This is a genomic window from Leptospira kirschneri serovar Cynopteri str. 3522 CT, from assembly GCF_000243695.2.
Lineage (GTDB): Bacteria > Spirochaetota > Leptospiria > Leptospirales > Leptospiraceae > Leptospira > Leptospira kirschneri.
Map to the genome: position 1 here is coordinate 692,058 of NZ_AHMN02000004.1, position 57,671 is coordinate 749,728.

The 57,671-nt window shown below is 35.8% G+C and carries 57 protein-coding genes (2 of these 57 cut by a window edge); 26 read left to right on the forward strand and 31 right to left on the reverse strand.

Translation table 11 applies throughout. The features are described from left to right. The 6 genes from LEP1GSC049_RS221205 to rpmB all read right to left on the reverse strand — a co-directional run. Positions 1–2,121, reverse strand: the 5' portion of a protein-coding gene (locus LEP1GSC049_RS221205) for an LIC11755 family lipoprotein (protein ID WP_025186025.1). Its footprint begins 894 nt before the window's first position; the window shows 2,121 of its 3,015 coding nt (coding positions 1–2,121); its start codon is at positions 2,119–2,121; its stop codon lies beyond the left edge, outside the window. Positions 2,122–2,182: 61 nt separating this feature from the next. Continuing rightward, the gene (gene uvrC / locus LEP1GSC049_RS221200; RefSeq protein WP_004762046.1) at positions 2,183–4,012 is read right to left on the reverse strand and encodes an excinuclease ABC subunit UvrC; all 1,830 of its coding nucleotides are present in this window, start codon (positions 4,010–4,012) and stop codon (positions 2,183–2,185) included. Positions 4,013–4,350: 338 nt separating this feature from the next. Then, entirely contained in the window at positions 4,351–4,791 is a 441-nt protein-coding gene (locus LEP1GSC049_RS221195) for a peptide chain release factor family protein (RefSeq protein ID WP_004770697.1), read from the reverse strand. A 6-nt stretch (positions 4,792–4,797) separates the two neighbouring features. Continuing rightward, entirely contained in the window at positions 4,798–5,220 is a 423-nt protein-coding gene (locus LEP1GSC049_RS221190) for an acyl-CoA thioesterase (protein ID WP_004752756.1), read from the reverse strand. Positions 5,221–5,226: 6 nt separating this feature from the next. Next, positions 5,227–5,925 (reverse strand): endonuclease III, encoded by a 699-nt coding sequence (gene nth, locus LEP1GSC049_RS0204960; protein ID WP_016748735.1) that lies wholly within the window; start codon positions 5,923–5,925, stop codon positions 5,227–5,229. Beyond that, the gene (gene rpmB / locus LEP1GSC049_RS221185) at positions 5,873–6,157 is read right to left on the reverse strand and encodes a 50S ribosomal protein L28 (protein ID WP_004758804.1); all 285 of its coding nucleotides are present in this window, start codon (positions 6,155–6,157) and stop codon (positions 5,873–5,875) included. Before rpmB ends, nth begins: the two co-directional genes overlap by 53 nt. 144 nt (positions 6,158–6,301) lie before the next feature. Here rpmB and LEP1GSC049_RS221180 point away from each other — a divergent pair, with 144 nt between their 5' ends. Further along, positions 6,302–7,345, forward strand: coding sequence for a hypothetical protein (locus LEP1GSC049_RS221180; RefSeq protein ID WP_016560451.1), 1,044 nt, complete (start codon positions 6,302–6,304; stop codon positions 7,343–7,345). Positions 7,346–7,763: 418 nt separating this feature from the next. Here the strand turns inward: LEP1GSC049_RS221180 and LEP1GSC049_RS2000000228650 are convergent, their stop codons facing one another. Further along, positions 7,764–8,012 (reverse strand): hypothetical protein, encoded by a 249-nt coding sequence (locus LEP1GSC049_RS2000000228650; RefSeq protein ID WP_004431550.1) that lies wholly within the window; start codon positions 8,010–8,012, stop codon positions 7,764–7,766. A 303-nt stretch (positions 8,013–8,315) separates the two neighbouring features. Between LEP1GSC049_RS2000000228650 and LEP1GSC049_RS221175 the strand changes: the two genes are divergently transcribed. Further along, positions 8,316–8,717, forward strand: coding sequence for a hypothetical protein (locus LEP1GSC049_RS221175; RefSeq protein WP_004752155.1), 402 nt, complete (start codon positions 8,316–8,318; stop codon positions 8,715–8,717). 122 nt (positions 8,718–8,839) lie between these two features. On the opposite strand, the gene LEP1GSC049_RS221170 is transcribed toward LEP1GSC049_RS221175, so the two are convergent. Together LEP1GSC049_RS221170 and LEP1GSC049_RS221165 are read right to left on the reverse strand one after the other, a co-directional pair. Next, positions 8,840–9,955, reverse strand: a complete 1,116-nt coding sequence (locus LEP1GSC049_RS221170; protein ID WP_016560430.1) for a pyridoxal phosphate-dependent aminotransferase — start codon at positions 9,953–9,955, stop codon at positions 8,840–8,842. Beyond that, complete coding sequence (locus tag LEP1GSC049_RS221165; RefSeq protein ID WP_232419415.1) at positions 9,955–10,221, reverse strand: hypothetical protein; 267 nt, start codon at positions 10,219–10,221, stop codon at positions 9,955–9,957. Before LEP1GSC049_RS221165 ends, LEP1GSC049_RS221170 begins: the two co-directional genes overlap by 1 nt. Positions 10,222–10,422: 201 nt before the next feature. On the opposite strand from LEP1GSC049_RS221165, the gene LEP1GSC049_RS221160 reads away from it, so the two are divergent. From LEP1GSC049_RS221160 to LEP1GSC049_RS221145, 4 genes are read left to right on the forward strand one after another with little or no spacing between them, the layout of a single operon-like run. Continuing rightward, positions 10,423–12,186, forward strand: coding sequence for a phospho-sugar mutase (locus tag LEP1GSC049_RS221160; protein WP_004752310.1), 1,764 nt, complete (start codon positions 10,423–10,425; stop codon positions 12,184–12,186). After that, a complete protein-coding gene (locus LEP1GSC049_RS221155) occupies positions 12,183–13,403 on the forward strand; it encodes an aspartate aminotransferase family protein (protein ID WP_004770682.1) in 1,221 nt (406 codons plus the stop codon). Before LEP1GSC049_RS221160 ends, LEP1GSC049_RS221155 begins: the two co-directional genes overlap by 4 nt. Before the next feature lie 17 nt (positions 13,404–13,420). Continuing rightward, on the forward strand, positions 13,421–14,497 hold the full coding sequence (gene leuB / locus LEP1GSC049_RS221150) for a 3-isopropylmalate dehydrogenase (protein WP_004762040.1): 1,077 nt from the start codon (positions 13,421–13,423) through the stop codon (positions 14,495–14,497). Between the two features lie 17 nt (positions 14,498–14,514). After that, on the forward strand, positions 14,515–14,922 hold the full coding sequence (locus LEP1GSC049_RS221145) for a response regulator (protein ID WP_000643584.1): 408 nt from the start codon (positions 14,515–14,517) through the stop codon (positions 14,920–14,922). Here LEP1GSC049_RS221145 and LEP1GSC049_RS221140 read toward each other — a convergent pair. Continuing rightward, a complete protein-coding gene (locus LEP1GSC049_RS221140) occupies positions 14,919–15,620 on the reverse strand; it encodes a purine nucleoside phosphorylase YfiH/LACC1 family protein (RefSeq protein WP_004758690.1) in 702 nt (233 codons plus the stop codon). The two genes, LEP1GSC049_RS221145 and LEP1GSC049_RS221140, sit on opposite strands and share 4 nt — an antisense overlap. A gap of 82 nt (positions 15,621–15,702) precedes the next feature. Between LEP1GSC049_RS221140 and LEP1GSC049_RS221135 the strand changes: the two genes are divergently transcribed. Both LEP1GSC049_RS221135 and mutS read left to right on the forward strand, forming a co-directional pair. Further along, a complete protein-coding gene (locus LEP1GSC049_RS221135) occupies positions 15,703–16,344 on the forward strand; it encodes a phosphoribosylanthranilate isomerase (RefSeq protein ID WP_016748739.1) in 642 nt (213 codons plus the stop codon). Next, the gene (mutS, locus tag LEP1GSC049_RS221130; protein WP_004762055.1) at positions 16,341–18,887 is read left to right on the forward strand and encodes a DNA mismatch repair protein MutS; all 2,547 of its coding nucleotides are present in this window, start codon (positions 16,341–16,343) and stop codon (positions 18,885–18,887) included. Before LEP1GSC049_RS221135 ends, mutS begins: the two co-directional genes overlap by 4 nt. Here the strand turns inward: mutS and serB are convergent. The 9 genes from serB to LEP1GSC049_RS221090 all read right to left on the reverse strand — a co-directional run bounded on the left by serB (position 18,870) and on the right by LEP1GSC049_RS221090 (position 27,315). Beyond that, positions 18,870–19,751, reverse strand: a complete 882-nt coding sequence (serB, locus tag LEP1GSC049_RS221125; RefSeq protein ID WP_004783389.1) for a phosphoserine phosphatase SerB — start codon at positions 19,749–19,751, stop codon at positions 18,870–18,872. The two genes, mutS and serB, sit on opposite strands and share 18 nt — an antisense overlap. Before the next feature lie 7 nt (positions 19,752–19,758). Then, positions 19,759–20,505, reverse strand: coding sequence for a GDSL-type esterase/lipase family protein (locus tag LEP1GSC049_RS221120; protein WP_004752478.1), 747 nt, complete (start codon positions 20,503–20,505; stop codon positions 19,759–19,761). A 7-nt stretch (positions 20,506–20,512) separates the two neighbouring features. Further along, entirely contained in the window at positions 20,513–20,689 is a 177-nt protein-coding gene (locus LEP1GSC049_RS2000000228175) for a hypothetical protein (RefSeq protein ID WP_000875511.1), read from the reverse strand. A 371-nt stretch (positions 20,690–21,060) separates the two neighbouring features. After that, on the reverse strand, positions 21,061–22,116 hold the full coding sequence (gene bioB / locus LEP1GSC049_RS221115) for a biotin synthase BioB (RefSeq protein WP_004751969.1): 1,056 nt from the start codon (positions 22,114–22,116) through the stop codon (positions 21,061–21,063). 40 nt (positions 22,117–22,156) lie between these two features. Beyond that, complete coding sequence (gene bioA / locus LEP1GSC049_RS221110) at positions 22,157–23,458, reverse strand: adenosylmethionine--8-amino-7-oxononanoate transaminase (RefSeq protein ID WP_004752205.1); 1,302 nt, start codon at positions 23,456–23,458, stop codon at positions 22,157–22,159. Beyond that, positions 23,455–24,120, reverse strand: a complete 666-nt coding sequence (bioD, locus tag LEP1GSC049_RS221105; protein WP_004758844.1) for a dethiobiotin synthase — start codon at positions 24,118–24,120, stop codon at positions 23,455–23,457. Before bioD ends, bioA begins: the two co-directional genes overlap by 4 nt. After that, positions 24,120–25,250, reverse strand: coding sequence for an aminotransferase class I/II-fold pyridoxal phosphate-dependent enzyme (locus tag LEP1GSC049_RS221100; RefSeq protein ID WP_004758820.1), 1,131 nt, complete (start codon positions 25,248–25,250; stop codon positions 24,120–24,122). Before LEP1GSC049_RS221100 ends, bioD begins: the two co-directional genes overlap by 1 nt. A 17-nt stretch (positions 25,251–25,267) precedes the next feature. Next, positions 25,268–26,248, reverse strand: a complete 981-nt coding sequence (locus LEP1GSC049_RS221095) for a malate dehydrogenase (RefSeq protein WP_004751752.1) — start codon at positions 26,246–26,248, stop codon at positions 25,268–25,270. A 20-nt stretch (positions 26,249–26,268) separates the two neighbouring features. Then, the gene (locus LEP1GSC049_RS221090; RefSeq protein WP_004752692.1) at positions 26,269–27,315 is read right to left on the reverse strand and encodes a DsbA family protein; all 1,047 of its coding nucleotides are present in this window, start codon (positions 27,313–27,315) and stop codon (positions 26,269–26,271) included. A gap of 259 nt (positions 27,316–27,574) precedes the next feature. Here LEP1GSC049_RS221090 and LEP1GSC049_RS221085 point away from each other — a divergent pair, with 259 nt between their 5' ends. Then, a complete protein-coding gene (locus LEP1GSC049_RS221085; protein ID WP_004751723.1) occupies positions 27,575–27,880 on the forward strand; it encodes a hypothetical protein in 306 nt (101 codons plus the stop codon). An 8-nt stretch (positions 27,881–27,888) separates the two neighbouring features. After that, on the forward strand, positions 27,889–28,530 hold the full coding sequence (locus LEP1GSC049_RS221080; protein ID WP_004770716.1) for a hypothetical protein: 642 nt from the start codon (positions 27,889–27,891) through the stop codon (positions 28,528–28,530). 468 nt (positions 28,531–28,998) lie between these two features. On the opposite strand, the gene thrB is transcribed toward LEP1GSC049_RS221080, so the two are convergent. Next, positions 28,999–29,964, reverse strand: a complete 966-nt coding sequence (gene thrB, locus LEP1GSC049_RS221075) for a homoserine kinase (protein WP_004752120.1) — start codon at positions 29,962–29,964, stop codon at positions 28,999–29,001. Between the two features lie 277 nt (positions 29,965–30,241). Between thrB and LEP1GSC049_RS221070 the strand changes: the two genes are divergently transcribed. Continuing rightward, positions 30,242–31,717: a sodium:solute symporter gene (locus LEP1GSC049_RS221070; RefSeq protein ID WP_004752123.1), complete on the forward strand. Its 1,476-nt coding sequence runs from the start codon at positions 30,242–30,244 to the stop codon at positions 31,715–31,717. On the opposite strand, the gene LEP1GSC049_RS221065 is transcribed toward LEP1GSC049_RS221070, so the two are convergent. The 5 genes from LEP1GSC049_RS221065 to LEP1GSC049_RS221045 all read right to left on the reverse strand — a co-directional run bounded on the left by LEP1GSC049_RS221065 (position 31,674) and on the right by LEP1GSC049_RS221045 (position 37,645). Beyond that, positions 31,674–32,504, reverse strand: a complete 831-nt coding sequence (locus LEP1GSC049_RS221065; RefSeq protein ID WP_016560405.1) for an alpha/beta fold hydrolase — start codon at positions 32,502–32,504, stop codon at positions 31,674–31,676. The two genes, LEP1GSC049_RS221070 and LEP1GSC049_RS221065, sit on opposite strands and share 44 nt — an antisense overlap. Further along, a complete protein-coding gene (locus LEP1GSC049_RS221060; RefSeq protein ID WP_004758855.1) occupies positions 32,492–33,415 on the reverse strand; it encodes a hypothetical protein in 924 nt (307 codons plus the stop codon). The genes LEP1GSC049_RS221065 and LEP1GSC049_RS221060 overlap by 13 nt, the downstream gene beginning before the upstream one ends. Positions 33,416–33,421: 6 nt before the next feature. Further along, the gene (locus LEP1GSC049_RS221055) at positions 33,422–34,636 is read right to left on the reverse strand and encodes a pyridoxal phosphate-dependent aminotransferase (RefSeq protein WP_004758920.1); all 1,215 of its coding nucleotides are present in this window, start codon (positions 34,634–34,636) and stop codon (positions 33,422–33,424) included. Between the two features lie 51 nt (positions 34,637–34,687). Further along, a complete protein-coding gene (locus LEP1GSC049_RS221050) occupies positions 34,688–36,397 on the reverse strand; it encodes a DNA repair helicase XPB (protein ID WP_004752549.1) in 1,710 nt (569 codons plus the stop codon). A 342-nt stretch (positions 36,398–36,739) separates the two neighbouring features. Then, the gene (locus LEP1GSC049_RS221045; RefSeq protein ID WP_004752635.1) at positions 36,740–37,645 is read right to left on the reverse strand and encodes an aldose epimerase family protein; all 906 of its coding nucleotides are present in this window, start codon (positions 37,643–37,645) and stop codon (positions 36,740–36,742) included. Between the two features lie 142 nt (positions 37,646–37,787). Between LEP1GSC049_RS221045 and sppA the strand changes: the two genes are divergently transcribed. The 6 genes from sppA to LEP1GSC049_RS221015 all read left to right on the forward strand — a co-directional run bounded on the left by sppA (position 37,788) and on the right by LEP1GSC049_RS221015 (position 43,672). Continuing rightward, complete coding sequence (sppA, locus tag LEP1GSC049_RS221040) at positions 37,788–38,783, forward strand: signal peptide peptidase SppA (RefSeq protein ID WP_004752198.1); 996 nt, start codon at positions 37,788–37,790, stop codon at positions 38,781–38,783. Between the two features lie 35 nt (positions 38,784–38,818). After that, positions 38,819–40,240: an MBOAT family O-acyltransferase gene (locus LEP1GSC049_RS221035; protein ID WP_004752190.1), complete on the forward strand. Its 1,422-nt coding sequence runs from the start codon at positions 38,819–38,821 to the stop codon at positions 40,238–40,240. A gap of 156 nt (positions 40,241–40,396) precedes the next feature. Continuing rightward, positions 40,397–41,011 (forward strand): hypothetical protein, encoded by a 615-nt coding sequence (locus tag LEP1GSC049_RS221030; protein ID WP_004751767.1) that lies wholly within the window; start codon positions 40,397–40,399, stop codon positions 41,009–41,011. Next, complete coding sequence (locus LEP1GSC049_RS221025) at positions 41,008–41,988, forward strand: PP2C family protein-serine/threonine phosphatase (RefSeq protein WP_004770687.1); 981 nt, start codon at positions 41,008–41,010, stop codon at positions 41,986–41,988. The genes LEP1GSC049_RS221030 and LEP1GSC049_RS221025 overlap by 4 nt, the downstream gene beginning before the upstream one ends. 2 nt (positions 41,989–41,990) lie before the next feature. Further along, positions 41,991–42,284, forward strand: coding sequence for a hypothetical protein (locus LEP1GSC049_RS221020; RefSeq protein WP_004752739.1), 294 nt, complete (start codon positions 41,991–41,993; stop codon positions 42,282–42,284). A gap of 92 nt (positions 42,285–42,376) precedes the next feature. Further along, positions 42,377–43,672, forward strand: a complete 1,296-nt coding sequence (locus LEP1GSC049_RS221015; protein WP_004752358.1) for a hypothetical protein — start codon at positions 42,377–42,379, stop codon at positions 43,670–43,672. Here the strand turns inward: LEP1GSC049_RS221015 and glpK are convergent. Further along, a complete protein-coding gene (glpK, locus tag LEP1GSC049_RS221010) occupies positions 43,666–45,156 on the reverse strand; it encodes a glycerol kinase GlpK (protein WP_004752069.1) in 1,491 nt (496 codons plus the stop codon). The genes LEP1GSC049_RS221015 and glpK overlap by 7 nt on opposite strands. 69 nt (positions 45,157–45,225) lie before the next feature. Then, the gene (locus LEP1GSC049_RS221005; RefSeq protein WP_001220497.1) at positions 45,226–46,182 is read right to left on the reverse strand and encodes an MBL fold metallo-hydrolase; all 957 of its coding nucleotides are present in this window, start codon (positions 46,180–46,182) and stop codon (positions 45,226–45,228) included. 194 nt (positions 46,183–46,376) lie between these two features. Here LEP1GSC049_RS221005 and LEP1GSC049_RS221000 point away from each other — a divergent pair, with 194 nt between their 5' ends. The 9 genes from LEP1GSC049_RS221000 (at position 46,377) to LEP1GSC049_RS220965 (ending at position 52,816) form a co-directional block, all read left to right on the forward strand. Continuing rightward, complete coding sequence (locus tag LEP1GSC049_RS221000) at positions 46,377–46,691, forward strand: STAS domain-containing protein (RefSeq protein ID WP_004752197.1); 315 nt, start codon at positions 46,377–46,379, stop codon at positions 46,689–46,691. Between the two features lie 119 nt (positions 46,692–46,810). Then, positions 46,811–47,509, forward strand: coding sequence for a hydroxyacylglutathione hydrolase family protein (locus LEP1GSC049_RS0204980; protein WP_078131401.1), 699 nt, complete (start codon positions 46,811–46,813; stop codon positions 47,507–47,509). A gap of 122 nt (positions 47,510–47,631) precedes the next feature. After that, complete coding sequence (locus tag LEP1GSC049_RS220995) at positions 47,632–49,014, forward strand: dihydrolipoyl dehydrogenase (RefSeq protein ID WP_004758906.1); 1,383 nt, start codon at positions 47,632–47,634, stop codon at positions 49,012–49,014. A gap of 18 nt (positions 49,015–49,032) precedes the next feature. Further along, positions 49,033–49,950, forward strand: a complete 918-nt coding sequence (locus tag LEP1GSC049_RS220990; RefSeq protein ID WP_004752570.1) for an ABC transporter ATP-binding protein — start codon at positions 49,033–49,035, stop codon at positions 49,948–49,950. Next, positions 49,947–50,720 carry an ABC transporter permease gene (locus LEP1GSC049_RS220985; RefSeq protein WP_004752428.1) on the forward strand — a complete coding sequence of 258 codons (774 nt, stop codon included), beginning with the start codon at positions 49,947–49,949 and terminating at the stop codon, positions 50,718–50,720. The genes LEP1GSC049_RS220990 and LEP1GSC049_RS220985 overlap by 4 nt, the downstream gene beginning before the upstream one ends. A 3-nt stretch (positions 50,721–50,723) precedes the next feature. Then, positions 50,724–50,987, forward strand: coding sequence for a BolA family protein (locus LEP1GSC049_RS220980; protein ID WP_004752674.1), 264 nt, complete (start codon positions 50,724–50,726; stop codon positions 50,985–50,987). Between the two features lie 1,042 nt (positions 50,988–52,029). Continuing rightward, positions 52,030–52,257: a BolA/IbaG family iron-sulfur metabolism protein gene (locus LEP1GSC049_RS220975; RefSeq protein ID WP_004752309.1), complete on the forward strand. Its 228-nt coding sequence runs from the start codon at positions 52,030–52,032 to the stop codon at positions 52,255–52,257. Continuing rightward, positions 52,254–52,577, forward strand: a complete 324-nt coding sequence (gene grxD / locus LEP1GSC049_RS220970; protein WP_004752490.1) for a Grx4 family monothiol glutaredoxin — start codon at positions 52,254–52,256, stop codon at positions 52,575–52,577. The genes LEP1GSC049_RS220975 and grxD overlap by 4 nt, the downstream gene beginning before the upstream one ends. Then, positions 52,574–52,816 (forward strand): glutathione S-transferase N-terminal domain-containing protein, encoded by a 243-nt coding sequence (locus LEP1GSC049_RS220965; protein WP_004752102.1) that lies wholly within the window; start codon positions 52,574–52,576, stop codon positions 52,814–52,816. Before grxD ends, LEP1GSC049_RS220965 begins: the two co-directional genes overlap by 4 nt. Here LEP1GSC049_RS220965 and gshAB read toward each other — a convergent pair. The 4 genes in view from gshAB to clpA are tightly spaced (at most 5 nt apart) and all read right to left on the reverse strand, a layout consistent with a single transcriptional unit that may run on beyond the window. After that, positions 52,813–53,844: a bifunctional glutamate--cysteine ligase GshA/glutathione synthetase GshB gene (gene gshAB / locus LEP1GSC049_RS220960; RefSeq protein ID WP_004752084.1), complete on the reverse strand. Its 1,032-nt coding sequence runs from the start codon at positions 53,842–53,844 to the stop codon at positions 52,813–52,815. The genes LEP1GSC049_RS220965 and gshAB overlap by 4 nt on opposite strands. Next, positions 53,832–55,394, reverse strand: a complete 1,563-nt coding sequence (gshA, locus tag LEP1GSC049_RS220955) for a glutamate--cysteine ligase (protein WP_004758872.1) — start codon at positions 55,392–55,394, stop codon at positions 53,832–53,834. Before gshA ends, gshAB begins: the two co-directional genes overlap by 13 nt. Further along, complete coding sequence (ggt, locus tag LEP1GSC049_RS220950) at positions 55,391–57,124, reverse strand: gamma-glutamyltransferase (RefSeq protein WP_004763161.1); 1,734 nt, start codon at positions 57,122–57,124, stop codon at positions 55,391–55,393. Before ggt ends, gshA begins: the two co-directional genes overlap by 4 nt. 5 nt (positions 57,125–57,129) lie before the next feature. Then, positions 57,130–57,671 carry the 3' portion of an ATP-dependent Clp protease ATP-binding subunit ClpA gene (clpA, locus tag LEP1GSC049_RS220945; protein WP_004751716.1) on the reverse strand. Its footprint extends 1,699 nt past the window's final position, so only the last 542 of its 2,241 coding nucleotides appear in the window; its start codon lies beyond the right edge, outside the window; it ends in the stop codon at positions 57,130–57,132.

The window sequence follows — 57,671 nt, forward strand, 5'->3', positions numbered from 1 at the left end:
GTTTTTCCAAACGTTTTTACTGGACAAAGTTTTCACTTTAACCACGGATCTTCTCAATTTTTGAGAAGTGGAATTAATTCCCATAGAATCCCAAATGATCCAATCGCTCTCAGTTTTTTCATCCGTGGAAAGAAGTCTGATTTTTCCTATATTCGATAAATTGAATTCTGGAACGATCCAAGTTTCTACATTTGGAAAACAAATCAATTTACCGATGGAAAAAACATTTTTGCCTGTTTGTAAAGAAGTTAAAAAGCGATAACTTTTTGTTCCTGAAACAATTTCTAAAATTTGAGAAGAAGCAGACCCGGAATCTATTTCTATAAACCGATCAGCACTAATGGAAGAATTCCCATCATAAGAACCCATCCAAGAAATTTCTGAAACTTCCGCTACTTTGTTCCAAGAAGAATCTGAAATTTCGGTTTTTTTTCCTGGATTCATAAAATGAAAATCCACTATCTCAGAGAGAAAAGAATCAGAAGTGATTCTAGGATGTGGAACTTTCATTCCGTTACGAAATAAAATCGAAAAAATGGAACCGTCCGTTCTTTTTAAAATTGGAGTTTCTAAAAAACCACTAGAAAGAGTTTTCATTTTTTTAGAAACTCTATCCTTTAGAAAAATGGTATTTTTATATTCAAAATCCTTTAAGTCCCCTTGAGAGAATAAAATTTCTCCTTTGATAAAATCTCTTTTTCCTAGGGTAAAAATTTCACCCGGTTTTAGAGTTCTTGTATCCAACCAAATTGGAATTTCTTTCTCTCCACTTTCTAAGGATAAATAGTTTGGATTACATATATTGTTCCCAGAATATTCTAAATCTATAAACTTATGTTTGGAATTCAGCTTTCCGTCTAAAAATAGACCAGTAAGATTAGCTTCTTCGATTTGAAAATTATCTAAATTACAAAAATTTAAATCACTTTGAGAGTTTAGATCTCCTGTATCGTCAGAAAATGAAAAACCTGGATTCATACAAAATTTTTTTAAGGAATTAGAAACAAAAAAATCAGAACAGGTAGAATAAAAGTCATTCTGAGAAGAATAATATCTTTCCCCTTCTAAAAAGTTCTTTTCTGAATTCTTATAAATCTGCAGTATTTCTTTGGACTTTAAAATCAAATTTCCTTTTTTCTTTAAATCCAACCAAGAGAAGTAATTCAACTCTGAACCTGGAAGAACACTTCCGGATTCGGTTTTAAGAATCGTTTCTCCCGGAATTAGAAATTGAGTTCCAGAAAATATAGAATAAGATCCTGAAACCGTTTCTAATTCTAGATCCTGAAAACAAACCGGTTCTTTTTTAGAATTCGAAAATTCTAAAAATCTTCCCACAAAAGATTCGGTTCCGCCAAAAACTTCGCTCAAAACAGGAAGATCTATTTTACATAAATTTATAATATTCAAATTTTGTTTTTGGATTTGAGAAAAAAAATCCGTGAGAACAGACTCGTTACCCGGAATTTCTAGAACCAACGAATTTGTAGAAGTTGCAAAATCTGTAGACGAAAAAAGAATCCTAATCTTTCCTTTTGTAGCCAAAACGCTAAAACCCGTAAAAGAATTTGTAGAATGAGGTCTTAGGATCGAATTTTCAGAAAAAACGCTGACCCAATTTGTTTCTGGAAATTTTTCCTTCTTTAACATCCGATCCAATTCCTTAGAACCGGAAAGGACCGTCCAGTCCTCGTTTACATCCTCTAAAAGATCTCGGTTCAATAGAATTTTTACGTTCGCCTGTCCATAGGGAGAGAAGTCTAAAAATTCAGGCTCTAAATCAGAATTAGGATGAGTATTCCAAAAATTTATAATATTCTGTAATTCTAATTCTATATTTCCGTTTTGATCTGGAAAACAGACGGATATTCCGAAAACAAAAATCGTCCCGCCAAACAAACATACAACTCCGGGAGCGGTACGTATTTTAACGCTCGGATCTTTCCATTCTTTTAGGATTTCTTTTTGAATCTCCTGGTTGAATGTGTTTTCAGGTTCGTAGAAAAATTTGAATTCTCCTACATTTGTGATTGGAAATAAAAACGCAGAATTTCCTTTTCCACGGCAAGAATCGAGTGCAAAAAGAAGAAACGAGGCTACAAAAACGAATTTGAATTTCATGTTTCCCTCCGTCAGATACGGTTCCGGGAACATACGTTTCGTTTTGAATTTTAGAGATTTTTTATTCTTTTTTTTGAAATTGTCTTAAAATTTTTTCGGCGAGATTTTCTCCAATCCCAGGAATTGAAAGTAATTCTTCTTTTGTAGCTTCTTCGATTTTTTTTTCTCCCGAAAAATGTTTTAAAAGAAGCTTACTTCTTTTAAAACCTATATCGGGAACCTCTTGGATCAGAGAACGCATCGTTTCTTTATTTCTGCGGGATCTATGATGGCTAACTCCAAATCGATGGGCTTCGTCTCTGAGATGGCGCAGAAGTTTCATTCCGGGAGAATTCATATCAAAGATAAACGGTTCATTTTCTCCTGGAAAATAAATTTCTTCTCTTTTTTTAGCAAGGCCTACCATAGGAATTCCTTCTGCTCCCGCTTCTATAGCCGCTTCACAAGCCTTTGTCAACTGAGTTGGTCCTCCGTCTATCACGATAAGATCCGGAAACACTTCTTCTTCATTGATGATTCTTTGTAGACGTCTAGAAATTACTTCGTGAATCATCCCTGGATCGTTGATCCCTTCGTAACCTCGTATATTATACTTTCTGTATCCTTGTTTAAATGGTTTTCCTTCTACAAACATCACACCACTTGCAACTGGTTGTGAACCCTGAAAATGGCTAATGTCATAACATTCTATAATATGAGGAAGGTGTTCTAAAGAAAACATCTCTTGGATTTCTTTTAAAGATGCCGTTTGATCCTTATAATGAGTTGCGAGTAATCTTTCTGATAATCCAAGTTCAGCATTTTTTTCAGCAATTTTTAAAAGAGAACGTTTATCTCCACCTTTAGGGAATTTGATCTTGGGTCTAAATCCAGTTTTTTCCTGTAGGACGTCAATAACGGGAGCGACTTCATCTTGAATGTCTGTGGGAACAAAAATACAAGGAGGAACCAAGGAGGCATTTAAATAATAGTCCCTAAAAAAAGCTCCTAAGATTTCAGAATTTTCCGCGTCTAAAACTCCTTGGATCGGGAAGGATTTTTTAGTTTCCAATCTTCCACCTCTAACTTCCAAAAGAATCACTTGACCCTCGTCCTGTTTTCTGGCAAAACCAATTACGTCTTCATCACCTCCTTCTACGCTAACAACCGTCTGTTTTTCCCTAAAATTTTGGATTCTCTGAAGCATATCTCTATAACGCGCCGCCTTTTCAAAATCCAATCGATCGGAAGAGTTAGACATCTTGATATTTAAATCGTTTACAAGAGATTCTTTCCTACCCTCTAAAAATTGAATCACCTGATCTATTATAACTTTATAATCTTCTACTGGAATATTTCCCTGGCAAGGCCCTAGACAACGACCCATATCAAAATTTAGACACGGTCTTCTAGGTCTAGGTAAAGGTAGAACCTGTCTAGTTTTACGAACCGGAAAAATTCTCAAAATGATGTCTAATGTTTCTCTAGTAGATTTAACGTCCGAATAAGGTCCAAAATAACGATCTCCATTATCCTTTAATTTTCTAGTAATATAAACCATCGGATAAGGTTCTGACAAGGACACACAAATATAAGGATATTTTTTATCGTCTTTAAGACGAACGTTAAAACGAGGATTATGTTTTTTGATCAGAGTCGCTTCTAAAATCAAAGCTTCTTTTTCAGTTCCGGTAGCGATCCAATCTAGATCGAAAATTTCTTTTTGAAGTATTTTTGTTTTTATATCCGGATGATTTTCCTTAAGATAACTTCGAACTCTTTTGTCTAAATTTTTAGCCTTACCTACGTATAAAACTTCTCCCTTTTTAGATTTCCAAAGATAACAACCAGGAGAAGCTCCTAAATTTTTTATCTTTTCTAAAATTAAAGTATGATTTAAAATTTCAGGCATATTGTAGTTTTTTAATATAGATTAGAATTGAATTTGTAAGGCCTTAGACTTTGTAGGAACTCATACAATACGACGGTTTTTGTGGGAACACTACGATTCGTTCTAAGATTTTGAAACAACCCTGATACAATCATTTTAGAACTTGTCCTAAAACCTCAAAGAATTTTATGAGATAATTTTTTAGAAATTTTTAATAAAATGCAGTAGTTCCTACAATTAGATCGCATTTGGCAATTTACGAACTTTCAAGCAGTTCTAATGTCGTTAAATTTTCGTAGTAGTTCCACATTATGAGGTTTTGGGACAAACCCTTAATCTATCACCGGCGAATATCTTTCTTATTCGTTTTCGACCTCTTTCAATTCGACTTTAAGATTTTCATCCTCTTCTAAAGAAACGGTAGAAAAATTCTGATTTTTTCTGGAATACTTTTCTTTCTTTCGTTTAGAATCCTTTTGTTTATTACGAATCAATTTCTTTTGATCTTCACTTAAGATTCCTAGATTCTTACGATTGAAATCTTGGATTTTTTCACAAAGAATGGCTCTCGCTTTATAACGATTTAAACCCTGAGTTCTGTAAAGGGAACATTTAACTTCAATTCCGGTAGGTTTGTGTTTGAGATGAACCGCTGTTGAAACCTTATTAACGTTCTGTCCTCCTTTACCTCCACTTCTTGTAAAACTTTCCTCCAATTCGGTTTCTTTGATTTGAAGAACTTCCATGAGTTCAAGAAGTTTAGATTCTTTTTCCACAGAAACCGGAAAACGAGAAGCCATAAAAAATTACTTTAAATCCTGAAGTTCAAAATGATCTTTAAAATAAGGAAACGGTTTTCCATTTTCATCCAGACAAACATAAGTAATCTTGCAATCTATAATTTCTTTCAGTTCTTTTCTACTCTGGCTTTTACCGATGGAAGTGTTTCGAATTGTGATCGAACTATTTCCTATTTTTTCGATTTTAGAAAAAATCTGAATAATATCTCCTAACAAACCGGGGCTTTTAAATACAACGTCTGCCATACTTACGGTTACTATGTTCGAATAACGGATTTTTTCCATAACGTACATGGCACAACCTTCGTCGATCCAAGCAAGCATCTGCCCCCCGAAAAGAAAACCGTGTTGATTGAGATCTCTGGACATCACGATATGCTGAGTAGCGAGTTCCATTCCTTCCAATTTTTGATCGATAAATACTTCCATAATATTCTAAACTCCTGATATAATAGAAGACGATGGGCAATCTTTTTTTAAGATACAATCCTCGCAAAATCTACGATGCGCCTTACAACTTTTTCTTCCTAAAAATATCAAATACAAAGAAATATCTCTCCAGTATTTTTCGGGAAGAAGAAACATCAGATCCTTTTCCACTTGAACGGGATCGTTTTTAGTAGTAAGTCCTAGAACTTTTGAAAGTCTATTTACGTGAGTATCTACTACAATTCCTTCTACAAGTCCATGCACTTCCGATAAAACTACATTTGCTGTTTTACGACCAAAACCAGGAAGTGTGATCAATTCTGAAATTGTTTTTGGAATTTTACCGTCAAAGTCTTGGATCAATTTTTTGGCAAAACCCTGGATGGATTTAGCTTTATTTCTATAAAACCCAGTGGAAAAAATGAGGGTTTCAATGTTTTTTAAATTCGAATTGGCAAAGGATTCTAAGGTAGGAAAGGCTTTAAAAAGAGCGGGAGTAACTTGGTTGACTCTTTCATCTGTACATTGAGCGGATAAAATCACCGCAATAGCAAGTTCATAGTCTTTTTGAAAGTGAAGAGGTGTAGAGACTTCCCCGAATTCTTTTCTTAAAAGAGAAAAGATTCGGGAAAACCATTTTAGAAACGCAGGATCAGGCTTTTTTAGATGCCTGTTTTGTGATTCCTGCGTATTTTTTCGGAGCAAGAACACCCAAGGATCCGCCGTTATCTTTAATGGCGGCCTTAATTCCTTTTTTTCTCAGAGTTCTAAGAGCTCTGGTAGAAAGACGGACTGTAACCCAGCGGTTTTCATCTTCCAAAAAGATTCTTTTTTTGATTAGATTCACCTTCCAGGTTCTTCTTGTTTTGATATGGGAATGGGAAACATTGTTCCCAGAGACTGTGCCTCTCCCGGTTACTTCACATCTTCTGGCCATAGTAAGGACAGAATTGAGGTTCTCTTTTGCCTGTCAATCTTTCTGCCGATTTTCTGGCATTTCTGCTAAATTTTAAATGACTTTTTTCTTTTTCAGTGGAGAATCTTCCCGCTCCTAAAAAGACTGCTAAACAAACTTGTCTCGATGTCCAATATTTTTCTTACAAACTTTCAACTTCGGTTGGATCGAATTTGGAATGTCAACGTTCTCCCTTTTTTTCAAAGTAAAAGGGTCCGAATAGAACGAAAACTTCAACCGATATTAAACGAAGAATTTACTAAGGAACAAATCGTAGATCCAAGGCAGTTTCAACACCTTCTCTACGAAACCAATCTTCCTTTGGAAAACGGAACTCCTCCCTATTTTGCATCTGATATGGAAGTAGAATCGGCCTCATTTGCAGGAGGAAAAAAAAGAATTTTTATGAAACAAAAACTTCGTTCTCGTTTTCCGGGACAAACGAAGTATCAATTCTGGAAACTTCTCAGAAGTTCATTACATATTTTGAATGAACAACCTTGGAAAAAATTTTTTTCTAAAAAAAAATCTGATACAAACGATCTACAAAATTTTCCAGATCTACTAAGCGCGGCATCTCCAAATCCACATCGTTTATATCTACATTCTTTGATTTATTGGGAAGAAACGTTTCCTTGGGAAAAATGGAAATTTTCGCTTCCTCTTTTTTGGATTCCTTTTGGAGGTTCTCAAAAAATCAAACTCCGATTTATAGCTGCAAAGGCCTCTTCTTTTTCTAAACAAGAATTTTATGAAGAAACGTATTCTCCAGAAATAGCTTTTTGCGACCTTTATGCTTTAGGTTACTTAAGAGAAACCTCAGATAAAAATATAGATTTGGAAAATCCCGAATCGTATTATTTAGGTACATTCTTTCCTTCTAAATTAGAAAAAAAGGATCTTCCACTCTGGTTGAAAGAGAGGAATTTATTTACAAGTGAATTTCAATGGAAAAGTTCTCCTAAAGAACAAGTTTTTAAAATCTTAAATAAAGAAATTCGATTTAAAATCGAAACAGAAACCCAAAAATCTTTCGATTTTAAACTTATCCAAGTAGGTGGAAAAAAATTTAGTTTAAAAAGTCAGTTTTTGAACGGACTTTTTTTTCAAAGAGCAATCTTAACCTATCATCCAACTATTTTGGCAAATCGAGTTTTGAAAAGATTTTAAAGATTTATCCGTAATATCTTGATTTGTGGAAGTTAATACATTTCTAGAAGTTATCTCAAAAATATCTTAGAACAATTGAAATCGGCATTTTAAACAAAAACAAAGTATTGTCTAGATAGGTTCTAATTATTTTTAAAAGGACTTTGAATGAAAGCATTAGACATCAAACTTCATTTAAAAAATGAACTTATAAAATCTAAAAACCCAAAATAAAGTTCTACATAAAATATTAATAAATTAAAATTCCTTTTATAAAGATTTTATTAAGAATCATTCAGTAATAGAGCATTTTAATATTCCAAAAAAATACCTGGGATATGTTAATTTTAAAAAGTTTTTAGCTCATTTTAAAATAAAAAATCAGATATGTGTCTAACGTTATAAATATCAGCGATTTTATATGTAAAAACGGAAATTATCATAACAACTTATAGTATATTTTCAAAATAACATCTATCGTTTTTTGTTCCTCTAATTCATGATTTAGTAATGAACATTCTTCTAATGGTATACCTTCTAGGTATTTCGAATTTAAGAAATCGGTAATAATTTCGTCTAATTCTACCAGTTTGATTTCCACATCAAAAGGTGGTATTTTGTGTTCTATGGAAATACAATTGAATCGAAGTTGAGCGGCTTGTTCATCAAACCAAACGTAGAATATCATACGCCTGTCGAAGTAAAGCTCTAGTTGCTTTTTCCTATTCTCGATTAACCTTTCAAAAAAAACTAAAAAATCGGATACTTTGCACTCTTTAGCAATTTCAAAAGATATGCTTATTGTCAGCATATTCTCCCTTCTCTCGCTTTCAAAATCAACAATACCATTACCGACAAATATTGGTTCAGTAATCAATTTATCGAGATCTCTAAAGTATTCTGTTTTTGCTGAGTTCATTTAGTTTTAATGTGAAATATTATTCAAAAATTTTAGTTTTGACATTCTCTAAATTGGATAAAAAAATATAACATGGATTCAATTCCAAATTTTTTAACAATTAAAAGAGAAAAAATCCCTAAAGGTTTTAGTTATTCCTTGAAAACTTCCGAATTGATTGCTGCATACGATTCTGCAGAAATCAATACTGAAACGATCCTTAACTACTCTTTCAATCACCCAAACTTTAGAGTTCATTTTTGGCCCTCAACTCCAAGTATAAATCATGAACGACTTTACATCGTCACAGGGGCTGTTCCAACAGAATCAGCGCACATTGCACGGAAAATAATGAAATCCAAAATCATTCCGGAATTTATAAAATGGATCAAAAACTTACTTTTGCTTCCTGTCAATTCACCGATACGAAATCAATCTCAACTCTGGGAATTTAAAATTCCACACAAAAGCGTAAATACAAAAAAGTCTATTTAAGCTTCAAATTTTAAAACGACAACAAATATAATAGTCATACACTGCGAATGTTATACGTTTTAAATATAAAACTTCAGTTTTATAAAAGAAAAATATATTCTTATTTGAGAATATTCGATTTATCATAAAATTAAACTTTTCCATCTTTCCATTCCGGCTTGAAAACGTTCGTTCGTTTCTCCAAAACCGATACGAATCCAACCCTCACATTCAAAATCGCGTCCAGGAAGTACAAAAACTCCACACTGATCCAATAAAATATCCGCATAACGGGAGGAGTCGATACCTTTCGAAAGTTTTAAAAAGGAAACAATTCCTCCTCCTGGTTTTGTAAAATATTCCAAACCGGGAAGTTGTTTCCAAATACTTTCAAAAAATAGAATATTCTTTAAAATAGATGTTTTGATGGGATCAACTAAACTTGTTCTATTTCGTAAAATTTTCAGAGTCAAAAATTCAGAAATTGGCGAAACCGTATGAGTTAAATAATCCTTGAAAGATCTAGCCCTTTCAATCAGTTCTTTGGGACCGGTCATCCAGCCAATTCTAAGTCCCATCACTCCAAAACATTTTGTGATCGATCCAGTGCTTACCGTATGTTCCGTAAGTCCGGCGCCAGTCCAACCGAGATCATTTTGAAAATCTAAAAATCGATAGTGTTCATCAAAAAGAATCCAACCTTTATGTAAATGTGCCGCTTGTTGGATCGTTTCAATTGAACTTTTATCCAGAGACAAACCACTCGGATTGTGTGGATGATTGAAAACTACTAAATTCTTTCCTCTTTGGAACAATTCACGGATCAAATTTACCGATAATGAGGATTTTAAATTTTTATCTAAATCCTCCAGTAAAGAAACCGCTTCCAACCGAGCGCCTATCATCTTAGGTATTTCGTATAACGCTTGAAATGCGGGAGAAAAATAAGAAACAACACAATCTTTTTGACAAAGAATATGAAACAAAATATAAAGCGCTTCTCCGGTTCCGGTCGTAACTAAGATTCGATCCGCATCTAACCCTGGATAAAGTTTTGCGATTTCATTCCTAAGAGTAAAATCTCCTCGATTGGGAGAATCCTCCAAAGAAATAGAATTCAAAACGTCAACGGAAAGATTTAAATTAGAGAGTAATTCGCCTAACGTGATATTTCGAATTCCACTTTCTCCTAAATTACAAGGAGCAATTTTTCTATATTTTTCAAGTCTCTCTTCAATCCAAAATTCACTTGGTTCCATTAGGATACAATGATAAGAATGGCTCCTACTAAAAGAAATAGAATTGCAAAAAATCCAAAAGAAATCTGAATCCAAAAATGAATCCGTAAACTACGAAGACCGATTTGTAAAAAATCCAAATCCTCTCCTTTTGTATCTGTGATTCTTTGAAAAGAAATCCCAGCGCTATAACTCCAAATTCCAGCCAGTAAAAATAAAATCGCTGGAACCAAAAACAAAACCAATTTGCCGGTTTCAATAGAAACAAACGCAGAAAAAAAAGTCACTCCGGAAAGACTAAAAAAAGAAAATGACGCAAGTTTTAGAACTCTACTCAATCTCAAAAATTCTCTGTTTTCGTCCTGGCCAAATTCGTAAGATTCCATACTTCTAAGATCGGCTAAAATTAAGGTTGAACCTCAAAAGAAAGCCAATTTTTATGAATTTTAATCCTCTTAAAATATTAAATCGGAATTCTTTTCAATTTTATGAATCATCTCAAATCCTTTATTCATCCTTGGACTCAGGAACCTTTTCCAAATACAGTTCGCAAAGAAGCCAATCTTGCACTTGAAAAATTTTCAAGAGGAGAATCCGGTCCAGACGTAGAAGCATTTTCAATTCCTCTCGAATTTGGAACCGGAGGAATGCGTGGAAAATTAGGCAACGGAATCGGAAGGATGAACGAATTTACTGTTGGTCGTGCAGCACTTGGATTTGTAAGTTATCTTTCTAAAAAAAACAAAAAGGCTTCTATCGTAATCGCCTACGATTCCAGAAGAAGATCCAAAGAATTTGCAGAAGTCACCGCAGGGATTGCGGCTTACTTAGGAGTCAAAGTCATTCTATTTAAAGAAGTAACTCCTACACCTATTCTTTCTTATGCGATTCGTTACTACAAAGCAAGCGGAGGTGTTGTCATCACCGCCTCTCACAATCCTCCAGAGTATAACGGTTTTAAAGCATATCTTTCAGATGGAGGTCAGCTTGTTCCTCCAGATGATCAAAAAATTATTTCTAAAATAGAATCTATCATCGATTGGAAACAAATTCCCATTCTTTCTACAAAAGATCCGATTTACAAAAAAATGGTAAAATTTGCCGGAAAGGATTGTTTTACTTCTTACAAAAAAGATCTTTCTAAAGCTGGAATTATTTCCGCTTCTCTAAAACCAAAAGACAGAGCAGAGATAAAAATCGTCTACTCTCCGTTACACGGAACTGGCGGAAAAAGCATGCAAGAACTCTTAAATAGTTTCGGATATAAGAACGTATTTTTAGTTCCAGAACAAAAAGATCCCAACGGAGAATTTCCTACGGTTAAATACCCAAACCCAGAAGAAGCGGAAGCAATGGAACTTTCTAAAAAGTTCGCAATCCAAAAAAATGCGGACGCTTTTATCGCAACCGATCCAGACGCAGATAGACTTGGAATCGGAGTCAAAAACAAAAACGGAGAATACGTTTTATTCAACGGAAATCAGATCGGTTCCATAATGGCCGCTTATTTATGCGAAGCTTATTCCACAGGTAAAAAAAAGAAAAAGGCAGTTTTAGTAAAAACGATCGTTACTACAGATTTACAAGAGAACATCGCTAAAAAGAACAAAGTAAAATATAAAAACGTATTAACCGGATTTAAATTCATTGCTCAAGTAATGTCAAAAATTGATCAAAGTAAAACAGATTTTTTCTTATTCGGAGGAGAGGAATCTTTTGGTTATCTTCCAGTTTCTTTTGTGAGGGATAAGGATTCACTTTCTTCCGCTTTGTTACTTTTAGAAATTCTTACGGAAAAAAAAGATCTTTTCAATTACATGGACGAGATTTATCTCAAATACGGTCTTTTTCAAGAAAGTCTCAAATCTCTGACTTTAGAAGGAAGCGCCGGTAAAGAAAAAATCCGTAAATCTTTGGAATCCCTGAGAACCCTAGATTTGTTAGGAAAAAAAATTCACCAAAGAAAAATTACCGGGATTCTCGATTATAAAACCAAAGTCGCCAAAGGAAACGCTTCTAAATCCGCGTTTGTTGGTTGTCCTTCCTCGGACGTGATTCAAGTTATTTTAGAAGGAAACGCAAAACTCACAATCCGGCCTTCCGGAACGGAACCTAAGATTAAAATTTATTCTTCTTTTCAAAGTTTAAAAACTCCTAAGTCCAAAGAAGAAATCAAAACACTTACCGAAGATCTTCTTTCCGAAATCAAAACTTCAGAAGAAATATTTTTACAACTGGCGGAACTTGCATGAACGACGCAGACATCCATAAAGAACTCTTTCAACATACAAAAGAATTAGCAGATCATTATCTACTCAATACTTACACAAGATACGACGTGGCTTTCCGTTACGGAGTTAACGAACTTCTATTCGATTTTGATAATAAACAATATATTGACTTTCACTGCGGAGTTGCAGTTACAAACCTAGGGCACGCAGATCCTGACATCATAGAAGTGGTTCGTTCCCAAGCGGACAAACTATTTCACACTTCTAATCTATTTTATTCTGAAGAAGCGGCAAAACTTGCAGAACTTCTCATATTAAATTCTTTTCCTGGAAAAGTGTTCTTAACCAATTCAGGAACCGAAGCGATTGAAGGAGCATTTAAACTCGCAAGAAAATACGCATATTCAAAAAGCATCATAGATCCAATCATACTTTCCTTAGAAAAAAGTTTTCATGGAAGATCCGTTTCGGGTATGAGTTTGACCGGACAAGATAAAATCAGAAAAGGTTACGGAGAACTTTTAAAAGGAATCGAGTTTATAGAACCGAACAACGATGAAGCTCTTGTAGCAGCATTTGAAAGATACCAAGGAAGAATCGTAGCCTTAATCGAAGAACCCATCTTAGGTGAAAGTGGAATTATACCTTTATCTAGAAATTTCCTTACACTTTCCAGAGAATTGACAGAAGAAAACGAAGCTCTTCTAATCTTCGACGAAATCCAAACCGGAATGGGTAGAACTGGAACGTTATTTGCCTTTGAAACGATGGGGTTTAGCCCAGACGCAATGACACTTGCTAAAGGGCTCGGGTCAGGATTTCCAATTGGAGCCCTAGTTGTAGGAGAAAAATATCAGGACTTATTTACCCAAGGATCTCATGGTTCTACGTTCGGAGGAAATCATCTCGCGGCTGCAGTCGCTTATGAAACGATTCGTATCATTCAAACCAGGGAAATTCTAAACAACGTAAACGTTTGCTCCGATATTGCTTTTACGAGACTGGGAGAAATGCGGGAAAAATATCCAGTGATCTCAGAAGTGAGAGGAAAAGGACTTCATATCGGACTTGAATTAAAAGTTCCTTCCAGACCGATCTCGGAAGCCTGTTTGTCCGCAGGGCTCGTAGTCAATGCAACGGCGGATAACGTAGTTCGGATTATGCCCCCACTTACAATTTCGACGGACTTTTTAAATCAAGGATTAGACATCTTAGAATCAGTACTCAAACAAAACTAAAAGGATCTAAAAAAAGAATGAAGAATGTAGCAGTACTTTCCGGAGACGGAATCGGACCGGAAGTCATGGAGGTAGCCATCTCCGTTTTGAAAAAGGCTCTCGGTACAAAAGTTTCCGAATTTCAATTTAAAGAAGGATTTGTAGGTGGAATCGCAATCGATAAAACCGGACATCCTCTTCCACCGGAAACTCTCAAACTATGCGAAGAATCTTCCGCAATTCTTTTCGGAAGTGTGGGAGGTCCTAAATGGGAAACACTCCCTCCGGAAAAACAACCGGAACGAGGAGCACTTCTACCTTTGAGAAAACATTTTGATTTATTTGCAAACTTAAGACCTGCGATCATTTATCCAGAATTGAAAAATGCTTCTCCGGTTCGTTCTGATATTATCGGAAACGGATTAGATATTCTCATATTAAGAGAGTTAACCGGAGGAATTTATTTTGGACAACCCAAAGGAAGAGAAGGATCGGGGCAGGAAGAATTTGCATACGACACGATGAAGTATTCCAGAAGAGAAATCGAAAGGATTGCTAGAGTAGCATTCCAAGCGGCTAGAAAAAGAAATAATAAAGTGACTAGTATCGATAAAGCAAACGTCTTGACTACTTCCGTTTTTTGGAAGGAAGTTGTAATCGAATTGCATAAGAAAGAATTTTCAGACGTCCAATTGAATCATCTTTATGTGGACAATGCGGCGATGCAACTGATCGTAAATCCGAAACAATTCGACGTGGTTCTTTGTGAGAATATGTTTGGTGATATTCTTTCAGACGAGGCTTCCATCATTACAGGTTCAATCGGAATGCTTCCTTCAGCTTCTCTTTCCGAATCTGGATTTGGATTGTATGAACCTTCGGGTGGTTCTGCGCCAGACATAGCCGGAAAAGGAGTGGCAAATCCGATCGCTCAAGTATTGAGTGCGGCGTTGATGTTACGTTATTCTTTTTCTATGGAAGAAGAAGCAAACAAGATAGAGACCGCCGTGCGTAAAACGATTGCCTCCGGAAAAAGAACCAGAGACATAGCGGAAGTAGGATCTACGATCGTAGGAACCAAAGAAATCGGTCAATTGATCGAATCCTTTCTCTAAAAGAGGTAAAAAAAAATATGAAAGCAGGTGTAGCTCCCAACGGAAGACCGTATCAAGTATTGATCGCAGAAAATTCCAGATTCCAAGCAAAACAGTTGGCTCAAATTTTGGAATCGGAAGGTTATCAGGTGATAGGGTTTGCAGAGAACGGAAAGGAACTCGTCAAACTCTACGATGAACACAGACTTGTAGATTTAATTACATTGGATCTAAACCTTCCAGTAATGGACGGTTATGCGACCTTTTTTGAGATTAAGGGGAAAGGGGTTCTTCCTAGAATTGTAATCGTTTCCGAAGAGAATACTCCCGCCGTTTTAAAAAATCTTATAGACGAAGGTGCAATGGATTATATTCCAAAACCGATTAAACGGGAAAAAATATTGGAAAAAGTCAACGCGGCTATCAAAAAAGTTCCCAAGGTCTAACCTTCTTTCCAAATCAAATTCAGATTTCTTCCTGTTTCCTTTTTACGATGGCTGAAGAAATCTGAATTCTCTTCTAAAGTACAAATTTTATCCGATTGAAGTAAAACTCGAATTCCATTTTTTTCCAAACGAAATTTAAGAAAAGATTCCAGATCGAGTACAGTTTTATCCTCTCCGTTTTTTCTTAAACAATCCGGAAATTCTTTTCGAAACAAAAATGCTACGTCCTCACCTACTTCATATCTCAGACCGCTTGCATAAGGTCCTAGATAACCTACAAGTGAACCTTCTTTTAAAATAGAATCTGAAAAAGAATGTTTTAAAGTTTTTTCTGTGATTCCGGCCAGTGTTCCTTTCCAACCGGAATGAATCGCTACAAACTTAGGACTTTGGATGGACCAAAAAAATAAGGGCATACAATCTGCAGTTTTAATACATAAAACTTGATTCGATTCTTCTCCGATCCATGCATCCCCTTCCGGAAAAGAAAGATTCTTAGATATTCTTAAATCTACAACTCCGTCTCCATGAACCTGGTTTAAAATAAAAATTTTAGATTCGTGAAATCCGGTGAGTTTGGAAATTTCATTTTTTTGGTCATCTACATTCAAATTTATGAAAGGAAGTTCTTTTTTACCTGCAATTAAAATCTTAATTTTTTTTTCTGTAGAAATTGGAAAAGAATAGAACAAAGCCATAAAATCCTAAATTACATTTTAGTAGTAAACTGACCAGTGTTAAAGTACGTGATCTAAAGAAACCCTTCCGAAAGATTGGATCATGAAAATGAATTCTTTGGAAAAAACAAAGATCAAGATCTGCGGAATTAAAAATATAGAAATCGCAAAAATTTGTAAAGAAGAAGGAGCCGATTATATCGGACTAAACTTTGTATCTTCTAGTCCTAGAAAAATTGAACTTTCAAATGCTCAAAAAATCGTGGAATACTATAGATCGGAAAAAAATTCCCCCGAAATTGTACTCTTATTCTATCAAAATTCATTCGAGGAAATTGAGTCCATTACTTCCATATTGGATCACGATCTAGTTCAATGGGTCTGGGGTGATCCTTCAGTAAGTAAGGAAAAACTTTTAGTCAAACGACAGATTTGTTCTTACAGAGTTCAAGCTCCGATCAACGATCAGGATTTAAAAGACATTGTAGCGGAGTTTTTGATCTTGGATAGTTATTCTAAAGGTATAGGAGGAGGAACGGGTGAAACATTCAATTGGGAGTTCATTTCCAAAATTAAAAGAAAGTTTCTTTTAGCAGGAGGTCTCGATCCGTCTAACGTAGTCAATGCGATTGAAATCGTAAAACCGTTTGGAGTAGACGTTGCAAGCGGGGTAGAATCTTCCCCAGGAATCAAAGATCCACAAAAAGTAATTCAATTTATCAGGAACGTAAAATCTACATCATGAATTTGGAAAGTACAGCGACTTCGGCAGAATATTGGAGCGATTTAGCGGACGCTCTCAACACACCTATGATGAAACAATTCCTTGCGATCAAAAAGGATTTTCCGGATACGATTCTTTTTTTTCGGATGGGAGATTTTTACGAAATGTTTTTAGAGGATGCTAAAATCGCTTCCTCGATTTTAGATATCGCACTCACCAAAAGACAAAACGCGGTGCCTATGTGCGGGATTCCCTATCATTCCAAAGACAATTATATATCCCGACTTTTGAACGCAGGAAAAAAGATTGCTATTTGTGAACAGTCTAAGCCGGAAGAAGCGGGTTCTAAATTGATGACTCGGGACGTGGTTCGGATCATCACACCAGGAACCGTGATCGAGGAAAATCTTCTTTCAGGTTTTCAAAACAACTATTTAGCAGTATTACATCTTAAAAAAAGTCTAATTTACTTTGCCATCGCCGATTTTTCGACTGGCGAAGTTTTCTATTCCTCCGTCTCGATTACCAGTTTGGAAAGATTAGTAGCGGAATTAGAAAAATTTAAACCGTCAGAAATTTGTGTTCCAAAATCTGAACATTCTTTCTTTCAAGAATTAGAATATTTTAAAAATAGAGAATTTACAGTCTTAAAAGACCAAATAGAAACTTCCGAAAAAGATTCGTTTCAAATACTTTCAAAATATTTAAACGAATATATCCGAGAAACATATAGAAATAACAAACTCGTTCTTAGAGAACCTAAAATACTGAGTTCTGGAAAGTTTTTGGAAATGGATCGGGAAACAATTCGTAATCTGGAACTTGTAGAAAACGAAAAAGAAAAGAACAATACTCTTTATTCTATATTCAATTTTTGCAATACTGCAAAAGGAAAAAGACTGCTCAAACAAAGGATACTATTCCCGGAATGTGATCCTGTTGTTCTTTATTCTCGTTGGGAAAAACAAGACATTCTTTTAAAAACCGTACTAGCTCCTTATATCACCGCGTTAAAAGACTTCGGAGATTTAGAAAGAATTCTAACACGTTTTAGAGGAAACCACGCATATCCTAGGGATTTCCGTTCTCTATTAAACTCAATTTCTTCAGGTATGAAACTAAAAGAAGAATTGGAAAAAATTTCTTATCCGTTTTTGATCCCGGTCGAAGAATTAAAAAAAATTTCCGATTTTATCCAGGAACGCCTGCATCCGGAAGACGATCTACCAGTGATTTTAGGAAACGGTATTTTTCTAAAAAAAGGATTCTCCCAAAAGCTGGATCAGGCCAGAGAAGCTGGGGTCAAAGGAAAAGATTGGATCTTAGATTTAGAAACGGAAGAAAAAAAAAGAACCGGTTTAAATACATTAAAAATTCGTTATAATAAAATCGTAGGCTATTTTATAGAAATTTCCAGGATTCAAGCGGAACAAGCTCCTAAAGATTATCTCAAAAAACAAACTCTCGTAGGAAGCGAACGTTTTACGACGCCTAAGTTAGAAGAAATAGAAAGAACCATTCTAGAAGCAGATGAAATCATACAAGAAATAGAAAGAACAGAATTCAATCGAATGGTGGAAGAAGTCTTGAAATTTTCATCTTCACTTCTTTCTTTTTCGGAAGAAATCGGAGATTTAGATTTTCAAATTTCGCTTTTAACCGCCAAAGACAAGTTTGGTTGGATTCGTCCAAAACTTTCCGAAGATCGTTCTTTAGATCTAAATGACTCCAGACATCCGGTCGTGGAAGCGACTCTTCCACCCGGTCAAGAATTTATTCCCAATTCCGTTTATTTAGATACTCAGGACAAAGCGATCGCAGTTTTGACAGGTCCGAATATGGCGGGTAAATCTACGTTTATGAGACAGATTGCCCTCAATCAGATCTTATTTCAGATAGGCGCATTTGTTCCTGCAAAATCTGCAAAACTTCCAATTGTAGATAAATTATTTACTAGGATCGGAGCGGGAGACAATCTCACCGCAGGAGAATCTACGTTCTTCGTGGAAATGAAAGAAACCGCGAATATACTCAATCATTATACAGAGGATTCTTTAATTCTATTTGATGAAGTAGGTAGAGGAACTTCCACTTATGACGGAATGAGCATCGCTTGGTCTATTCTAGAATATCTATCTTCTTTGTCCGTAAGACCTAAGACTATCTTTGCCACACATTATCACGAACTTACGGAACTTTCCCGTTTAGGGGGAATATTCAATCTTTATCTAGAAACTTTAGAAAAAGAAGATAGAGTTTTATTTCTTCGAAAAGTAAAAGTGGGAAAGGCAAAAAAATCTTTTGGGATCTATGTGGCAAAGATTGCGGGAGTTCCAGAACCAATTGTAAAAAGGGCAGCGGAACTACTAACCGATTTAGAATCCAAGAAAAAAGAAATTAAAATCCAAGAAGCACAACCTACACTATTTACAGAACCAGAAACTAAAAATCTAATTTCACAAACGGAAGAATCTATTTTAAAACTCAAACTAGAAGAGATGACTCCGATAGAAGCATTAAAAACTCTGGAAGATTTTCAAAAGAAGTTAAGGAAACAGAAATAAAAGAACGTCCATCGGAGCAAAATCGATCCAGTTTACGATCTGCTTTTTTAAACCTTCCTTTGCGTGAAAACCGATTCCAATTCCGGCTTCGTTTAACATCAAAGAATCATTTGCACCGTCGCCAATCGCCACCACTTGAGAAGGACGAATTTTTTCGCGATCTCGAATTGTTTTTAAACATTCTGATTTCTTATTTTTATCTACGATTTCTCCAAGAACGTTTCCGGAAAGTTCTCCATTTATTTTTTCCAAAACGTTTGCATAAACTTCGTCTATTCCGTATTGTTTTTGAAACATTTCTAAAATATCCGTAAAACCTCCGGAAAAAACTGCGGTTCTAGTATTATTTTCTTTTAATATTTTCAGAAGTCTTTCTACACCAGTATTCAATTCCAATTTAGGATATAATTCCGTAAAAATGGAACTAGAAAGACCTTTTAGATGGATACATCTTTTTTTTAAAGCCTCATTAAAATCTAGGTTTCCTTCCATCGCTTCTTTGGTCACGGAAGCTACTTTCTCATAAACTCCGGCGAGTCTTGCCAATTCGTCTATAACCTCTTGACGGATCAAGGTTGAATCCATATCAAACGCGAAAAAACTTTTTTCCTTAGGATCCAACAAACGATTCACTTGAATCAAATCCGCACCTTTTTTAGAAAACGTTTCTCTCCATTGAAGTAATTCGGAGCGTTCTAAAACACGCGGAATTTTCCATTCGATACAATTCCAAAAACCTCTATTCCGAATTTTAGAAGAAGAAAGTAAAAACGTTTCTTCCGGTTTTAAAGAAATAAAATCCCCCATTCCTAATAGAATTTCCTTTCGAATTTCTTCCGGTTTTTCTGTAAGGATTAAAAGCAAGGGAACCTTAAAAATAGGGTAAAAGTATGGGTTTTAGTTTATGAATCCAGGCCCGATATGCTTTTTCATTCACGTGAATTTTATCCTGTCCTGGCCAAAATTCCGAATCCAAAACGGGTCGATCCTTTTCTCTCAAGAATTGCCAACCGTCCAAAAATTCCACATTCTTATAAGATCGAATGATAGAAATCCAGGTAAGATTGATTACTGGGGAAACCCTATTTACGGTTTGATTTCGGACGGGAGGAATTCCTAAAACGACTATTTTTATATTCGGGTTGAATTTGAGAATTTTTTCTAAAATTCGATTTAGATTCATTTCCGTAATATGCAGGCATTTTCCTTGAATGAGATCATTTCCACCAATCTCTAAAACGATTGCTTTTGGGTTTAAACTTAAAACGTCTTCTTCTATTCTTTCCAGAAGAGTTTCCGTCATATCTCCGCCGATTCCGCGGTTAACCGCACCTGGAAATTCTTGGATCATCAGTTCTTTGGGAAATAATTGAATCAAAGAATCTCCTACAAAGACTATATTTGCAGATTTAATTTTCTGATTTTCGTTTTTATAAAAATTTCGAAGCTCGGCCCATGCAGATTTATACATTCCGAAAGTCTCGGAATCACGGAAGCCAGACCCAGACCAACATTCAAAGTCAGGGCTCGAATAATCATCCGTATATGATTTCTTAATCAAGGAAGAGCAGTAAGTAAAAAGAAAAAGCAAAGAAATTGAAAAAAGAAACTTTGCCAAAGATAAATTACTGCTCCTGCGGTTCTTTCATGTGAAAACGTTTATGCCAATCCGCGATTTGTGCTTGAAGATAGTCTTCGGAATCACAAATTCGAAACTCAATCGGATTGTTGGAGGCAGTATCAATCAGCTTAGCTTCTATATAACCGTTTTTCAGCTTATTGATTTCTATTTTATATTTCATTCATCAAACTCCAGTAATGCCAGGTTTTTAGATCAACGTAGGCTTTCAATCGATTCTAAAAAAGCGAACAACCTTTTTCAGATCCCAAAAGAATAACTTTAAATCTGACATTTCCATATTGTTTTTTCAATTTTTTTCATTTCGAAATTCAAACAACAAGACACATAACGCGTTTGAAAATCGAATTCTACTTTTCTTCGCCTAAATCGTGTTTCTTGTTAAACCTAACTTCATATTCAAATTCGGGAATTTTAAATTACGAAACGGTGTATAACAATCCATATTGTTCTCAGACTCAATTTAATAAAAAAAAGTTGCTGGGAAAGCTTAAAAAATATCAAAATCCATTTTTTTTGAAATTTTTTAAGTTTTTAAAATTTCTTAAATTTATAGAGTTCTGGAAAATTTTTCTCAGAATAAAATGATTCCGTGCCGAAATCTTCTGGAAGAATTTCTCCATTGGATAGTTCAGGAACAAAACCGGCGTCCCGAATCATCGCAACCGTCTCTAAAATCTCCGAACCTTTTACATTTAAATAGCCGGAAGAGAATAAAGAATTAGCGGCAAACAAGGCTGTCGCGGAAAGACTTCTAAGATGTCCTTCCCTTCCAGCCGCAATTCGAATTTCGGAATCCGGATTTATCAATCGAAACATACAAAGAATTCTTACACAAAGTTCCGGAGTCAAAACATTTGGATTCTGGATCGCATGTCCTTTTACTGGAATGAAAAAATTCACTGGAATTGAAATTACACGAAAGGATTTTAGTTCAAAAGCAACATCCACAATATCTTGAAGCGATTCACCCATTCCCACAATCACTCCGCTACACATTCCGATTCCGGCCTTAGAAACCGAGTCCAATGTCTCGGCTCTTTGTAAATAAGTATGAGTATCACAGATTTCCGGATAATGATTTTCGGAAGTATTGAGATTATGATTGTAACGATCTAGACCAGCCTCTTTTAAAACTTGAGCTTTTTCTACATCTAACAAACCAGCAGAAAGACAAACCTTCATGTTGAGTTCGTCTGTAATTCTTTGAATGGTAGAAGCAAGTTTTTCAGTTGTTAATTGGTTTGGCCCTGTTCCAGAAGTTACCATACAAAAACGATAAGCTCCGTTTTTTTTGGCCTGAACCGCATCCTCATAAATCTCTTGTTCAGATTTCATAGGATATTCCTGAACTCCTGAGTTTGCGTTCTTTCTTTGAGCACAGTAACCGCAGTCTTCCGGACAATGACCGTTTTTGATATTATCTAAAATATGAATTCTTACTTTATTTTCGAAGTAACGATTTCTTTCTTGAAACGCTTTATCTAAGCAAGTAGTTAAAGGAATGACGCCGTTTAGAATTTCTAAACCTTCTTCTTTTGTAATTACACTTGGAACTTCGGAGAATATTTTTTCGGATGTCTTGAGCATTCTGCAGACAGATTCAAGCAAATGAGTTTTCTTGAAAAGTCTAATTCCCAAAAGAAATTTCAGAGAGTGTTTCCCGAATCGCGGAAAAGATTTTTTCCAAAGAAGAATTTTCTATATTGTACGGAGGAGTAATATAAATCACGTTTCCCAAAGGACGAAGTAAAACTCCTTTTTCTAAAAATTTCTTCTTGAGAATTTTATTTCCAGGATAATGATAACCGCTTTCTTTACCTACTTCTAATTCTAAAACTCCTACGGCTCCTAAAACCCTACAATCTTTTACTACTTTTGGAAATTCTTTCGCGATCTTTTTTAAATCAACATTGAGTTTGGATTCTAACTTTGCAATTTGTTGCAATCGATTCTCTTCAAAAAAAATTTTTAAAGAAGCAAGCGCCGCAGAACAAGCAATCGGATTTCCGGTCATAGTATGTCCGTGGTAAAATCCTTTTTCCGGATCAGAGGTTACAAAAGCAGAATGAATCCGATCGTTTGTCAAAGTCACGGCAACTGCAGAGACACCAGCGCTCAATCCTTTTGCCAACGCAATAAAATCGGGCCGTATCTTTGCTTTTTGATAAGCGAAAATAGATCCGGTTCTGCCAAAACCGGTAAAAACCTCATCCACCAAAAGCAAACTACCGTATTTTTTGGCGATGGTTTCCAATTTTTGAAGAACTTCTTCTTTATAAAAGATCATTCCTCCAGAACCTAGGATCAAAGGTTCAATTACAATTCCTGCAACTGATTTTGGATTTTTTTGAAAAAATTCCTCTATCGGTTCAATACATTCTACTTTGCAAGATTCCGGTTTTTTACCCATAGGACAAAAGCTACAATTTGGAGTTTGAAACTCTTTCGTAGGAAACATCAATCCTTGAAACACACGATTGAAGACAGAATTTCCGCCGACGCTCATAGTCCCGATTGTATCTCCGTGATAAGAAACATTCCATTTTATGAATATTCTTCGATCGATTTCTCCCGTATTTTGAAAATATTGATACGCAAGTTTGATCATAATTTCAACGGCAGTCGAACCGTTGTCCGAATATAAAACTTTTTGAAACAGCCCGTCTGTAATTTTTAAAAGTTCGGCAGCAAGTTTTTCGGCAGGATCGTGGGTAAAACCCGCGAGTAAAACATGATCTAATTTTTCCAACTGATCCTTAACCGCTTGAACGATCTTAGGATGATTGTGTCCGTGAATACTTACCCACCAGGAAGAAATTCCATCTATATAAGAATTTCCTAATTCATCATATAAAAATTCGCCTTTGGCTCTTTCTATTTTTAAGGGAGAATCCGGTTCGAATTGTAGAGTAAAAGGATACCAGATCATACCAGTATATTTTTTATAGATTCGTCTAAATCAAATCGTGGAATACATTCATTTTGAAAACATTCACAACTGATCCTTTCGTTAGAATTCAAAAAGAAACTTCCAAGAGAAATTACGCCGCTCCATTCCGTAATCGTTCGAATATTATCTTCCGTAGTTTTATCTGGAACTCCTAGAAAATAAATTCCCTTCAAATCAATATTTCTATTTTGAATCGCTTCAATAGAAAGAAGAGTCTGATTGATCGCACCCAAAGAAATAGGCGCCACTAAAATCAAAGGAATCTCCGCTTGACGGATTACTTCTAAGGTAAGCATTCTACGATTCAATGGTACGAGCAAACCACCCGCTCCTTCTACAATGATTTTCTCGTCTCGAATGCTATAAAGATGTCTAGAAAGTTCGTCTGTGTCAATTTCAGTTCCTTCCAATTCGGAAGAATAGTGAGGAGAACCTGCAAACGCTAAAGAATAGTAGTTTTTTAAAACATAACTTTCGTGCAATCCTGTAAGACGCATTAGAGTGACACGATCACTATCGTCTCCGGTCTGAACCGGTTTAAAATACTTAAGTCCTAAAGACTCTCCGTATTTTCCTAAAATGAGAGAACTAAAAAAAGTTTTCCCTACATCGGTTCCAGTACCTCCTATAAAAACTGCCATCAAAACTCCGGTAAGATAGAAATCAATTTTTCTAATATAGATTCAATCGTATCGGAATGAATACTGATTCTAAGTCTGGGAACGTTTACAGTGGGTGGCCGAATTGCCTTTACATAAAGTCCGCTTTTTCTACAAAGTTCTGCGGCCTCTAAAACCTCTTTTTCTGACGGAAATAATACAGGAACAATCTGGGATTCAGAAGTGGTCTTTGGATAATTTTTAGTCTGAATAGAAACTCTAAAACGATCCGCCTTTTGTAAAAGATCTATTCTTTCTTTTTCCATAGACTTTACAATCGAAATAGAGGTAGGAATCGCATGTACAATTGCAGGCATAGGTGCTGTGGAATAAATGAATGTTCTCATTTTGTTGATCAAAAACTCCTTTCCGATTTTAGAAGTTCCAATCCAGGCGCCTTCTAAACCTAAAGATTTCCCACTTGTATATGTGATAAAATCCACTTCTTTGATTTTTTCCAAACCTAAAACTTGAGAAACCCTACCCTCTCCTTTTTGTCCAAATACACCAATTCCATGCGCATCGTCTAAAATCAGAACCGCATCATATTTATTTTTAAGATAGAGAAGATCCTCGATCGATGCCAGATCCCCATCCATACTAAAGACGGTTTCAGACACGATGATTTTTTCTTTTCTATTGGACTTTTGAAGAAGTTCCTCTAAATGATTTAAGTTTAGATGTTTATAATATGTTTTTTGTGCGCCGGAAAGACGGATTCCGTCTAAAAGCGAAGCGTGATTAAGCCTATCCGTAAAAATTTCAGACTTCGCGTTTGCAATACAAGAAATCAATCCTACGTTGGCTGAGTAACCGTTTGAGACCCAAAGAGAAGTTTCTGTTCCTATCCATTCCGAGCAAGTTTGTTCAGCTTTTTCAAAAGAACTTCTATGTCCACTGACTAAACGAGAAGCACCAGAACCAGCACCATAAAGTTCCAGTCCTTCTTTTAAACTTTTGATAAGTTTAGGATGACGTGTAAGTCCTAGATAATCGTTAGAAGATAAATCTACTCCGTAAGGAATTTCTAAAGATCGAAATAGAAAATCCTTTTTCAAAGATTCTAAAACGAAAGAGGTTTTCTGAATGAAAGTAGATGGACTCAGGTTCAAAAAACCTCTTTGAAATTTTAGAGCATTTCCTTCACTTCATTTCTTTCGGAAATAAGCTCTTCATGAGTGATTTTGAATTTTTCTTTTGCAAAATCGTTCAATGAAATACCTTGAATAATTTCAACTTTCTTTCCGTCTGACTTTAAAGGAAATCCAAAGATAAGTCCTTTTTCTGCTCCGTAAGATCCATCGGAAACCACCGCCGCAGAAAAACAATCTCCAGGCGCAGTAGGAGTGATGATTCCCCGAACCGTGTCCACTACTCCATTCGCTGCGCTTGCCGCAGAAGAAGCGCCTCTTGCTTTAATAATCTCTGCGCCTCTTTGTTGTACATTCTTGATAAAATCACCTTTTAACCATTCGTGATCTGAGATTACGTCGGTAACCGGTTTTCCGGAAATCTTCGCATTGTAAAAGTCAGGATACTGAGTAGCAGAATGATTTCCCCAAATTCCAAGATGAGTCACTTCTTTTACGGGAACTCCTGCCTTAGAAGCAAGTTGAGACTTTGCTCTATTTTCATCCAATTTAGTCATCGCAAACCAACGATCTTGAGAAATTCCCTTTGCGTTGTTCATAGCGATCAAACAGTTTGTATTACAAGGATTCCCAACTACTAGAATTCTCACGTCAGAGGCGGCGTTTTTTTCAATTGCTTTTCCCTGATTTACAAAAATTCCACCGTTGATTTTGAGTAGATCTCCTCTTTCCATTCCAGCTTTTCTAGGAACGGAACCAACTAACAACGCCCAGTTGATCTCTTTAAAAGCCGTGTCCAAATCGGAAGAGACGGTCACCTTTTGCAGAAGAGGAAACGCACAGTCTTCCAATTCCATAATGACACCTTTAGCCGCAGGAATCGCAGCTTCCAATTCAAGCATCTGAATTTCAACTGCAGTATCGGCGCCGAACATTTGTCCCGAAGCAATTCTAAAAAGTAAAGAATATCCGATTTGTCCCGCAGCGCCTGTAACAGCGACTTTTACCGTCTTACTCATATTTGGGTGACTCCTAATTTTTAATTTTTAAGTTCTTGATCAATTACTTTGATAAAAGCTTCCATCGGTTGAGCACCTTCTATCATAACTCCGTTGATAAAAAATGCAGGTGTTCCGCTAACCCCGTATTTTTCACCTTCTGCCATATCCGCTTCCACTTCTTTACGCACTTCAGAATCGTTCACACATTGACTAAAAGCTTTCATATCTAATCCTAAACCTCTTGCTAAATCCAAAACTCTTTCCTTAGGAAGGTTCCCGGAATTATCAAAAAGAACTTTGAAAAATTCCCAATATTTTCCTTGAGAAGCAGAACAGTTAGCTGCAATATGCGCAAACATTGCGTTTGGATGAAAAGAAAGAGGATAATCTCTAAAAACCCAACGGATTTGATCTTTGTATTTTTCTCTTAACTGAGAGTTTACGGACTGACTTCTTTTACAGAATGGACATTCAAAATCGGAAAACTCTATCACTGTGACTTTTGCGTTTTCCGGTCCGATAGAAGGATTGTTTCCAGCCAGAATTGTATTATCTCTGAGAGGAGGAAGTTCTTTGACCTTTACAGAAATATTATATTGATTTCGAAGTTGCCCAAAAAAAGTATTTCTTGCTTCTTCTTTTTTTTGCGAAATGAGATGATTTTCAATTTCGGCTTTCACTTGATCGAAAGATTTTCCTTTGAGCGCTGGAGAATTTTTATACTGTTCATAAACCGCTCGCATTTCTTCGATACTAGGAGCGGGGACCGAAGGTTCTAAAAGTTCTTTTTCAGAAACATTACGTTCTTTTGCTGCAAGAGAGACTACTTTTTTACTAGCAAATTCGGAAAGAACACGATAAAGACGATCATTTGTTTCCGAATAAAACTTACGAGCAATTCTAGGATTCTCTTTTTCAACGTCTTTGATCGTATAATTTTTGCCGTTAATTTCAACGACTCCATCGGGAGAAAAATAGGAAATCAGCGGAAAAATGGTAAATGCGATATAAATCAAAAAAATAGCTGAAAGTATCAGCAGGGGTCTGAATTCCTTAGTTTTCAGTTTTTCGATTATGTCTTTCATGGAAATATTCCCTCCAATGGTCGGAAAAACGACGACTTAGTTTCCCCTACCTGCCAACTTAGAAATCTTAGACAGGGTGGCAAACTATAAATTCGGATTTCATTTTTGCCATTTTTAGAACCCTAAAATCGAAAGTGCAGATGAAAACGGTTCTTAAACAGTAAAAAATCCGAAAAATAACTAAAGTGTTTCTCTGATTACCGATAGTTTTAATAGAGAAGATCGGTTTGATCTTATTTTAAAAAGGAGGTGGGGGTTTATGAATATAAGAGGACTTACAATCCAACCATTTTTGTCTTACTGGTTCCAATTTAACAAAGAAACGGAACCTGTCGTTTCTGAGACACAAATCCAAGAAGAAAATTCCATTTCCGAAACGACACCCAGTACAAAGATAAATAAAATCAAACCGGAAGAGCTTGTTATGAAACCTTCTCCCGTATCTTTTGAAGAAAGGATGAATCAAGTCATCAGTCCTGAACAAATGAAAAATCTTCTTTCTATGATGACACGCTCCAGAATGAGCGAAAATTTGAACGATCACAAAATCGACATAAGGCGATAAAGAAAATTTTGTTTTTAGGTCTTATTTACACGGTCGGTCTGGATATTTTTTTGATCCTGACGGGTTCGGCTGCATTTCTTGGTTTAAGTTTTCTATTTTTTAAGGAAGTCATTTATCCAGCCATAAAAAAAGGAAGCGCTGGAATAGGAACTCCACCGGAAGAAGGAGATCGATTTCTGCTCGTGGTTCCAGAAAGCCAGAGAAACATTCGGTTCAGTGTGGGGCAAACTTCTGGAAATATTAGAACTTACTGTAACACAATTTCCGATAATCATTTGATATTTAACCTGAAAAAAGCAAAAGACTCGGAAGATTATGAAATTCAAATATTAAGAAATTCTGCTGTACTATTCAAACCACCTGGAATGCCTACTTTCTCCAAAATGGAATCCACCGAAAAATTGGATAGTTATGAAGTGATCGGTAAAAGTGCAGATTTTAGAATTTCAGATAAAGTAGTAAAAGAGAGAATGACTCAGTATTTTGAAATTGGCCTTTCGTCTGAATTTTTTATCAATAACTTTGGAAAAGAAAGGATGAGATTTATTTTTACGATCACAAAAATCCATCCTGGCCTGAACCGAAAAACTCCGATCAAAAAAGGTCTATACACCTTTGGTAAAGAAGAAAGAGAAGAACCTGAGGAATGATTTTTTGAAATTCCAATCAGTTTTTTTTGCGATTCTTCTTTCTTACGTCTCTAAATAATCATCAAGTTATTATAGTCTATTTATTTTTATTAATACGGATTGTTTGTAAAAAAGAGGAAGGCAACAATTTACTTTCTTTGTTTTTTTAGCAGAATGACAGGATCGACCTGAAAAATACGACCGAGAAGTACAAATCGTTACACATACAATAGAGTTGTTGAAAAATTCCATAGTGGTGTTTAACAAAACTATTTCAATTGCTCGTTTCTATGAAATAGAAACAGATGGAGAATTCATTTTTCAACAACTCTAACGATTAAAGTCAATCAGACGATTTCTGATATGAACCGTTTTTGGCCTTTTGAAGGAGCGGACGATACAGAATGGAAACGTAGAATTTCTCAGATGTCGTGTAATTGATTTTTAGTTAGTCCTTTTTTAAAATAGATATTTTAGATAGTTAAAATATTATAAAATTCTAATTTTTTTTGAGGATTCTAAAATTCCATCCTCTTCTACTTTTAAAGAAAGAATCTGACAATGAAAATGATTTTCTTGTACAAACTCGGAGATTTTTTCTTTGAGAATCTTTTCGACCCTCACTGCCTTATTTCTTTCCGAAAATAAAAGAACAGAAGGACCACTTCCCGAAAGAGAGTATCCAATTAAATTCTTATGAACCTGCGTTAAAAAAGGATTCAATTCGAATTCTGAATGCATTCTATACGGAGTATGAATCCGATCATCCAGCGCCAGTTTCAAAAGTGAAATTTTTCCGGAATCCAAAAATTCCATCCAAGTAGCGACCCGACTCATATTAAAAATTACGTCTTCGGTGGAATACGAACTAGGAAGAGTTTTTCTAGATTGATGAGTGGAAGTTTCTAAATTAGGCACAATCAAAAAACAACGTATTTTCTTTGGAAATTTTTTTTTGACAAATTCTAAACGGTTTCCGTTAAAATAAGAAAACACAAAACCGCCTAAATAAGCCGGAATTGTATTGTCGGGATGTCCTTCGATCTGACCAAGATGAAATAGAAATTCGTTTTCTTTAGGGATAGAAATCCCTGGGTAAAAGTTTTTATGCACAAATCTAGCGGCACAAACTCCCGCAACGGCTGCACTGGCACTAGAGCCAAGCCCTCCTTTCATGGGAAGTTTTAAATCCATTTGAAGAGAATATGGAATGATTTCTTTTCCTGACAAAAATTTTTCAAAATAGGATCGATAGGAAGATAAAACTAGATCTTCATCTGGACCAAATGGTAGTGTTTCCATTCCTTTTACGGAAGTTTTAAATTCTTTTCCAGGTAAGAATTGAAATTGAAATTGATTGTAAATTCGAAACGCAAGACCAAAAAGATCAAAACCTGGCCCTAAGTTAGCCGAGGTTCCAGGAACTCGAATGGAATATTGTAAAATCGAAGACATAAAAAGAAAAACGATCTTGCAAAGATCGAAAAAGTTACGACCAGAATTTCTTTCCGAATGAAAACGTCATTTTATTTTCCGCTTTTAAAATCAGGATTTTCAAACACAATTACAAATCCCTAAATCAGAAACTGAAAATCGTGAACACGAGAAAACTTTTTAAAGTTTTCCCATTTTATTTTTGCGAAAATAGTATGTATCGCTTGAGTTCTCATAAAGACTACAATCCAAAGAAAAAGAGTTTTCTGGGTCTTCTGAAAATGAATTCTGCCTGATTATGCACTTTTCATTTTTAGATCTAATCGTTTTATTTTTCTACGTTGGTTTGGTTCTTTTTTCGGGATGGTTCACTTCTAGAAAAAAAGATAAGAATTCCTCTTCTTACTTTCTTGCAGGAAAAGAAATTTCTTGGATTGCTTTGAGTTTTTCAATCGTTGCAACTGAAACGTCTACTCTCACTTTTTTGAGCATTCCTGGACTTAGTTATTCAAGTAATTTTACCTTTCTCAGTCTTGGTCTAGGGTTCGTTTTAGGGAGAATCATCGTAGCCAAACTTTTTATTCCTATGTATTACAAATCCGGTTTTATTTCCGTTTACGAATGGGTGGGAAACCACTACGGAAAAATTTCTCAAAAGACGGTCACATTTTTATTCAAACTCACTCGCATTTTAGGAGACGGAGTGAGAATGTATGCATCCGCAATTCCGGTTGCAATTCTACTTGAAGTTTTCTTAAAACAGTTTTCTCTTTTGAAAACCACGAATCTACACATAGAAATTTTAAGTCTTTTACTCATTTCTGGAATCACAATTCTTTACACAGTCCAGGGAGGATTTCGTTCCGTGGTTTGGGTTGATTCGATTCAATTTTTAATCTATGTCGCGGGAGGAATTTTTGCGTTTTTTTATTTAGGTTCGATACTTCTTGAAAATGGATTCGACGTTTCTTATCTAATCGAAAATGCAAATCAAACAAATAAGTTTCAAATTTTCGAATGGACTGATTTTTCTTCCGCTTATTTTTTCCCCACTGCTATTTTAGGAGGAATTCTTTTGACCTTAGGAACTCACGGAGTAGATCAGATGTTCGTTCAAAGAATACTCGCGTGTAGATCAGAATCGGACGCCAAAAAGGCGATGATTTCTTCGGGAATTTTTGTATTTTTTCAATTCTTATTATTTTTAAGTATTGGAATTCTATTATATTTTTATTATAAAGATTCCTCCATTCCCAAAGATAAGGTTTTTTCCAAATTCATTTTAGAGGAAGTACCTTCGCCGATCACAGGATTTTTGTTAGCCGCTATTTTGGCTTCGGCTATGTCTACGTTATCTAGTTCTATCAATTCCCTTTCTTTGACTACTAAAGTAGATTTAAAAATAGAACAATTCGGTTCTAACACTTTAAGTTTATTCTGGGGGATGATTCTTCTCTTAAGTTCCTTACTTCCCCTATTTTTAACAACTGGAAAAAAGGGCCTTGTGGAATTAGGATTATCCATTTCTTCTTATACCGTCGGCCCGATCATTTCAATTTTTTTAAGCGGAAGAATACAAAGTTTTTATTATATGCAAAAATTAAAAGATTCTTTTGCGTCTTTGGCGATAGGACTAACCCCGATTTTAACGTTGATCTTCGGTAAATGGACCGGTTTCAGTTTTACTCTTTTGGTTCCATTCGGAATCGTAACATGCTTGTTACTCGGATTTAGTTTACTGCAAATTCAGAATCGTCTAACTTCTCAAAAATAGATTCCAAAATTCTTTTAAACTCAGGTGCTTTTGTAAAATGGATATAATGATCACCGCCAGGAATTAAATAAAATTTAGAATTTGGAAAAAAATTTAGAGCGATCTCAATATCTTCTTTATGAAAGTATTCCGAAGCTCCTCCCGTAATAAAATACGTTTTTCCCATATATGGATGATTTGTATAATTATCAAAAAAGTCCTGGAATAACCTCGGAGAATTCGCGATTCCTTCCACATTGAGTTTCCAACGATAACCTCCGTTCTCGAGACGTTCTAAGTTCATCTCTAAAAAATTTCGAATAAAGGCATTCGGAAGAATTTTTGTTAACGCCGAATCAATTTCCTGTCTGGATCTAAAACTGGAAACGTCCGTCCTAAGACATAAAAGTTCACGTTCATAATGAAACGGATAATTTTTAGGAGCTATATCCTCTATAAATAAGAAAGATAGAATATTCGGATTTTTTAATGCAAATCCCATGGAAACAAGTCCGCCCATGGAATGTCCCAAAACTACCGGTTTTTCTAGTTTTTGTTTTGTGATCCATACTTCCATATCTTCCACCATAGAAGAAATAGAATGTTCACTGGAATGGGGAGAATCTCCGTGATTTCTGAGATCCAAAAGATAAACGTCGGTATACTGACTTAAAAAATCTCCTACATTCAACCAATTTTTGGAAGACCCAAAAAGACCGTGCAAAATAATAATCGGTCCACAAATGGGAGAAAAAAATTTACCCTTTTGAAAATCAATTTTACGAAAACTTAAATCTACTGTAGACATTCTTTGTGGATTATCTTTAGAAAATTATGATATTTTTTACCGTATCTATAAGGAAGAAATTGCAGATCCTTTCTAAAAGATTCGTAAATTTCTTTTCTGGATTCGTCTTTTCCACACTGAATCGTTTCTGAATCTTTTGTTAAAGTTTCTAATTTTTTGGAAATCTGATTCGCAAAAACATTCGCATAATTACCGTTTGGATGTAGTTGAAGATAACGAATTCTTCTTTTTTTTTCTTCGTTCAAAAAACAAAAAACGTCTCTTTTACAATTGATTTCCGGAGTATGTTTTACCCCTAAAAAAGCCGCAAAGTCCCCAGGCCCCCTGTCTCTAAAGTCTTCCCCTATTTTCCAAAACACTTCCGGATTGATTTTGACGGGTTTGCCCGGAATAATTTCTCCCGAATTTTTGGAAATATAATCCGTTAATTTAGATTCCTTACGTTTGTTTTCTGGTTCTTGCAAAATTTCTAATATTCTAACCAAAACCACAATTCTTCTGATTTTTAGATAAATATATTCGTCCCCATGATAATTTTTATTTTCCTCCACGGAACTTAAATATTGAAAAACGGATTCTAGTTCGTTCAATCCAGTATTTGTAGAATATAACATTTTATCGATAGAACGTAAGATTACTTTATAAGCGCCTCTTTCTTCCAAATCGAAAAGAAACTGAGTTTCTACCCAACCACTCAGACCGGAAGAATCGGATACGAAACGAAATTTACGATCGTTTTGTCTTTCGTTTTTACTCTGAACAATTTCACCAAAACTAAGACGACGTAAAATTTCAGATTTTTTATCGGGAAATAAATAAAGAGGAGAATTCGGTTTTAGAACCAATCGATCTCCTCCCCAAAGACATGGAAAAGACGTAAAAAAGATTAGGATCAAAACGATCCGTCTCATCGTTTACTAGTTCAAATCCCTTATCATTTCCGCAATTCTTTCCACCCCTCGTCGGATGTCTTTTTCTCCCATTGCGTAGGAAAGTCGAAGGGCCTGGTCTTCTCCAAAAGCAATTCCTGGAACCGCGGCTACTTTATATTTTTCTAATAAAACACTACAGAAAATTTTACTGAGAGAGGTTTCAGAAGATCCTTGTTTTAGTTTTATAAAACCAGTAGTTTTGTAAACATCCGTCAAATACGGAAATACGTAAAAGGCTCCTTGGGGATTATTACATTTTACACCTGGAATCGCATTCAAAAGGGAAACGATAAGATCTCTTCTGGTTTGAAACGCTTTTCTCATCTCTTCTACACAGGACTGATCTCCTGCAATTGCGGCTTGTGCCGCCGCTTGGGAAATCGAAGAAGGATTCGAGGTGGACTGACTTTGGATCGTTTCCATGTTCTTAACGATATTCAAATCGCCCGCTCCGTAACCGATTCTCCAACCGGTCATGGAATAAGTTTTAGAAACCCCATTGACTACAAAAGTTTGTTTTTTTAGTTCCGGAGACAACATAGCAAGATTGGAAAAAACGAATCCGTCATAGACTATCTTTTCGTAAATATCATCGCTCATAACTTGAATTCCGGTAGAAAGTACGATCTCTCCCAAAGCCTCTAGATCTTTTTTAGAATATCCCGCCCCAGTAGGATTGGAGGGAGAATTTAAGATCAAACATTTTGTCTTAGGAGTAATTACCTTTTTCAATTGTTCCGGAGTCATTTGAAAGTTCGCCTCCGGAGTAGTGTTAACAATCACAGGAACACCTTCCGCCAAACGAACAATATCCGCATAACTCACCCAATACGGAGCGGGAATGATAACTTCGTCTCCCGCATTTAAGGTCGCTAGAAAGTAATTGTAAATAACTTGTTTACCGCCGGTTCCAACGATCACTTGACTTTTATCGTAATCAAGTCCATTGTCTCTTTTGAACTTGTGAACGATTGCCTCTTTCAGTTCAACCGTTCCGGAAACAGCCGTATAACGAGTCATTCCCTTATCGATCGCATTTTTTGCGGCATCTCTAATATGGGATGGAGTTTCAAAATCCGGTTCACCAGCTCCGAAACTGACAATATCTTCTCCCTTTTTTTTCAACTCGTTCGCCTTAGCGGTAATCACGAGAGTGGGAGAAGGTTCAATGACGTTCAGCCTTTTTGCGCTGAGATCCATGCTATTCCTCTTTTTTTATTTTGATCCGTTTTTTCAATCACATGGAAAGAATTAGACATTATTCAATTGTAGTTGAGCCAATTCTTCTTGAGCCTCTCTGAATTGATCCAAGGTATAGATCTCGTATTCATATCCTTGTTCGGTAAGAAACAACTGGCGATTTTGTCCGAAACGTTCTTCGTTTGTATCTCTAGATATGAGAGAATAAAATACGGCAGTGTTATCGTGACCTTTCGGTCTTAAAATACGACCCAATCTCTGCGCCTCTTCTTGTCTAGAACCGAAAGTGCCTGAAACTTGGATCGCAATATTTGCATCCGGCAAGTCGATTGAAAAGTTCGCTACCTTACTCACTACGAGAGATTTGATTTTACCGGAACGGAACGCGTCATACAACGTCTGTCTTTCCGGAAGAGGAGTTTTACCGGTAATCAAAGGAATATTAAATTTCTTTGATATTTCTTCTAATTGATTGATATACTGTCCAATTACGAGCAAATGAGACTCTGAATGTTTTTTCATGATGAGATCGATCGCCTTCATCTTTTCCGGATTTTCAGAAGCCAGCCTGAACTTTTCTCTATCGTCCGCAATGGAATATTTCAGACGAAGATCGTCTTCCATACTAACTCGAATTTCTTTACATTTTGCCTCTGCAATCCAAGACTTACTTTCCAGCTCCTTCCAAGGAACGTCGTATTTTTTAGGTCCAATCAGAGAGAATACGTCTTCTTCTAAACCGTCCTCTCTCACAAGCGTTGCAGTCAGACCGAGTCTTCTTTTTGCCTGAAGTTCGGAAGTCATTCTAAACACAGGAGCAGGAAGTAAATGTACCTCGTCATAGACGATTAACCCCCAATTATTGGCTCCGAATAAATGAAAATGTGTAAAATCTCCGCCTTTTTTCTTTCGGTGCGTTAGAATATTATAAGTCGCGATTGTAATTGGACGAATTTCTTTGACTTCGCCAGAATATTCTCCTATATCTTCAGGAGGAATGTCCGTTTTATCTAGAATTTCATTTCTCCATTGACGGATGGAAAGTGTGTTTGTAACTAAAATCAAAGTTTCAGCGCCTACAATTTGCATCACTCCGATTCCTACGATGGTTTTTCCAGCACCACAGGGAAGTACTACAACTCCGGAACCACCTTCGTTCCCTCCCCCAGCGTGAAATACTTCCACACAGGCCCTTTGATAATCCCGCATTCCAAATTTTTTACCACTAATGCTTGTAGGTCTTAGGTTAAATCCGTATTTATTTCCTTCGTCATAACCGGCCAGGTCTTCAACTGGAAAACCGATCTTGATCAAAGCCTGTTTGATATGACCACGATATTCCTTTTTGATATAAATCTTATCTGGGAAAGTAGATTCTATAAACGGTTGAACAGCTCTATGATTTCCGATTTCTTGCAAAAATCCTTTTTCATTGGATAGAATTGCGAGTTCCCCGGATTCTTCTTTAACGAGCTTTACCTTTCCGTACCGGCTGATCTGTTCTCGGATTTCGTTGACTATGTTTTTAGGAACGGAATATCTGGAAAATTTTTCCAAACATTCTACAATTTCATCTGCAGACATCTTGATCGATGCGGCGTTCCAAAGGGAAAGCGGAGAAATTCTATATGTGTGAAGGTATTCGGGGCTTTTTTCCAATTCGGCAAATTTGGAAACTACACTTTGACAGGCTTCAAATTCCGGATTATCTACCTCTAAAAGCATGGTTCTGTCGCTCTGAACGATTAAGGGTTTACTCATTTGTATTTGGTTTCCTGTTTGTTTAGACTGAAAATCGACCTCTTTCTGTCAAGAAGAATGCGAACATAAGTTCCAACCGAATTAGAAACCTCTAAATACACGGTGATTTTCTCGCTTTGATTACAATCTAGAGTTTTCTAATTCAATTGTTATTGGTCACGACTAAAAATTCGAAAAAGAATTCTGCAAGAACTTGGTCGAGAGGCTTTTCTTTATCATAAAATTATACTTTTTACAAGTAAAAAGGTTTCTTTTGTGGGAGTTCCCACAAATTTGAATTTTACAACTCATTCCGATCCATGTAGGAACTACTACTTTTAGCTTTCTTACATGGAGTTTGCGTTAAATGCATTTCACAACAATTTGAAAACTTCCGCTCTTTTTTTCTTCAGGAAGGATGGTAGTTAAGGAAAAGCCATTTACAACCGCATTTCCTGGAGCGCTCATTGGTTCTATCGCAATTCTATTTTTAGAAAAGTCCGTATAAATCTGAAAATACGAAAGTTGTATATCATTTTTATTCGACAAATTAGATCGAATCCGAACTTCATAAGAATCATCTGGAATCTGTAAAAGAACCCAAGCGTCTTTTCCAAAAAATAAAGAATCTAAAATCGGAATTTTTTCTAATCTAAATCGATCCGTTTCTCTTGCATAAATTGGATATATAGGTGTCAGGTCTTCTTTTAAAGGAATCTGTTTCGAAAGATTAGAACGAAGAATACAAGGTTGTTTGTCCGATTGGATTCTAAAATAGGGATGATACCCATAACAAAATCGAAACGGATACGAATTATGGTTTAAAAAATCGGTTTCGAGAGTCAGGATTTCTTCGTTGAAAATTCTTCTAAGAGAATACGTTTCTCGAACGATTACATTTCCCAAAGAAGAATTCAATAATTCTTTTTCCGGAGAAAGTTCAAACTGAATAGAATCTTCCGTCTTTTGAAGAACTTTTCGCTTCCAAGCAAAACCAAGTCCGTGGATAGGATAACCGTTTTTATCTTTGTTTATGATGGAAGATAATGAAATCCATTCTTCTCCCAGACGAATTCGATCATCCGTATGTCGATTGACCCACGGATACATCAAATAAGAACCGGAAGAAAAAAAAGGTTCACTTATATTATAACCGGAAATGATTTCCAATTCTCTTCCACTTAAGGGATGTTTCCAAATCCAAGAAAGAATTTGTTCACCGTGATCCGTAAATTTTAACCGAGAACAATCGCTAAAAATCTCAAACACATCGGCAAACTTTTCAGAAATTCAAAATCCTTTCCATTCATTTTGTAGAAACGGCTCCTCTGTACACAAAATTTAAGAACTGGAAAGGAATTGAAAACTTATTTGATTCGGGGAAACTGACGATTCCACAGGAGAATTTCTTTTGAAGCACTCGATTCTAATTTGGACACAAATTTTTTTTCTAAACCTTTTTTTTTCTAATTGTTATATCCCAATCAACACGAACTTAAGTGGACTACTTCCCTCCAAAACAGCGGAACTAAGGGAGAAACTGATTTCCGGTCAAAACGAAGATAAAATTTTAATCATACCTATAGATGGAGTGATTAGTGACGAAGGTGAAAAAAACTTTTTCGGAGGCCAAGAAGATTCTATCTTAGTCGAAGTCAAAAAACAACTGGAACTCGCAGAACTAGATCCGGAAATCAAAGCAATCATTTTGAAAATCAATTCTCCGGGAGGTTCCGTTACCGCAAGCGACATCATTTACAGAGAAATTCTTCAGTTTAAAGCCAAAAAGAAAATTCCTGTAGTTTCTCTTTTTATGGATACCGCGGCCAGCGGAGCCTATTACATTTCTATGGCTACCGATCTTTTAATTGCTCACCCTACTTCCGTGACCGGTTCTATCGGCGTAATTCTTTCTGGAATCAACGTCAAAGAAGGTTTAGATAAACTAGGTGTTAAAGACCAGTCGATTCGTTCCGGCGGAAATAAAACGATTGGTTCTCCATTGGAAGAACTTTCCCCGGAACAAAGAAAATTACTTCAATCCATAGTAGACGATCTTTTTGAAAAATTCTTCGATATTGTCAAAAAAGGAAGACCCGGAAAAAATCCGTCGGAACTTCGTAAAATTGCAGACGGAAGAATTTTCACAGCATCCCAAGCACTTCAACACGGCTTAATCGACAAAATAGGTTACTTTGATAACGCGGTGCAAGAGACGATGGCACTTTCAAATTACAAAAAAACTTCCGGAAATACAAATCCTAGAATCATTTATTATTCTCGTAACACCGAGCAAAGAACAAACTTTTACCAAATACAATCCACTGAACTTAAACCGGATTCCACTATTTCTAAAATTTTAGGAACGAATAGACAAGTTCGTTTTTTATATCTTTGGTCTTACTAGGCCAACCATTAGAAATTTAGAATCTAGTAATATCAATGTTATTTAATTCTCTCCCCTTTCTATTTTTATTTCTGATTACGTATTTGATCTATTGGAACGTAGACGTACCAACAAAAAAAAAGGTCCTACTCGTTTCTTCTATCGTATTTTACGGCTATTCCCACATAACGTTTTTAATTCATTTTCTTCTGGTAATCGGAATCAACTATTATCTTTCCGTTAAACTCTGGGAAAAGAAAAAAAAAGGAGAATCCACAAAAGGTCTTCTGAAATGGGCGATCATACTCAATACGATCAACCTGGCATTTTTCAAATATTATTATTTCCTAATGGATTCCCTAAGTGCATTTACCGGCATGGAACTTTGGCAAAGGTTAGGCACTTCCGTAGAAATTCTTTTACCTCTTGCAATTAGTTTTTATACTTTCCAACTGATTGCGCTTCAAGTTGATATTCATAGAGGTTTGGTTCCGGAAAAAATCGGCTCTCTGGATTACTTTCTATTTATTCTTTTTTTTCCTCAGCTGATCGCAGGACCGATCATGAGATCGACCGACTTTCTACCAAAACTCAACTATCCTGAAATCGATATACACAGAATGAAACAAGGGATTTTTCTATTAATCTTCGGGTTATTTAAAAAGTCTGTTTTAGCGGATTCTATCGCCGGAATCATTTCCCCTCTTTATTTGGAACCTGACCAATATCATTCTGCTTCTGTTTATATCGGAGCGCTCGGTTTTACCTGCCAGGTTTATTGTGATTTTTCAGGTTACACAGATATGGCCAGAGGTTGTGCATTCTTACTTGGATACGAAATCCCTGAAAATTTTAAAGGACCTTTTTTATCTACTTCGTTTCGAGAATTTTGGGGGAGATGGCACATAACGCTTTCCTCCTGGCTCAGAGATTATATCTACATTCCTCTTGGTGGAAGTAGAAAAGGAGAATTTAGGTCTCAGTGGAATATGTTTCTTACGATGTGTTTGGGTGGTCTTTGGCACGGAGCCAATATTGCGTTTGTTCTTTGGGGAGCTTATTTAGGTTTTGTACTTGCCATAGAAAGAATCTTAGAACCAAAACAAACACAAAACACAAATATAATTCCGTCAAAGACGATTCGTTTTTTAAGAAACACAATCACTCTAAACCTATTCTTAATTTCAGGTCTGTTTTTTAGAGCGGGTTCTGCCGGAAAAAATTCAGTTTCTTTTTTATTTGATTTGATGAAAGGTTTTCAAAATCTTTTTTCTGGAAAAATCCTTCCTCGTTGGGAAGAACTTTTACTATTCATACTACTCACCATAGGCTTTAACTCTCTTCAGTATTTTTCTAAATCGATGGAAAAAATAGAAAAACGTTCTAGAGTCTTAATTCCTGTCTTAAGTGTCATTCTACTTTTACTCTTAGGAGTATTTGGAGACGGCGGCGGGGAATTTATTTATTTTCAATTTTAAAACCCTTTGTTAAAAAAAGGATAAAAATTTGAAGGGAGGTTTATTTGAATCGTAAAAGAAAATCTCTTCTTTCGAATTTAAAATTACGCGAATTCAATATAACCAATGCGAACGACCTAACACTACGCAGTGTTGTTGAGTTCAGGGAGTGAGACGTTGAGTTCAAAAAACAACATTGAATTTAAATTTGTTCCTTTTATTTTTTTGATTCTTCTCGAATGTTCTACTTCATGGATTCGAGCCCTTCCTCCTAATTCCATTTTAGAAACGAATCCGGAAAAAATCCCCGGAGGAACGTTTGTACGAAATCGACCGGAAAGATCTCACATCAATACTCTCTTTTACAAAAACGTAGTTCAGGAAAAAATTCTATTGAATCCCGAAAGTTTAACGTTTGAAAAATCCATGAAACGGGAAGTGAAAGATAAAAACGAATATACAACTCATATCGTAAGTGGAAGAGGCAAATACTCTGTTTCAGGAAACTGGGTTTTATTAGAGACATACGAAAAGGGAGAAGTTTTTTTTCAGGGAAATAGCGAAACGTTCCAAATCGAATATCTTCCGTTTGATCATAAATTGTTGTACCACCACGATCCTTCTACAAAAACCCTCGTCCCATTATTGTATGAATCTGGTTATCAGGAAAAAAAATACGGATTGTTAGACGGAATCCACGAACCATATTTGGAAGATCGATATTTTCAAATCTCGAGAAAAAATTTTCTTAAGAAAGAATTTCAGTTTCACGCCTATTTTTATCAACCATGAATTTGAGAGATTACATCAAAAGCTACTTCCAAAGAGTGGGCTGGATTCCACCTATTATAAATTTGGTCTGTTTTTTCGCTCCGATTGCATTTCTACAAAACTCTTCGTTTTCGGAAAAAGAAAAAATTCTACTCTATATAAGTATAATCGGTTTTATTTATTTAATAAATTATATTTCTTTTATATTCTTTCTCACAAAAAAAATTCTTCCGGAAGAAGAAATACGTTCAAAAATGAGAAAACGTTATCGTAAGGGCGATGACAGGATGCAGAGTTATCTGTTTCCCTTACCTCTAGATGACCAAAACTACGAAATCTATGGAAGAACTCTCACTTACAATCCAATCGGAGGGGACTTTTATAATTTTTTAACGGATCTTCAAGGAAATTATTGGATCGGTATAGGAGACTCCGTGGGACACGGTTATCTCGCTGGGATTTTCAGTATGATGATTTTTCAAAATATGTCCTTACTCGCTAGACACGATTTAAGTCCTTACGAAGTTATAGAACAAATCAACGAGGATCTTCTAAAAAGAACGGAACAAAATCCTAAGATTAATCCAAATCTATATGCAACTTTTCTTTTGATCAAGATAGATCAGGAAGGAAACTTGGAACATTCGGGTCTTCATCCTAGTTTTGTGGTCCATCAAAAAAAGACGGGAAAAAACAAAATCATAGAAACAGACGGAAAGTTCATATCAGTCACTATGAATTCCACTCTAAAAAACGTTGAGGGCAAAAGTAAGTTTCGATTGGAATCAGGAGATATAGTATTTTGCTTTACAGACGGGCTCTACGAACAAAAAAATAATGGAAATCTGTATTTTGGTGAAAGTTTATTTCAATTTTTAGATGAGATTTCGAAAAACAATCTTACTAAAATTGCTGACGCACTTTTCACCGAAATTCTAAAACATACGGGTGGAAAAATTCAGGACGATATGACGATTCTGATGATTCGCAAAAAATGATTATGTTAGAACTGAGCGAACTTGAACTTAAAATCCTAAATCTAATTCCTCTAGAAGAAAGAGACGTTCGTAAGCTGGGTAGAATCCTTCAGGACGTTTCTCTGATTACCGGAATGACCGAAGACGAAATCATAGATTTTATTCCTTTCGGATTGGAAGATGAAATTCACATTCTAAAAGTTGAATATAATTTTAATACTTTTAAAAAAGCTCTTGTTTCCAAACTCACTAAAAAAAGTTATTCTCCTCCGGGACTTTCCTCTCCGATTCCCGAGACGATTCGCCCAACTTTTTAAATAACCATGAATTCGGTCAAATAAGAGTTTTCTAAAAGTATGAGTTCCCACATTTCCAAACTTATCTGTTATTTTAAAATTAATAAAATACAATGTCTTTCGAAGAAGGGTTAAACTATTTTTTCATCAAAGCCGATTTTGACTCTGCCGTTCGACTAAAATCTACAATAGACCCATTTTACGATTTTAAACCAACAGAAATCGAAGAATTACCGTTTTTATTTGCATTTCCTACACTCATACCTAGATTTTTATATTCCTTAGAATGGAATCGGATTTCATTTTCCTCAAAATCTGTCGATTTCAAAGCTTACTTGAGTTTTGAAGAAGGAAAAATTTATTCCAAAAACGAACGTTTTCCAGAAGAATCCTTTGAAATTTCGGATAACGTTAAATTTCCAATTTTACAAAATCCGTATCTTCCAGTTGGTTCTATTCCTTTTCAAATTTCTAGACAAGAATCAGAACTCACTACCATAGGGGTTGTAAGAACCGGAAGTTTTATTCTATTTAAACAAAGAAGAAACAAGATGATTTCCACACGTTATTTGTCTTTAAAAGATATAATAAACCCGGAATTATCCGAATCGGAAGTAGAGGAAAAAATCGAATCCCTCTACTTCAACGCAAAACAAAAATCATATTTATTTCGTTTGGTGAAAATTCTTTTTGCAGGAACTCCCGCAGAAGAACAGACGATCGTTTCCAATCTATTCAGTCACGAACCTGAGTTCGCCGTATTTCTACGGGATCAAATTTTCCAGATTGAAATCCTTCCTTTGATACACGGTCCTTTTTTAAATCGGATTTTGACTTCAATGGATGAAAGAATCATTCGATTTTCCTATCCTAAACTTTCTCCTCCGGTCAAAATGATGATCGAAAAAAACATTTCCAAAAACAAATTAAAATCAATCTTAAATTCTCCGACTAAAAAACCGGAAGTGGGTGAATCTTTGGAAGAAATAATCGAAAAAGAAATTTTTAAAAATTTTTCAAGAAAAATTTATTACGAAAATGGAATATTCTCGATTTATCAAGAACTTATAGAAAATCCTAAAACAGATCCAAATCAAAAAATGGAAGTGGCGTTTCAAAGTCTTTTGAAAACCTCCAAATTCAATTTTCAAATTTTCGGGGCTCGTTCTATCCGGCTTTACTCCGTAACCGAAAAAACGATTCTTTTTCAAGTCTTAGAGTGGGTAGAAATCATTCGAATGGATACTCTGATTTCTAAACGAGAAAGAAACGAACAGTTCTTTTTAAAAATCCCTCCCGGAAGAATTTTAGAAATTCTTTTTTTTCCTGAATTCAGGGTTTTATGCGGTGGCGGAATTACATCCTCTAAAAAGACATTCGAATTTTGTTTATTAGGTTTTGATTATTGATTAGTTCGAATCCTTTGAACTGAGTCCTTCCAAATTTGGATTTCTTTTTCCCTCTGAGACTGCTTCATCTGCGGAGAAAACTCCTTACTGGTTTTCAATTTCTTTTTCAGATCCGCTACGGAAGGAAAAAAACCTCTTTCTAATCCAGCCAAAAATGCCGCTCCTAGTACCGTTGTATCTACATTAGAAGGACGAACTACACGTTTTCCTAATATATCAGATTGATACTGCATCAACCAAGAGTTTCCAGTTGCACCTCCGTCCACTTTCAAAACTTTTAATTTAGAACCGGTATCGTTTTCCATTGCCTCTACGAGTTCATAAGATTGGAGAGCGATCGATTTGAGCGCAGCTCTTGTGATCTGTTCCGCAGTAGTGCCTCTTGTCAGACCTAAAATTGCACCTCTCGCGTTCATATCCCAATAAGGAGCGCCTAACCCTGCAAAGGCAGGAATAAAAACCACGTCGTCTTCTTTTTTTATGGAAGACGCATACTTTTCAGAAATCTTAGATTCTTTGAAAAATTTCAAATTATCTCTTAAAAATTGAACTACAGCACCTCCTATAAAAACCGATCCTTCCAAACAATAAACAGTTTTTCCCTCCGGTCCACATCCCAGGGTAGTAAGTAAATTGTTCTTAGAAATCTGAAAATTATTTCCGGTATTAAAAAGAAGAAAACATCCGGTTCCATACGTGTTCTTAGCTTCCCCAGGTTCGGTACAGAGTTGACCGAATAAAGCTCCTTGTTGATCTCCTACAAGAGAGGAAATTGGAATTCCATCCGGAAGTCCTTTTACCTTTTCCGTTCTTCCGAACAATGAACTAGAGTTATGCGTTTCTGGTAGAATAGAATCAGGAATTCCTAATATTTGAGTTAATTCTTTATCCCATTCTTTCTTTTCGATATTGTAGATCAAAGTTCTACTTGCATTCGTATGATCGGTCTTATGCGATTTTCCGTCGGTCAATCGATAGAGTAAATACGTATCTATGGTTCCAAAAAGTACCTTTCCTTTTTCCGCTCTTGCTTTTACACCTTTTACATTTTCCAAAATCCATTGAATTTTGGTTCCGCTAAAGTATGCATCTAAAACCAATCCTGTTTTTTTACGAAAAAGAGATTCTAATCCTTTGGATTTAAGATCCATACAGGTTTCGGAAGTTCTTCTACATTGCCATACAATCGCGTTGTAAACAGGTTTTCCGGTATCTCTATCAAACAATACTGTGGTTTCTCTTTGATTTGTAATTCCGATCGCGACCGCTTTAGAAGGACTTAACTTTCCATTTCGAATCGCTTTTAAGATAAGCTTTTCGGTTTTGGCCCATATCTCTTCCGCATCGTGTTCCACCCAACCAGGTTTTGGATAATGTTGTTTAAATTCGGAATAAGCGCTGGAAATTATGTTTCCTGATTTATTAAAACAAAAAATTCGAATCCCGGTAGTTCCGGCGTCTATACCGATGATATAATCACTCATAAAAGACCCTCTCCAAAAAGTTTAGAACAAAAGATGAAACTTAATTTATAATATTAGAAAAACCGCAAGTTATACTTCTAGCTCTAGACCTTCGTGCGCCATAATAATTTCAAGACGATTGTTGGGATCAAACATCTCTTTATATTTTAACGCCCTTAAATAAACCGCGTCTAACTTTTCGTCGTCGTAGGAAGGATCGTGATGGAACATCACCAACTTTTTCACATTTGCCCGTAAGGCTATGTCCGTAGCCATAGAAGCCGAACTATGGCCCCAATCGATTTTTTGAAGTGATTCTTCGAACGTATACTGAGTATCGAAAACGAGTACGTCTGCTCCCCGAAAATAGTTTAGATAATCTTGAATATTTTCCATCTCGTCCAGATTAAATTCCGCGTCCGAAGCAAATATAAGAGACTTGCCCTCTTCTTCAAAACGATAGGAAAAACTTCCACCTGGATGACGAACCGATTTAGAAATCGCCGAGATAGATTCAGTTACGGGAAATGCCTTTCCCTCCGGAATGAATTTAAAATTTTTAGTGGCTCTAAATCCTTCATAAGGAACCGGAAAATGTGTAAAACTATGTTGATACTTAAGTCGTTCCTCCAAGTTATCCACAGAACTTAAAAACTCAAATACGTTTCCGGGAGAATAAAGAGGAACAAAAAAAGGAACACCTTGGATATGATCCCAATGAGTATGAGTAAAAATCCATTTTGCCTTTCCTTTCCCCTCCAGGAAACCTTCGTGCAAAATAGAATTTCCCAATTCTCTAATACCGGTGCCACCGTCTATGATGACTAAATTGTCTTTCTTATCTCGGATTTCGATACAAGTCGTATTTCCCCCATAAGTACTCCAATAAGAAAGAGAAAGTGAATCTAAAAAGGAGTCGATCGCATCAGGGCTTTGTAGGTCTGCTGGAGTTGCAAGGCTGAGAATTTTTTGCACCTTACTGCGAATCGATTCTCCGCGAACCGAGGAAGAAATCGAACCGCGTACACCCCAAAATTTTATGCGCATAAATTAAAAAACAGTTCCGATCTGTAGAGGATTTTTCAGGAAAATGTTGTCTAAATTTACCGATTCCATTAGGATTTCCAGCGAATTCTTTTTTATTTATAAAAAATTTCTTATAGGTAAGTAGTTCCTAAAAAATTTTGTTTACCTAGTAAATCAATCGAATACGATTTAAACTGATTCCGAGTAAAATAGACGTGGAAAATTTTAATACAGAAATTCTTACCCAAGACACAACTTGCACCATCAAAATCCAAGGCAGTATCAGCCTCAAAAACGCTTTTGCCCTCAAGGAATTGATTATCAAAAAACATGGAGAGGGTTTTACGGAAATCATTCTGGATTTTTCGGGAGACGCATATTTGGATTCCTCCGGAATTGGAGCCATTTTTAATTCCCAAAAATATGTAACGGAAAGAAACGGTTCTCTCAAACTCAAAAATATCAGTAGAGACGTTATGACTATTTTAAAAATCGCAAATTTAGACAAACATCTGGATATTATTCGTTAGGCGCTCTTCTGGAAATCCATCGAATCTATACAAATAGTCCTCTTCGAAACTTCACCTATATTCTTAAAAATTCAGAAACTTCCCAAACGATTTCGATCGATCCTTACGATTCTGATCAAATCGAGTCCTTTTTAGATCAAAAAGGTTGGAAGCTTGACTTTATTCTCAATACACACGAACATTCCGATCATACTTCTGGAAATCAAGGACTGGTCCGTAGATATGGCTGTATAGTCTATTCTCATCCGGGAGGAATCGGAAAAATTCCACACGCGACTCATCCTATCCAAAAGGGAGATAAAATTCTATCTTCTGCAAAAGAATATTTAGAAATTTTAGATACTCCAGGTCACACCTTTTGTCACGTTTGTATTCTTCTTGTCGAAAATCAAAAACCGAAAGCAATTTTTACGGGAGATACTCTTTTTAACGCAGGTGTTGGAAATTGTCTTCGAGGAGGAGACCCTGCGGTTCTTGCAAAAACAATTTTAGAACAGTTTTATTCTTTAGAAGAAGAAATCCTTCTGTATCCTGGCCATGACTATTTAGAAACAAATTTAAAGTTCACATTATCTCTGAACCCTTCCAATCAAGAAGCAATTGATACTTTAAAAGAATATTCACGATTGCCTAAAAACATAGAATTTATCACGACCAATCTTGGTAAAGAAAGAAGAATCAATACATTTCTTCAATGTGATTATCCTTCTTCCGAACTTCTAAAAAACGTTTCTATAAAAATTTCTCCGAAACGTCTTTTAGATCAAACTCCTACAGAACTTTTTATTTCGATTCGTTCGTTGAGAGACAAATGGTAAATTGAAATATCGTTTTATTTCTAAATTTTATCTTTGAGAAATTTTAGTTTAAGATCTAATTTTAGAAATCGTTTGCCTCTCCAGCACCGGTTTAAAATCTGTAACCAAGGCGGTTCTTTTTTATGAAAGAATATGATATGATAGTAATTGGAACTGGAGGAGGAACAAAACTAGTCACTCCCCCTTCTAAAATCGGTTATAAGGTCGCCGTAATTGAAAAAGAAAATCCGGGTGGTACCTGTCTCAATCGAGGATGTATCCCTTCTAAGATGTTGATCTATCCCGCAGAGATTCTTTCTCTTACAAAACATTCAGAAAAGTTTCAGATTTCATTTCCTGAAAAACCTAAAGTGGATTTTAAAACTCTTATAGAAAGAATCTCTAAAACCGTAGACGATGAATCCGCTTCTATCCTTCCCGCTTATGATAAAAATCCGAACATTACTTATATTTCCGGAACCGCTAGTTTTGTCTCGGATAAGGTTATCACAGTGAACGGAGAACAACTGACCGCGGAAAGAATTTTTATCGCTTCCGGTGCAAGACCAGCGATCCCGGATATTCCTGGACTTGCGGGCACTCCTTTTATGACGAGTAGAGAAACACTTAGAAGAACCGATCTGCCCAAATCTATGATCGTAATCGGAGGCGGTTTTATTGCGTTAGAACTAGGTTTCGCTTATTCCTCTTTCGGCAGCGAAGTCACTTTTTTAGTCCGAAATAGAATGCTCAAAAACGAGGACAAAGACGTAGTTGACGAATTCGAAAGAATTTTCACAAAAGAACATAATGTATTATTACACACAAACATTCAAAAAATAGAATATAATAAAAATTTATTTTATTTAGAAGCGACTTCACAGGGGAAAACGATCTTGCTTCAATCAGAAGCTCTTTTAGTAGCCACCGGAATCAGACCCAATACGGATCTTCTAAATCTACAAAATACGAATATTCGGACGGATCCACACGGGTATATAATCGTAAACGAATATCTAGAAACTACTTCTCCCGGCGTGTATGCGTTAGGCGATATTACAGGAAAATACTTTTACAGACATTCCGTAAACTTTGAAGGAGAATTTTTATTCCGCACCTTATATCAGGAAAAAAAAAGAGCTCCTATCGAATATCCTCCGGTCCCACATGCAGTGTTTACACATCCTCAGATCGCCAAAGTAGGAAAAACGGAAGAAGAACTGATCCAAGAAGGAATCGACTACGTAGCCGCAAAAAATTCATACAGTGCTAGTGCTACTGGAATGGCCAGATTATCCGACTCCGGATTCGTAAAAATCCTAATAGATAAAAAATCCAAAAAGGTTTTAGGAGCTCATGTGATCGGAGACGAGGCTTCAAACTTGATCCATCTTTTTATTCTTCTAATGACGATGAAAGGTACCTTAGACGATCTTTTAAAAATGATCTATGTACATCCTGCGTTACCCGAAATTGCAAGAAATGCCGCCAGAAAAGCAAAAGAACTTTTACAATCCAAAGAATAATAGGAATATTCAAAATTTATGAAGTTTGCACTGCAAATTGAAAATTTAGTCAAAACATACTCAGGTGGAATCACGGCTCTCAAAGGGATCAGCCTAAACGTAGAAAAGGGAGATTTTTTCGCCCTACTTGGTCCAAACGGAGCCGGAAAGTCCACTACGATCGGCATTTTAAGTTCGCTCGTAAATAAAACTTCCGGCAAGGTTCAAATTTTTGACGCGGATTTAGATAGTAATCTTTCTAAAGCGAAATCGTATATAGGAGTTGTTCCTCAAGAATTTAATTTTAATATCTTTGAAAGAGTGAGTCAAATCGTAGTCAACCAAGGTGGTTATTACGGAATGGATCGTAAAATAGCAATGGAACGAGCCGAAGAATATCTACAACAACTCGGACTATATGAAAAAAGAAAAGAAGCCGCCGGCAGACTTTCCGGAGGAATGAAACGAAGGTTGATGATCGCAAGGGCTCTCATTCACAATCCTAAAATTTTAATTTTAGACGAACCAACAGCGGGAGTGGATATTGAACTCAGAAGGTCTCTTTGGGAATTTCTACAAAGGTTGAATTCTTCCGGTATCACCGTGATCCTCACTACTCATTATTTAGAAGAAGCGGAAAGTCTTTGTAGAAATATAGCCATCATAGATCAGGGAAAGATCGTAGAAAATACTTCCATGAAAGAACTACTTCAAAAATTAGATCACGAAACCTTTATCTTAGATTTTACCGGGCATCTCAACTCTTATAAAACGATTCCGGGAGTAGAAATCAAACAAACAGATAACTCCACTTTAGAAGTCTCCATTTACGGAGACGCTTCTTTAAATGATTTATTTAAAATTTTAGATCAGAACGAAATTAAAATTAGTAGTATGAGAAACAAATCCAACCGTTTAGAAGAGTTGTTCTTAAAATTGGTAGAGAAAAAACTATGAACCTATTCGAAAAATACAACGCATTTAAGACCATAGTCATTAAAGAAACGGTTCGAATTCTACGAATCTGGATTCAGACGATCATTCCTCCTGGAATCACGATCTCACTTTACTTTATTATTTTCGGAAAGTTAGTCGGTTCTCAAATAGGAAATATAGGAAATCACACTTATATACAATTTATCGTCCCTGGCCTTGTGATGATGTCTGTGATTATCAATTCGTATAACAACGTAGTATCTTCCTTTTTCGGAGCCAAGTTTCAAAAAAACGTAGAGGAAATTTTAGTGTCTCCTACTCCTCCATCCTTAATCGTTTTGGGATATACGATCGGCGGAGTGATCCGAGGGATTTTAGTAGGAATTTTAGTGATTGCGATTTCTTTATTTTTTACAAAATTAGAAGTTCATAATTTTCCTATGTTAATCGCAACCGTATTCTTAAGTTCTCTTTTATTTTCAATTGGAGGATTTTTAAACGCTCTCTACGCTAAGAAATTCGACGACGTGACGATCATTCCCACTTTCATTTTAACTCCTTTGACTTATTTAGGTGGAGTGTTTTATTCCATTCAGATGCTTCCCCCTTTTTGGCAGAACGTTTCCAAATTAAATCCAATTTTATATATGGTAAATTCGTTTCGTTACGGTTTTTTAGGAATCAGCGACATTCATCCTTGGTTTGCACTTTCTATGATCGGAGCGGCAACCTTATCCTTTTATATTCTTTCCGTATATCTATTAAAAAAGGGAATTGGAATCCGAAACTAGTCTATGAGTTTTAAAGAAGAAATCCGTTCCCAATTAATTTCTCATTTGAATCCTACTTTTATAGAAGTGGAGGATTTTAGCGCACAACACTCAGGTCACACCGGAAATCCGGAAAATAAACCGGAAGGCACTCATATCAAAATTGTATTAGTCTCTTCTAGTTTTTTAGGAAAATCTAAATTAGAACAACATAGAATGGTATATTCCATTCTTAAACCTTGGATCGATAGAGGTTTACACGCAATTATTTTAGAAACTAGTTCTTAAAAGTGCGTACTCTATCTATAACTCAAGTTCTTCCAAACGAAGACAGATTTTTGATTTCTAATCAAAAGCTACATATAATAAAGAAAATCTACACTTCAATCCTATGAATTCAGGCGTAAAAAACCCTGTGAACCTGGCGTTGCCGAACCGCTCTTTCAGCTCCAGTTAATGATTGTATAAAAGAAACTTGAGTTCGACGTAATAGATTGTTTTATAAAAACCTGATTTTTCCATAAAAAATAAATGTGGATTCGAATCAAAAAAATTGAATGTTTACAAATCTGTAACGCGACTTAATCTGTGAGAACTCCTACAAACTTATATTTTAATGTGAATTCGTAGAGAGATCCAAAAATTTATTTTTCTGAAAAAAGTTGAGATCTGGACTTTACAGATCAATTCTTAAAATGTAGGAACTACCACAAACACTGGTTTTACAATAATTCTTAAATTGTAGGAACTCATACTTTTAAAAAATTCTTTCTCATTTTCTTACGCCCTGCTCACGTGAAACTACACTTTGTGATAAACATTTATGTACTCAATTTGATAGAGATCAGCAATCTTACGTGCATAGGATAACAAAAGACTAAATATAAAACCGCCTTGCCTTTCTTTGAAAGGTGATCACAAATCAATATTTTAGAGAATTACGATATGATTGATTGATATTTCTAGAAAATATCAACTTACCTTCAGTATAGAACATACAAAACAAAATTCGTCTGTCTTCTGAAAGTATCTTTGACGATTTGTATTCTTTGCAATTTTGAAGCATACTTTAGTACAAAAAACCTTTATAAATTGTCTGAAAAAAAACAAACTTTTTAAAATAAAACTTAAATCATTTTTGAAATCAACTCGAACAAACTCATAAACTTTCAAATCGGATCAATTTTATCTTTGTAGTAAAGAAATCTTGACTAAAATACTGTAAAAAACATTTCAATTTGGGATTGTAACAAAAATGGCTTTCTAAATTCTAAAACTTAAATCTCCGAGAAAAAATCCACTGGATCTTAAGTCTAACAAAGAAAGAACGATGACAATAGATGAAATTAAAAATAAAATAGAATCCGGTCTTCCCGATTCTAAGGTAACGATCTTAGACCCTTATAGAGACGGAGTACATATCAAAGCAATTGTAATCTACAAAGGATTTGAAGGTAAATCCATTTTAGAACAACATAGAATGGTTTACGAAACTTTAAAAGAAGAACTAAAACAAGAAGTGCACGCTTTAGCGTTAGAAACGAGGATACAAGAATGAACGACGAATTAAAACAAAAAATAGGCGGTTTGATTGGATCGAATAAGGTCTTTTTATTTATGAAAGGAACCCCGGAGGCTCCTATGTGTGGCTTTTCTGCCGGTGTGTCTAACGTATTGAGAAGTTTAGGAATTCAATTTGGATCTTTTAATGTTCTTTCAGACGAGACGATACGCCAAGGAATCAAGGAATATGCGAACTGGCCTACCATACCACAACTCTACATCAACGGAGAATTTATAGGCGGTCATGATATTGTAGTAGAGATGGCTAAGACAGGAGATCTTCAGAAAAAAGCGGGGATTTTAAACGCAGGATGAAATTATATCATTTTCAATCCTGTCCTTACTGTTCTTACGTAAGAGACGAGTTTCAAAAAATGGGACTCGTCCTCGGAAAAGATTATGAACTAATAGAAGCCAGTCGTGGAACTTCCGGAAGAGAAGAAGTAATTCAACTAGGAGGAAAAAGCCAAGTTCCTTTTTTAGTAGATGGAGATACACGTATGTATGAATCCAGAGATATTGTAAAATACGTAAAACTTAAGAAAAATCCTTAAAAACCAAGTAAGTCTAAAATTCTATTTCCTACGTCTCTGTTCTTACCTTCATACGGATAATTATGAATATATAAAACAGGATTGAAATTTAACTCTAAAATTCTATAATCACCTTTTTTTTCCAATTCTTGTAGGATAATATCTACTCCACATATCTTTGCACCCACCGACTGCGCGGCCTTTACTGCAAGTTCTTTATAATAAGGATGCGCGAGATCCGTCACATCCATAGAATCTCCTCCTGTGCTAATGTTCGAATTCTTTCTTAAAAATACTTTTTGATCCTTTGCTGGAATAGAATCTTTAGTAAAACCGGATTGTTGTAAAACGTCTAACTCAGTGTCGCCTAACTGAATTTTTTCTAAAGGAGTCACGTGTCCTACTCCTCTTCTAGGATCTTCATTTTTAAAAGATACAAGATCTTGGATAGTATGAACTCCGTCTCCCGTAACGTTAGCCGGAATTCTATTACAAACCGCTACGGTTTTTTCTCCGATCACTAAAAAACGATATTCGCTTCCTTCCGCGAACTCTTCCACGATGATAGATTCGGAATGATTGAACGCTATTTTGATCGCTTTTTTTGCATCTTCTTCAGAGGTATAAGGAGGTAAAATCGATATTCCGATTCCAAAATTCGTGGTTACAGGTTTTACTACCATCTTTCGATCAAAATTCTTTTGCCAAAAAAATAAAGCCGACTCTGAATCTACAAAACTATCTCCTTCTGGAACTTGAAGGCCGTATTCGTACATTATAATTTTTGAAATCGTTTTATTTTCCATTACAAGAAAGGTTATGTAAGAATCCAGTGCAGTTTTAGAAGCTTCTTTTACATATTGAACAAGCCCGTTTTGATTTTTAAGTCTTAAAAAATGATTTTTACGATCTAAAATTTCTACTTCTAACCCTCGATTGAGAGCATCTCTAAGTACGATCTGGGTAGAAATTTCCAGATCTTCAAATCCTTCTAGAACGAATTTTTCCGGAGAAAGAAATTCCCCCGGTTTCAACTTCAATGATTGCATAGTTTGACAGTAGGATACTGAGTTTGAATTTCCTGTTTTTCTAATTCTTCTTTTTCCTGAAAAGAACGAATCGTTTCTTTTTCCATTTTCATCAAGGTTCCAGGTGAATATTCTAAATAGGAAAGCGCCCTCTTATTTTCACGAGCAAGCTCAATTCCTTTTTCTCTAAATTCTATATTACGTTTTAGAATTTCCGAAAGTAATTTTCCAGAAGGGGTTTTATCCGGATTTTTCCACTTTTTAATTTGGAAATCGATCGCTTCCTGATACGTACGTCTTCCGGTATGAAGATCTAAAATTTTAGCGTAGTGGCGAAGAGATTCAGAGTATTCTGCACCTGCTTCTTGGAAATTTCTCTTGGATCCGTTTACGCTAATTTTTAATTCTGGATTCCTTCCTTCCCAAATCACTGAATTCAAATTTTCTTTTAAGACAAAGTTTTCTTCTTCGGAAATAGAAGGAGAGTCCTTTAACAAAGAATCTAAAAGAATCAATTGAGTAAACGCAAGATTGGATCTGCAGACTCCTAGGGGAGAATAAGGATCTATATCCAAAGAGCGAATTTCTATATATTCAATTCCTCTTTGAAGAAGAGCGTCTAAGGGTCTTTCATCTCCTTTTGGAATTTGTTTCGGACGAATCGGAGAATAAAATTCGTTTTCTATTTGAAGATAATTTGGGTTGAGTTGAGCGTCCTTATTTTCAGAAAAAGAAACGTATTTAGGATAAGGAGTATGGACCGCGTAACACATACGATCCACGTATTCTTCCAATGAATTATAATGAATTCCTAATGTATCTTGAACCTTACTCGTATATCCTATCTCGCTCATTCTAAGAGACGTGGCATAAGTCGAATATAACGTAAAACTCTTATGTTTTTCGAACTTCAAATTTCCAGGATTTGGCAAAAACGTAGAATCAAAAACTGTAGAAGACCCGGTAAGATAGGTCAGAAAATGAACCCTTCTTAAAAAATTTCGAATCACGTGTAAATATAAAGAGGAAATCTCCTCCTTTGTAAAATTAGAAATTTCTTTTCCCAAAAATTGTCTGAGGAAAATCTTCGAAAAAGAAAAGTTATAATGAACTCCGGAAATAGTCTGCATCCTTCTTCCATAACGAAGACCCAATCCATGACGATAGATCGTTTTCCATCTTCCAGAATGAGAGGTTCCATATTGTCCGAGTGGAATTTTGTTTTCCTCTTCAGGTAAAACAGGTGGCATACTAAAGGGCCAGATGAGCTCGTTTTGCAGCTTGCGAATCGTAAATATATGCAAATCTTGTAATTCTCTAATATTTGCTTCTATTTTAGGACGGGGATGAGTCGCGTATTCTAGTTGTGGTTCTGCAAAATCGGTCTTGATATAATGATTGGTTAAACTAGAACCCAAATGAGTTGGATGAATTGTTCCTGCAAGAGTTCCATCTGGATTGACTCTCATACTTTCTTTTTCTAGACCGTGTTTCGCTTTTACCGCGTGTCTGAGAAGAATTTCTAAAGAAACCTCTTCTATTTTTGTTTGAGTGAGTTCTTTTGTTTTCAAAGTCCGCCTGTGGCCCCTTCTCCACGTGGATCGCAAGCTCCATAGAGCATGCCATTCTCTCTTTTGACAGAAAATAGTTTCGCAAAGTTCGGAGCGATTCTAAGATCGTGTTTTTTAGAAGAAAGACCATCGAATACGTTTCTTTCATTCACCGATTTTTCTATAAATACCGCATCCGGAAAAAATTGATGATGTACTCTTCCTCTGGCTACGGATTCATACAAAGTCAGATTAAAATCTAAATTATAGATCAGAGACTGTAAAACAGCGTTTACGATATAAGAACCTCCAGGCGCGCCGGTAACTAAAAAAGGTTCTTTATTTTTAAATACGATCGTAGGAGACATACTGCTCAAAGGAGTTTTTTTAGGAAGTATCGAATTCGCTTCCGCACCGATTAGACCGTATACATTTGGTTCTCCCGGAGCTCTACTAAAATCATCCATTGTATCGTTTAACACAATTCCAGTTCCAGGAGCAACTACAGAAGCCCCAAATCTAAAATTGATGGACTGAGTTGTAGAAACAGAGTTTCCCTCCCGATCCATGACGGAAATATGCGTGGTTTGTGGAGATTCTACTCCAAAATTCAAAGTTTTTAAAAAAGAAGAACTACTAGAAGCGGTTTTAAGATCAAAATCTGAAATTTTTTCTTCCGCATATTTTTTAGACAGAAGACGTTCGATCGGGATTTTTGTAAAGACAGGATCTCCACCTAACATCGCTCTATCCGCATAACCTCTTCTCATCGCTTCTACAATAAAATGATAATATAATACCGGATCTTTTTCATACGTTTCTTTCAGAGGTTTTGTTTCCACCATAGACAACATAGTCAGTAGATGAACTCCGGAAGAAGGAGGAGGCATCGTATAAATCGTATAATCATGATAAGTCGTATGTACCGTTTTCTTTTCGATTACTTTGTAACCACTCAGATCTTGTAGAGTGACAAGACCTCCGTTTTTTTTCATCGCGTTTACAATCGAGTTCGCAATTTTACCGTGATAAAATTCTTTATCACCGGTTTCGGAAATGAGTTTGAGAGAATTTGCAAGATCCTTCTGTATGAGAATGCTTCTTAACTCCGGAACCTTTCCTCCTGGAAGAAAAATTTTCTTCATTTCTTCGTCCATATCTTTAGAAGATTTTTGAATTGCGGACTGAAGATCTGGATAAACAGGAAATCCATTCTCAGCGAGTCGGATCGCGGGAGAGATTACCGTTTTGAGCGGAAGTTTTCCAAAACGTTTTTGAATCTGCACGAGCCCCGCAACAAATCCCGGAACACCTACTGCCCTAAATCCAAAAAGAGAATCCTCTTTCGGTTTTAATTTATACATATCCCTAGAAGAAGCGTTAGGTGCTCTTTCCCTAAAATCGAAAGCGATCGGTTTCGAAAATTCTTTTAGATAAAGAATTAGAAAGCCCCCTCCGCCCAGACCAGTAGAATGGGGTCTTGTTACGGAAATGGCGAAAGAAGTCGCGGCAACTACATCCACTACGTTTCCACCTAACGCGCCTACTTCGATCCCTGCTTGTGTCGCCTCAGGAGAATCGGAAGCGATCATTAAATTTTTACTTTCGCTAAAATACTCTGTATGTTTTTTTTGATGGGAAGGAACAACTAGTAGGTCCGTGGAAATTGTTTTCCCTTCGATTAGAAGAGAATTTTCCCTACAAGAGATAAATAGAAGTATCAAAAAGATACGAATTGTAATTTGTTTCATTAGATTTAATTCTTTTTTCCGGAAGAGAATTCCATTTCAATTCCTTCTTTACCGGAAATCAATTTCGCTTTTCCACCGGATTTTAAAACGCCAAAAAGAATTTCTTCGGAGATCCGTTTTGAAATATAAGTATCGATCCATCTTTGAACGGGTCTTGCACCAAACTCCGGAGTATAAGCTTTATCTGCGATGTAAACGAGTACATCTTCGTTAAACTCAAGTTCAATTTGTTTAGAATTCAATCTTTCCTGTAAAAGAGCAAGCTGTTTTGCAACTACTTTAGTTACATTTTCTTGATTTAAAGAAGAGAACTCTATAACCGCCGTAAGACGATTTCTGAACTCTGGAGAAAATTGTTTTTCGATCGCTTTAAGACTTCTATCTTCTAAAAGATCGTTTGCAAAACCCACAGGATTTGTAGAACGTTCTCTTGCTCCCGTATTTGTGGTCATTACTAAAATCACCTGACGAAAATCGGACTTTCTTCCGTTATTATCCGTTAGAGTCGCATGATCCATAATCTGTAACAGTATATTATAAATATCTT

Excerpts from the sequence above, each read along its gene's own strand:
- LEP1GSC049_RS220975 (WP_004752309.1), top strand. The coding sequence starts at position 52,030 with ATGACAATAGATGAAATTAAAAATAAAATAGAATCCGGTCTTCCCGAT.
- LEP1GSC049_RS221015 (WP_004752358.1), top strand. The coding sequence starts at position 42,377 with ATGTCTTTCGAAGAAGGGTTAAACTATTTTTTCATCAAAGCCGATTTT.
- LEP1GSC049_RS221195 (WP_004770697.1), bottom strand. The coding sequence starts at position 4,791 with ATGGCTTCTCGTTTTCCGGTTTCTGTGGAAAAAGAATCTAAACTTCTT.
- leuB (WP_004762040.1), top strand. The coding sequence starts at position 13,421 with ATGAAGAATGTAGCAGTACTTTCCGGAGACGGAATCGGACCGGAAGTC.
- LEP1GSC049_RS221035 (WP_004752190.1), top strand. The coding sequence starts at position 38,819 with ATGTTATTTAATTCTCTCCCCTTTCTATTTTTATTTCTGATTACGTAT.
- LEP1GSC049_RS221175 (WP_004752155.1), top strand. The coding sequence starts at position 8,316 with ATGGATTCAATTCCAAATTTTTTAACAATTAAAAGAGAAAAAATCCCT.
- LEP1GSC049_RS221085 (WP_004751723.1), top strand. The coding sequence starts at position 27,575 with ATGAATATAAGAGGACTTACAATCCAACCATTTTTGTCTTACTGGTTC.
- LEP1GSC049_RS221145 (WP_000643584.1), top strand. The coding sequence starts at position 14,515 with ATGAAAGCAGGTGTAGCTCCCAACGGAAGACCGTATCAAGTATTGATC.
- LEP1GSC049_RS220995 (WP_004758906.1), top strand. The coding sequence starts at position 47,632 with ATGAAAGAATATGATATGATAGTAATTGGAACTGGAGGAGGAACAAAA.
- LEP1GSC049_RS221090 (WP_004752692.1), bottom strand. The coding sequence starts at position 27,315 with ATGAAAGACATAATCGAAAAACTGAAAACTAAGGAATTCAGACCCCTG.
- LEP1GSC049_RS221190 (WP_004752756.1), bottom strand. The coding sequence starts at position 5,220 with ATGGAAGTATTTATCGATCAAAAATTGGAAGGAATGGAACTCGCTACT.
- LEP1GSC049_RS221025 (WP_004770687.1), top strand. The coding sequence starts at position 41,008 with ATGAATTTGAGAGATTACATCAAAAGCTACTTCCAAAGAGTGGGCTGG.
- grxD (WP_004752490.1), top strand. The coding sequence starts at position 52,254 with ATGAACGACGAATTAAAACAAAAAATAGGCGGTTTGATTGGATCGAAT.
- ggt (WP_004763161.1), bottom strand. The coding sequence starts at position 57,124 with ATGAAACAAATTACAATTCGTATCTTTTTGATACTTCTATTTATCTCT.
- LEP1GSC049_RS221060 (WP_004758855.1), bottom strand. The coding sequence starts at position 33,415 with ATGAGACGGATCGTTTTGATCCTAATCTTTTTTACGTCTTTTCCATGT.
- LEP1GSC049_RS221095 (WP_004751752.1), bottom strand. The coding sequence starts at position 26,248 with ATGAGTAAGACGGTAAAAGTCGCTGTTACAGGCGCTGCGGGACAAATC.
- LEP1GSC049_RS220965 (WP_004752102.1), top strand. The coding sequence starts at position 52,574 with ATGAAATTATATCATTTTCAATCCTGTCCTTACTGTTCTTACGTAAGA.
- rpmB (WP_004758804.1), bottom strand. The coding sequence starts at position 6,157 with ATGGCCAGAAGATGTGAAGTAACCGGGAGAGGCACAGTCTCTGGGAAC.
- thrB (WP_004752120.1), bottom strand. The coding sequence starts at position 29,964 with ATGTCTTCGATTTTACAATATTCCATTCGAGTTCCTGGAACCTCGGCT.
- LEP1GSC049_RS221180 (WP_016560451.1), top strand. The coding sequence starts at position 6,302 with ATGTCCAATATTTTTCTTACAAACTTTCAACTTCGGTTGGATCGAATT.
- LEP1GSC049_RS221155 (WP_004770682.1), top strand. The coding sequence starts at position 12,183 with ATGAACGACGCAGACATCCATAAAGAACTCTTTCAACATACAAAAGAA.
- bioB (WP_004751969.1), bottom strand. The coding sequence starts at position 22,116 with ATGCTCAAGACATCCGAAAAAATATTCTCCGAAGTTCCAAGTGTAATT.
- LEP1GSC049_RS220985 (WP_004752428.1), top strand. The coding sequence starts at position 49,947 with ATGAACCTATTCGAAAAATACAACGCATTTAAGACCATAGTCATTAAA.
- LEP1GSC049_RS221160 (WP_004752310.1), top strand. The coding sequence starts at position 10,423 with ATGAATCATCTCAAATCCTTTATTCATCCTTGGACTCAGGAACCTTTT.
- LEP1GSC049_RS221055 (WP_004758920.1), bottom strand. The coding sequence starts at position 34,636 with ATGGATCTCAGCGCAAAAAGGCTGAACGTCATTGAACCTTCTCCCACT.
- bioA (WP_004752205.1), bottom strand. The coding sequence starts at position 23,458 with ATGATCTGGTATCCTTTTACTCTACAATTCGAACCGGATTCTCCCTTA.
- gshAB (WP_004752084.1), bottom strand. The coding sequence starts at position 53,844 with ATGCAATCATTGAAGTTGAAACCGGGGGAATTTCTTTCTCCGGAAAAA.
- LEP1GSC049_RS221065 (WP_016560405.1), bottom strand. The coding sequence starts at position 32,504 with ATGTCTACAGTAGATTTAAGTTTTCGTAAAATTGATTTTCAAAAGGGT.
- LEP1GSC049_RS221050 (WP_004752549.1), bottom strand. The coding sequence starts at position 36,397 with ATGAGTAAACCCTTAATCGTTCAGAGCGACAGAACCATGCTTTTAGAG.
- LEP1GSC049_RS221140 (WP_004758690.1), bottom strand. The coding sequence starts at position 15,620 with ATGGCTTTGTTCTATTCTTTTCCAATTTCTACAGAAAAAAAAATTAAG.
- LEP1GSC049_RS221020 (WP_004752739.1), top strand. The coding sequence starts at position 41,991 with ATGTTAGAACTGAGCGAACTTGAACTTAAAATCCTAAATCTAATTCCT.
- LEP1GSC049_RS221135 (WP_016748739.1), top strand. The coding sequence starts at position 15,703 with ATGAAAATGAATTCTTTGGAAAAAACAAAGATCAAGATCTGCGGAATT.
- LEP1GSC049_RS221170 (WP_016560430.1), bottom strand. The coding sequence starts at position 9,955 with ATGGAACCAAGTGAATTTTGGATTGAAGAGAGACTTGAAAAATATAGA.
- glpK (WP_004752069.1), bottom strand. The coding sequence starts at position 45,156 with ATGAGTGATTATATCATCGGTATAGACGCCGGAACTACCGGGATTCGA.
- LEP1GSC049_RS2000000228175 (WP_000875511.1), bottom strand. The coding sequence starts at position 20,689 with ATGAAATATAAAATAGAAATCAATAAGCTGAAAAACGGTTATATAGAA.
- LEP1GSC049_RS221070 (WP_004752123.1), top strand. The coding sequence starts at position 30,242 with ATGCACTTTTCATTTTTAGATCTAATCGTTTTATTTTTCTACGTTGGT.
- mutS (WP_004762055.1), top strand. The coding sequence starts at position 16,341 with ATGAATTTGGAAAGTACAGCGACTTCGGCAGAATATTGGAGCGATTTA.
- LEP1GSC049_RS220990 (WP_004752570.1), top strand. The coding sequence starts at position 49,033 with ATGAAGTTTGCACTGCAAATTGAAAATTTAGTCAAAACATACTCAGGT.
- uvrC (WP_004762046.1), bottom strand. The coding sequence starts at position 4,012 with ATGCCTGAAATTTTAAATCATACTTTAATTTTAGAAAAGATAAAAAAT.
- LEP1GSC049_RS221005 (WP_001220497.1), bottom strand. The coding sequence starts at position 46,182 with ATGCGCATAAAATTTTGGGGTGTACGCGGTTCGATTTCTTCCTCGGTT.
- bioD (WP_004758844.1), bottom strand. The coding sequence starts at position 24,120 with ATGGCAGTTTTTATAGGAGGTACTGGAACCGATGTAGGGAAAACTTTT.
- LEP1GSC049_RS220980 (WP_004752674.1), top strand. The coding sequence starts at position 50,724 with ATGAGTTTTAAAGAAGAAATCCGTTCCCAATTAATTTCTCATTTGAAT.
- LEP1GSC049_RS2000000228650 (WP_004431550.1), bottom strand. The coding sequence starts at position 8,012 with ATGATATTCTACGTTTGGTTTGATGAACAAGCCGCTCAACTTCGATTC.